The sequence below is a fragment of the Caballeronia temeraria genome, assembly GCF_001544795.2.
GTDB classification, from domain to species: Bacteria; Pseudomonadota; Gammaproteobacteria; order Burkholderiales; family Burkholderiaceae; genus Caballeronia; species Caballeronia temeraria.
Genome location: NZ_FCOI02000025.1, coordinates 1 through 55643 on the forward strand (window position 1 = coordinate 1; position 55643 = coordinate 55643).

Sequence of the window (55643 nt, forward strand, 5' to 3'; positions counted from 1 at the left end):
GCCATCAGCGTGCGCTTCAGGAGCAAACCGGACATTTCTAATGAGCCCAAACCGGACATTACTAAAAAGCCCTGACAAACCAAAACTTCGATAATTAAGATTATGTTAAATATAAGAAGCGGCGAGCAACGCAACCCCCTTGGTCCGCTCACCAGCCTCCATCACCGATTCCCCGTCAGCGCGAACTCCGTACCTCTCACGGCCTCCGCCAGATAATCGACGAACGAAGCGATGCGCGCCGAAATCGCCGTGTTCCGATAATAAACGGCACTAATCGGCTGTCTCACTTCCTGCGTGTGACGCGCGAGGATCTGCACCAGCTTGCCATCACGCCGGTCGCGCAACGTCATGAAATCCGACAGACACACGATACCCGCGCTTTCCAGCGCAAGATGCCGCAACGTCTCGCCGCTCGACGAAGCAATGGCCGGCGTGATTCGATACGGCTCGTTGTCGCGCTCCAGTAGCGGCCAGACATTCAGCGATTCCGGCTGCGTGAAACCGAGCAGCGAGTGATTCGCAAGTTCGTCCACCCGCTTCGGATGACCGTGCGCTTCCAGATACTGCGGCGTCGCGAGCACGCGAATCCGGCTGCTGCCGATCGGGCGGCTGTGCAGCGTCGAATCCTTCAACCTGCCGATGCGAATCGCGACATCGGTGCGACGCTCCAGCAGATCGATCACGCCCTCGTTGCTGTTCAGCTCCAGCTCGACATGCGGATAACGCTCGCGATATCCCGCGACGAGCGGCACGATCACGTGCAGCATGAAGGGCGTCGCGGCATCGACGCGCAACAACCCCGACGGGCGCTCGCGGCGCGCGGCGATCTGCTCTTCGGCGCTCTCGACCGCATCGATGATCTCACGCGCGTTCTGCAGGAAGCTCTTGCCCTCTTCCGTCAGCTCCAGGCGGCGCGTCGTCCTGCGCAACAAGGTTGTCTGCAGTTTCTCTTCGAGCCGTCCGAGCGTGCGGCTCGCGCCCGAAACCGTCTGATCCAGTTGCTCCGCCGCGGCCGTGATGGAGCCCGTGTCGACCACCGCGGCGAAGGTCTGAAGCTCGTCGAGCGTGACTTTCATCGTTGAGTTTTTTTCAAGAATGTTCCATTTATAAACCAGTCCTTTTGCAAGAGTAAAGCCGGCATGCGATATCGGCTAGGCTCTTTCGGCCAAAGCGTCGTTTTCAAAAGACGCGCGGCTTGCCGAGCAGCCCGCAAGACACTAAGAAATACTGAGTGAGCACTTGCGGCGTCGCGAGGGAAAGGAAGGTGCATGATGAGCAAGAACATCGTTTTCTGCGCGGATGGAACCTGGAACGGTCCGAACACCGACCACGACAACGACGGCATTCCAGATACCACCAACGTATTCAAGGCGTTTCTGCTGCTATCCGGCGAGCCGGATCCCGCGTCGACGCTGCTCGCCTCCGAGCAGGAAATCGCTGAGCCGGGACCGGACGGACAGGTCGCGAAATATCTGCATGGCGTCGGCGATTCACGCAACGTCATCACGAAGCTGCTGGGCGGCGCATTCGGCGATGGCATCATCGCGCGTATCGTGCGCGGTTATACCTTCGTGTCGCGCAATTACCAGCCGGGCGACCGCATCATCCTGATGGGCTTCAGCCGCGGCGCTTACACGGCGCGCGCGCTTGGCGGGATGATCGCGAGCGTCGGCCTGCTCGACACGAGCCGCTTCGACATCAACGATAAAGCGCTCGCGTATCGCATGGGCATTCTCGCGTGGCGCAAGTATCGCGAGTCGAGGCCGCCCGCGCACAATACCGGCGGCCTGAAGGGTCTGCTCGAAAAAATCGTCAATTTCGAGCCGTCGCTCGCGTTCACGACACTGCAGCCCGAAGACACCTTGCCCGTCGATGAAATCCGCGCCATCGGCGTATGGGATACGGTGGGCGCGCTCGGCATTCCGCTTTATCTCGACAGCGAGGACTCGACGGTCGATCTGTTCCGCTTCGCCGACACCGCGCTCAGTCCGAAGGTGAAGTTCGGCATTCACGCGATCAGCCTCGATGAACAGCGCGGCGACTTCACGCCGACCCTCTGGGATACGCGCGAAGGCGTCACGCAAGTATTGTTCGCGGGCGCTCACGCGGATGTGGGCGGCGGCTATCCGAATGGCGAATCGGGCCTCTCGGATATCGCCTGCGAATGGATGCTGAAACGTCTGGCCGATCCTGCCATCGGCGTGCGCCTGAAAACGCCGCCCTGGTCCTTGCAGCCGGATTTTCTGGGTATGTCCCATTCGCCGTGGACCGAAGCGCCCTTCTCGCTGCGTCCGTTCGGCCCGCGCGGCCCGTTCGCCTTTCCGCAGGACATTGGCGCGCATGTGTCGGTCGCGCAGCGCATGGGTCTCGTGATGGTGGCGGGCAAGCCGGTTCCGGTGCCCAATCCGTATCTGCCCGCCGTGCTCGGGACGGTCTTTACCGCGCACACGAACTGGATCACTTCCTGAAAACGCAGCGGGCCCGGGACTTTCGTTCCCGGGCCCGCTGTACTAGTGCCACTTCGCGCTCTTGTGACGATTACGTCCAATCACGTCCCACAGCTTGCGCGCCTGCTTCTGCGCCAACTTCGCGAGTTCCTCGTGGTGAGGTTCCGCATCGCCGGCGGGAGCGACCGTGGCGCCGCGTTTTGCGCGCCTGAACATATCGGCGAATCTCATCGCACTCTCCTTTCGCGGCAAGCACACCGCAAAAACAGTCTACTCCCGCTGGCGCATGCAGCGCACGGCTTCATCGACGATGCTTTCAAACCGCCGACGCGATGCTGCGCGGCTGCGTCAGCATCGCGGGCTGCAGGATTTCATCGAGTTGCAACTGGCTCAGCAGCCCCTTTTCGATGACGATCTGCGCCACGCTTTTTCCCGACAAAAGCGCTTCTTTCGCGACTTCCGTCGAATGCGTGTAGCCGATATACGGATTGAGCGCCGTCACGATGCCGATCGAGCTTTCGACGATCGCGCGCAGCCGGTCACGATTCGCGGTGATGCCGTCGATACATTTCGATGCCAGCGTGAGACATCCCGCGCGCAAGTGCGCGACGCTCTTGAAGAGGCTATGCGCGATGATCGGCTCGAACGCGTTGAGCTGAAGCTGACCTGCCTCGGCCGCGAAGCTCACGGTCACGTCGTTGCCGATAACTTCGAACGCAATCTGGTTGACCACCTCGGGAATCACCGGATTCACCTTGCCCGGCATGATGCTCGACCCGGCCTGCACCGGCGGAAGATTGATTTCGCCGAGCCCTGCACGCGGCCCGCTCGAAAGCAGACGGAGATCGTTGCACGTCTTCGAGAGCTTGACCGCCACGCGCTTGAGCACGCCCGACAACTGCACGAACGCGCCGACATCCTGCGTCGCCTCGACGAGATTCGGAGATGTCGTCAAAGCAATGCCGGTCACATCGCTCAGATGTCTGCACGCGAGCTGCGCGTATTGCGGATGCGTGTTGATGCCCGTGCCGATCGCCGTCGCGCCGAGATTGATTTCGCAGATCAGTTGAGCGGCTTCCTTCAGGCGCTCCTGGTCTTCGCCGAGCATCACGGCGAACGTGCTGAACTCCTGGCCGAGCGTCATCGGCACGGCGTCCTGAAGCTGTGTGCGGCCCATCTTCAGATCATCGGCGAATTCGATCGCCTTGCGTTCGAACGATGCGCGCAGCACGCCCATCGCATCGATCAGTTGCATGATTCCCGCGTAAGTGGCGATCTTCAACGCGGTCGGATAGACATCGTTGGTGCTCTGGCCGAGGTTCACATCTTCGTTCGGATGCAGCACGTGATACTCGCCGCGTTGATGGCCGAGATGTTCGAGCGCAAGATTCGCGATGACTTCATTCGCGTTCATGTTCGTCGACGTGCCCGCTCCGCCCTGAATGACATCGACGACGAAGTGCTCGTGCGCCGTGCCCGAGCGCACTTGCCTGCATGCCTGCACGATGGCCTGCATCTTCACTTCGCTCAGAAGGCCAAGGTCATGATTCGCGAGCGCGGCGGCTTCCTTCACGCTCGCCAGTGCATTGATGAGATTCGGGTAAGCAGAAATGGCGATGCCGGTGATAGGGAAATTCTGCAGCGCGCGCAGCGTGTGCACGCCGTAATACGCGGTGGCAGGCACGGCGAGATCGCCGAGAAGATCGTGTTCGATACGTTCAATAGGTGCAAGCATGGTGTCTCTCAGGTTCTGCTTCAGTCGATTGATGTAAGTTGGACCGCCGCCGATATCGCGTGGGCGACGCATTGCTTCGCGAGCACATCGGTCGGATCGACGATACTCACGCGCGCGCCATTCGCGCCGACGGCATGCGTCTCGCGCAGCAAGAGCGGCAGCTCGGTGCATCCGAGGATGACGACCTCGACGCCATCGGCGATGAGGCCGTCGATTGCCGCGGCGATGTGCTGCTGACATCGCCCGGTGGTGAATCCGGCTTTTACGCCTTCCTTGCCGTAGATCGCATCCATCACGCGCGTCTGCAGCGCCGGCGATGGAACGACTTGCCGCAAGCCCTGCGATTCGAGCGCTTTTTCGTAGACGCCGCTCGCGATCGTGCCCGTCGTCGCGAGCACGCCCACCGCTTCCAGCGATGGAAACGTCGCGCGCAGATAGCGCACCGTCGTCGTCAGCATGTTCACGATGGGAATGCCGAGGTAAGGCTGAATACGTTCGACGAACGCGTGCGCCGTATTGCACGGAATCGCGATGACATCCGCCCCGCCCGTTTCCAGCTTCTTGCAGGTCGCATAGAGCGAGATGGTCGGATCGGGGCCATCGCCGATGAGGTTTTCCGTGCGATCCGGAATCTGCGGATTCTGTTCGACGATCAGCTTGATATGGTCCTGATCGCGCGCCGCCGGCGTGGCACGCACGATCTTGTGAATGAAATCGACCGTCGCCGCCGGGCCGACGCCACCCACTACGCCGATCTTGAAGATCGTTTCGGGCGAACGATATTGCCCCGACACGACGTACTGCGCGTAAGCGAGATTCGAATCGACGAGCGGCACGCGCAATGCGCCCAACTCATCGGCGACGAGCGCGATCTCCGTGAGTCCCGGCACGATGACGTTGACGCCCTGCGCGATGAGATCGTCGCAAGCGTCGCGCAACAACGCAACCGGACGGCCGCGCAGGTTGCCGCTCTTCACGCCATCGCCGCCATAGATCGCTTCGGTGACGAGATCGACGCCGTCGATATCGCGCGGATAGACAACTTCGAATTCGGGCGATGCGAAATACTTCTCGAACAACCTCTTGCGCCGCGTATAAGCGGACGCGACCACGCCGATGCGGCGCACCGCCGGAAACTTTCTGCGCACGTGACTGCGAACGGCTTCGATCATATCGACGATCTGCAGCGGCGAATTGGCCTTCAACTCGTCGATGAACGTGTGACTGAGAAAGCACGGCAGCACGACCGTCGTGACGCCGCGCTTCTCGAAGCTGCGGATCAGATCGAAGATATAGAGCTTGCGCTGCGTGAGCGTCGCGCTGTCCGCGTCCGCACTTCGAAACGGCTGCTGCTCGAAGATCGCATCGAAATGCTCGGCGTCGCGCGTCGCGGGCGTCGACTTGATCAGCTTGAAGAAGACGTCCGCGCTCGCGAGCGGTCCGAATCCGCCGATCACACCGAATTTGCGCGCGTGCGCCATGTCCCTGCCGTTCATTTCGTCTCGCCTTCGAATTGGCCGAACGAAGGCGCGCTCATCGCGGCGCGGCGTTCCTGACGCGCGACGCGCTTGCCTTCCCACTTCGCGATGGCCGCCGTCGCGATGCTGTTGCCGATCACGTTCGTCGCCGTGCGGCCCATATCGAGAATCTGGTCGATGGCAAGCACGAGCACGACGCCCGATGGCGGCAAGTGGAACATCGGCGCCACGGCCGCAACGACCACCACCGAACCGCGCGCGACGCCCGCCATGCCCTTGCTGCTCAACATGAGCACGAGCAGCATCACGATCTGCGTGCCGATCGGCATGTCGATACCGAAGGCCTGCGCGATGAAGATCGTCGCGAATGCCTGATACATCATCGAGCCATCGAGGTTGAATGCGTAGCCGAGCGGCAGCGTGAAGCCGACCACTTTCTTGTCGACGCCGAATTCCTCGAGCTTCTCGGTCAGACGCGGATACGCGGCCTCGCTGCTCGCGGTGGAGAAGGCGAGCATCGCCGGCTCGCGGATCGACTTGAGCAAGGTCCAGATGGGCTTGCCGAGAAACGCGTATCCGGCGAGGATCAGCGCGGCCCACAAGAGCGCGAGCCCCGCATAGAAGCTCGCGACGAGCTTGCCGTATGTCGTGAGCACGTCGAGTCCGTGCACGGTGATCGCCGATGCAAGCGCGCCGAACACACCGATGGGCGCGAGGCGCATCACGTAGTCGGTCAGCTTGAGCATCGCGGGCACGAGCCCTTCCACGCCCGCGATCAGCGGCGCAACGCGCGCATCCGACTTGATCACACTGAGCACGATGCCGAACATCACGGAGAAGACGAGGATCTGGAGAATATCGTTGCGCGCCATCGCATCGATCAGGCTCGTGGGGAACGCGTGCGTCACGAAGTCCTTGAAGTTCAGGCCCGAGGTGTTGAGGCCGGTGGCGACGTCGGCGCTCGTCTGCGTCATGTGCAGACCCGCGCCGGGTTGCAGCAGGTTCGCGAGCACGAGACCGAGCGCGAGCGAGAACAACGAAGCGCACACGAACCATGCGATCGAGCGCAGGCCAATCCGGCGCACATCGCTCGTGCCTTCCATGCCGGCGAGCCCCGACACGAGCGTCGCAAAGACGAGCGGCGCGATGATCATCTTCACGAGCCGCAGGAAGATATCCGTGACGATGGAAAAGTAACCCGCGATGACCTTGGCCTGCTCGACATTCGCGGCCGTGCGATGACAGACATAACCGACAGCCACGCCGAGCAGCATGCCGATGAGGATATAAAGGGTAAGCCGATTTTTCATGTGTCTCCGTCCTGGGATGGCGCACGAACGGTCGGTCGCAACCGGCGCGCGCTCGGGAATGGCAGGCGCATCGAAGATCGATGCGCCGCTTTTTTGTGTCAGGACGGAATCTTAGGGAAGGCAGAAAAAACGTGAATGCTAGTGCTGCATACCGCTATGCAAGTTTCGCATAACGCGAAAATCGCTTCATTCGGCGGGCGCGGACGAAGCCCGCAGATGACGCCAGATCGTGTCGAGCAATTCGCTGCGATTGCCGAGATCGCGATACACACGCAATTCGAGCCCGAGCTGCCACTCGGCCCCGCCGGCGGCAACGAGATCGCCGGCATCCAGGTCGGCCGCGATCGAACTCTTCGGCAGCCACGCGATGCCCTCGCCTTCCAGCACGAGCTTCTTCACGACTTCGGCCATGTCGGATTCGTAATGCAGCCGTAAAGCGGGCGAGGCTTTCGATCGCTCCATCAACAATGCGAAGCAGCGGCCGAAGTAGCTCGTATCCGTATAGGCGATGAACGGCATCGGACGATCTCTCGCGCCGGGCAGACGATGCGTCGGCGCGAGCCGCTGATTGGGCTTGCAGACCGGCATGAACGTATCGACGCCGACGGTGACGTACTCGTATTTCTGCGGATCGAGATGCAGCGGCAACTGCGGATGGTGATACGCGAACATCAGCTCGCAATTGCCGTTGACGAGCATGAGGATCGAATCGTGGACGTTCGCCGGAATGACCCGCGCGCGCACTTCACCGGCATGCTTCGCGAGCGCGCGTAACCACGCGGGCAGAAAGTTGAGCGCGATGGTATGCCCCGCTGCGATCTGCAAACTCTTGCCCGCGATGCGTTGCTCGGTGCGGATGATGGCGCGCGTGTCGAACAGCTTGTCGAGGATGTCCGCGGCGGCGTCGCGGAATAGTTGTCCGGCGGGCGTGAGTGTCGGAGGAAACCCGCTGCGATCGACGAGATCGGCGCCGACCCATTGTTCGAGCGACTGGATGCGCCTGCTGAACCCCGACTGCGTGACGTTACGAAACTCCGCCGCGCGCGAGAAGCTTTGATAGCGGGCGAGCGCGATGAAATCCTCGATCCACTTGATTTCCATGAGCCATCCGTCGCGAGCCCTGAGTTTATGACTGTCGATAGAAGCGAGCGAGCCGCTCGCCTTCGATCAGTTCGCCGGACGCAGATACGTGAGCAACATCTCGAGATGCATCGCGGCAATCGCTTCCTGACGGCTTTGCTCTGCGTAATTGCGGCCGGTGAACATGTCGATGGTGAAGCGGTTGGACACGATGTAGTAGCCCATGCCGACGAGCGTCACATAGAAGTCGAGCGGATCGACGCCCTGACGGAACTGCCCCGCTGCCGCACCGCGCTCGAGCGTCGTGCGAAGCAGATCGACCACCGGCGAGATGGTCTCGCGCAAGTGGCTCGAGCGCTCCAGATAGCGTCCTTCGTGCAGGTTCTCGTTGTTGATGAGACTCAGCCACTGCGGGTTTTCCCGCAGATGCGCCCAGATCGACTGGGCGAGTTCGCGGATTGCATCGGCGGGTGGCAGGCCCGAGAGATCGAGGCCTTGCTCACGCTGCGAGAACTGTGCGTACATCGCTTCGAGCACGGCGACATACAGCCCTTCCTTGCTCGCGAAGTAGTAGTAGAGCATGCGCTCGTTCGTGCCCGCCGCCGTGGCGATGGCATCGACCCGCGCGCCGGCGAGCCCTAGCTTCGTAAACTGCTCAGTGGCGGCTTCGAGAATGCGCCGCCGGGTGCCTTCCGGGTCTCGTTTTACTCGTTGTTCGTTCATAGATATGCGACTACGGATCGGATTGCGCCTGTCATTTGATGTCTGACATTATGCCGATGGTGACGGCCCCGGGCATAGATCCGAGTATACGCATACTTCCTGCCTTGACGACGAGAAAATGAAACGCTAGCGAAATTGCCGCATCGATAAAAACGCGGTCAGTGCAACTTGACCCTTGGCGCGAGCAGACGCCCTAACCCGTGCGCCGCGATGCCGAAGACCGTTCGACCCAAGCCCGATACGGCGACAAGATGCTTCCGATAAAGCGCGGCGTACATCAGCTTCGCAATGAACCCTTCGACGAAGAGTTCAAGAGAAGAATCAGCCTGACCGAACCCGGCGAAATCTATGCGAAACGCGTACGAGAAAACCCCGAACGCCTCGAGCGCGACATGCTCGTCGCGATGGCCCGTCGCAGCGCAGGCGGCATTCTCGAACTCGCCGTGATTCCGACTTTCGCTACGCGCTGGCTGATCCCGCGTCTCCCGGCGTTTTATGCGCAGCACGATGACATCGTCGTGAATCTGACCACGCGGGCCGCTCCGTTTCTGTTCAAGGACACGCCCTTCGATGCCGCGATTCATTTCGGCGATCCCCTCTGGCCCGGTTCCGTGGCAAAGTATTTGTTCGGCGAGGAAATCACTGCCGTATGCAGTCCGCGATTGCTTGCCGGCAAAACGAAACTCACGCCACGGGATGTTGCTGGCTTTACGCTGCTGCATCAGTCGGCGCGTCCGGATGCGTGGCGGCAGTGGCTGGCCCAGGCGGCGTTGCATGACATCGACAGCATGAAGGGCCAGCGCTACGAGCTGTTTTCGATGCTCGTCGAAGCGGCCAAGGCCGGCCTCGGTATCGCGCTCGTGCCGCGATTTCTGGTTGCGCACGAACTCCGCGCGCGAGAGCTGGTAAGGCCTTTCGACTTGCCATTGCGGAGCGACAAGGGCTACTACCTCGTCTATCCCGAACGCAAGCAGAACTCTGCGCTGCTGAGAACGTTCGAAGACTGGCTGTTGACGACCGCACACTCGTACATAGAGACTCAGGAGTGGATACGACCATGCCACGGCTCGAACAGGCTCGACGTCTGCTTGCACTCGCCCAGACGGGATTGCACTATACGACCGGCGTTTTCGACAAGGAACGCTACGAGGAAATCGCCGCGATTGCGCATGAACAGATAGCCGAGATCGCCTCGATGGAAACGGGCAAGGTCGCTGAACTCTTCGCATTTGAGACGGGCTACGCGAACCCGAAGCTCGATGTCAGATGCGCGGTGTTCAACGCGTCCGGGCAGATCCTGCTCGTGCGCGAAGCAGCCGATGGACTGTGGTCCCTTCCCGGCGGCTGGGCCGACGTCGGTCTGTCGCCAGCGGAAAACGCCGCCAAGGAGGTGCGCGAGGAAAGCGGTCATACGGTCGATATCGTTCGCCTGCTTGCCGCGTGGGATACGGCGAAACATCCGCATCCACCATCGGTCTTTCACATCTGGAAGCTCGTTTTTCTCGGCGAGATCGTGCGTACCGGCGAAGTGATCGGCGTGGAAACCGATGCTGTCGAATTTTTCGGACTCGATGAGCTTCCGCCATTGTCGCTTGGCCGCATCATGCCGGATCAAATCCGGCGTCTGGATGCGTTGCGGCGTAGTGGCGAAGTGGACTTCGACTGAAAGCATATAGATGGCGAAGCTTTGAAATATGAAAAATGGCTAGGCGGTTAGTTGCATATCGATGCAACGACAAATAATTCGTCGTCCGAATCACTTCTCGAGCACAGCATTCCGATGCGCTGTCACCAGTTCCGCCATGCTGTTGAAGCGGAAGTCGATGTTCGGCTGAACGCCCGGATCCATCGTCGCGCCAAAGCCAGACTGCGCATGACGGCGATAAATCCAGCACGACGCAAGGCCGAAGTCGTTCGCGGGCTTATGATCGTGGAAGAGGCTTTCGGCTGTATGCAGGATGCGTTCTTTGCGGACGCCGCGTTCACTCAACTTTTCCAGCATGTATTCGAAATTGCGCGGCGAAGGCTTATACGATCCGACATCTTCCGCGGTATAGATGGCGTCGAATTCCACCTGTAGTCGCGCATTGCTATAGGCAAAGCTCTCGTTATCAACATTCGACAGAATCACGAGCTTGTAATGCTGTTTCAGATAGCGCAGCGCATCGGCGGAATCCGCGAATGCGGGCCAGTCTCGAATCGAACGGCCATAGGCAATACATTCTTCCTGCGTGAACGAGACGTCCCACTCTTCGGCGAGCCGCTTATACACAATAGCCAGCACGTCCTGATAGCGCTTCCCCGGCGTGTACCTCTGCTGCGACGACTCGTGCCGCGCATGAGCCTCCAGAACCTGATCGCGCGTCAATGCGGGCTTCACGCGATCCAATAGCGGGCGCAACGCTTGGAAAATCCCGGTTTCCCAGTCGATCAGCGTGCCATAGCAATCGAAGGTCAGCGTGTCGAAGTCGGTCAGTTTCACAGTCTCTCCTGTCAGTCGATGAAGACAATAGGGATTACAGCGTCCCGCACTCCGTGATATTACAAAACCGTGCGTTTTGGAGTATTCGTTACTTCGGGTTGGTGTATCGTCGGTTCATTGCTTTGGCTCGGAGCCGGCGACCCGTATCCTTATGATCTTACGATTCGATCAACCGCTTCACGCAATCGACTTCTTCAGATGCCCAACAACACACCCGAACCACAAGCCGTCTGTAATCCGATTTCCAGAAGCGCGATCTTCATCGTCGCCACCATCGCGCGCGGTGAAGGCAAGGCCGATGTCGTGCGCTCATGGTGCGGCGATATCGCAGCGCTGGTCCGCGCGGTCGGCACGCGCGCGCCGACCGCGAACCTGTCCTGCGTATGCGGCTTTAGCGCGGACGCCTGGGATCTGCTTTTCGGCGCCCCGCGCCCTGCTTCACTGCATCCGTTTCGCGAATTCGGCGCCGGCGACCGCCGCGCGATAGCGACGCCCGGCGATATCCTTCTGCATATACGCGCGGATCACATGGACCTATGTTTCGAGCTTGCATCGCAGATGCTCAACAAGCTCGGGGATGCGGTCACGGTCGTCGACGAAGTGCACGGCTTTCGATACTTCGATCTGCGCGACATGGTGGGCTTCGTCGACGGCACTGAGAATCCGACGGGCAAGAGCGCCGCGCAGTACACGATCATCGACGATGAAGATCCCGATTTCGCCGGCGGAAGTTATGTCATCGTGCAGAAGTATCTGCATAACCTGGATGCGTGGAATGGCCTCACGGTCGAGCAGCAGGAGCGGATCATCGGACGCGAGAAGTTATCCGATGTTGAACTCGACGAATCGATCAAGCCCTCGTGCTCGCACAGCTCGCTCACGACGATCGAAGAGAACGGCAAAGAAGTGAAGATCCTGCGGCATAACATGGCGTTCGGGCGTCCGGGCGCGAAAGAGTTCGGCACGTATTTCATCGGCTATGCGCGCACGCCCGCGCCGATCGAACAGATGCTCGAAAACATGTTCGTCGGCAGGCCGCCGGGCAATTACGACCGCCTGCTCGATTACAGCCGCGCGGTAACGGGCGGCCTCTTTTTCGTACCGTCCATTGATCTGCTCGACGAGCTTCCCGACAGGAACCCGAACGCCGGGCCATCTTCCGTCGACGATAGCCAGCGGGATGATACCCGCACGGGAACATTGAGCATTGGCTCACTCAGAGGAACATCACAGGATGAATAACTTGCATCGGGAACTCGCGCCGATTTCCGGCGCGGCATGGTCGCAGATCGAGGCCGAAGTCGCCCGCACCTTCAAACGCGCGCTCGCGGGCCGCCGCGTCGTCGACGTGAAGAGTCCCGGCGGCACCGCGCTGTCGGGCATCGGCACGGGGCATCAGACGAACGTCGCGTCGCCGAGGAAAGACGTCGGCGCGAAACTCTATGACGTGAAGCAGCTCGTGCAACTCACCGTGCCGTTCACGTTGCAACGCGAAGCAATCGACAGCGTCGAACGCGGCTCGAACGATGGCGACTGGCAGCCGGCCAAGACCGCGGCGAACGAACTGGCGCTCGCGGAAGACAGCGCGATCTTCGACGGCTTCGCCGCCGCCGGCATCACGGGCATTCGCGAAGGCAGTTCGAATGCGCCGACGTTCTTGCCCGCGGATGTCGCCGATTATCCGGCCGCGATCAGCCAGGCCCTCGAAAAGTTGCGACTTGCCGGCGTCGATGGTCCCTACTCCGTGCTGCTCGGCGCGGATGCCTATACCGCGCTCGCCGAAGCGAGCGATCAAGGCTATCCGGTCATTCAACACATCAAGCGCATCGTGAATGGCGATCTCGTATGGGCGCCCGCGCTACAAGGCGGCTGCGTGCTCTCGACACGTGGCGGCGATTATGAACTGCATCTCGGACAAGACTTGTCGATCGGCTATACGAGCCATACCGACACTGCTGTGCAACTCTATCTGCGCGAAACACTCACATTCCTGATGCTGACGAGCGAGGCTTCCGTTTCCATCGCAGCGGGTGAATAGCGGCATCGGACAAAACTTTCCTTTCATGGAGCACGATCATGCCCAGCCAACAAAGCGGCTTGAGCGACGAGTTCATTGCAAAGCAGCGCGAGCGCCTTCTCGCGTTGAAACGTGTATTGCTCGGTAACGAGGAAGGCACCATAGCGGCTGAACGTCGATTGCAGGAAGAGCACGGTTCCGAAGCCGAAGAGTATGAGGACGACGCGCAACGCATGGAGCAGGACATCGCGAATCAGGCGTTGCGCAACGTGAACGATGGACGCATCGGCGATATCGAACGCGCGTTGCAGAAGATCGCTGAAGGCACGTATGGGCTTTCCGATGAAAGCGGTGCGCCCATTCCGAAAGCGCGCCTCGAGGTCATGCCTGAAGCCACGCTCACCGTGGAAGAAGCGGAAAAGCGCGAAGCGGGCCAGTGACGCTGCGCTCATTGCAAAAAGCCGGTCAAGCATCTTTCTGGTCGACCTGATAATCTCGTGCGAATTCATCTTGAAGGACTTTTAGCATGAGCGCATCGACCGAATATGTGCCGCCAGCCGTGTGGACCTGGACCAAAGAAAGCGGCGGACAGTTCGCCAATATCAACCGGCCGATTTCCGGTCCGACGCACGAAAAGGCGCTGCCTGTCGGCCGACATCCGTTGCAGCTCTATTCGCTGGCCACGCCTAACGGCGTGAAAGTCACCGTGATGCTCGAAGAGCTGCTTGCGCTCGGTCATCCCGGTGCGGAGTACGATGCATGGCTCATTCGCATCGGCGACGGCGATCAGTTCGGCAGCGGCTTCGTCGAAGTCAATCCAAATTCGAAGATTCCGGCGCTCGTGGATCGCAGCGGCGCGACGCCCGTTCGCGTCTTCGAATCCGGTGCGATCCTGCTTTATCTCGCGGAGAAGTTCGACGCCTTCGTGCCGACGGATCCGGCCAAGCGCGCCGAGTGCCTGTCATGGCTTTTCTGGCAGATGGGTAGCGCGCCCTATCTCGGCGGTGGTTTCGGGCACTTCTATGCTTACGCGCCGAGCAAGATGGAATATCCGATCGATCGTTTCGCAATGGAAGTGAAGCGTCAACTCGACGTGCTCGATAAACGTCTCGCCGATAGCATTTATATTGCCGGCGACGAATACACGATCGCCGATATCGCGATCTTTCCGTGGTACGGCGGCCTGGTGAACGGCTGGCTGTACAACGCCGCCGAGTTCCTCTCCGTGCATCAATATAAGCACGTTCGCCGTTGGGCCGAGACGATCGGCGCGCGCGCCGCCGTGCAGCGCGGCCGCATGGTGAACCGGACATTCGGTGAGCCGTCGAGCCAGTTGCACGAGCGTCATGATGCCGCCGATTTCGACACGAGCACGCAGGACAAAGTGTCGTCGGGAAAGTGAGTCATGGCTTCGGCGCGCCGCCTCCCGTTTCGCAGGTGCGCCGATGTCTTGGAGATGCATAAAAAAATAATAACGTCATCCTTTTTTCATAAATAGTGCTTTCATTGCGGTGCGCAAAAACTGGATTGACGCCGCCCCGCCGATGCTGTCACGATTCGTAGGCCATACGAATCCATAACATTCCTCACTCTTTTTCGTGTGACGAATAGCGGATCGTTCGCGCGATAATTGATTGCAGCGCCCTTAAAACGTGATAGCCGAGACACGGGAGAACGTCCATGCTGAACGCTCGGGTTGGCGCCAGATCCGCGGAAAACGTCCGGATCATCGCGGCTTTGCTCATGCTGGTCGCCGCAGGATTTCTCGCGATTCGCATGGTCATCATCTATCACTATTCCCAGAGCTATTCGGTCGATCATCCGAAAGCCTTCAGCGATTTCAATTTCTACTATTACGCGTTCAGCACCGTGCTGAATTCGCCGCACGATCCGTCGCTGATCTATAACAACGAGCATCTGGTTGCTTATCTGTCGACGCTCGGCGCCAATCTGGACGACATCCTGATCTATTGTTATCCGCCGCAGTTCGCGCTGATCTTTTCGCCATTCGCGCTATTGCCGTCGTTCGACGCGAAACTCGCCTGGGTCGCGATGTCGGTCGTGCTGTGCATCATCGGCGCTGTGCTGCTTGCGAAAATGGCCTATCGCGGCGAAGACAAACGCGTGACCGCGCTGCTCATCGGCGTGACGATGTTGAGCTTTCCCGTTCTGCATGACGCATATCTCGGGCAATCGAACCAGCTTCTTTTCTTTCTTCTCGTCACGCCGTTCTTTCTGATCGAACGTGGAAATCGCTGGCTCGCAGGACTCTTTCTCGCCTTCGCCGTTGTTTTCAAGGTGACGCCGCTCGCGATCGTCGGCCTGCTGCTATTGCGACGCGAATGGCGCACGGTGATATCGACAGGCGTCTGGGCTATCGCGATCACGCTCTTCACCGCGAGCCGGCTCGGCTTTCGCGTGATCTGGCAATATCTCACCGTCGAGATCGGACGGGCGCAGACGTACATCCTGGGCGCGGGCGGCTTGCCGGGCAATAGCTCGGTGCGCGGCGCATTGCAGACGATATCCGAAAAGCTCGGCACGCCCGCGTCCGAAGCGACGCTCCACGCAACATCGACGATCTTCGCCGCGATCATCTGTGTGTTCGCGTGCTACCTCGTTTTCTTCCGCAGCCGCGACAAGCGCATGGACTACGCGCTCGCATGCATGACGATGCTGCTCGCCGCGCCGATCCTCGAACCCATCCATATGGTCGTCGCGTTGATCCCGCTCGTGATACTTCTCGGCACATCGCTGGAACATCGCGATCTGCGGCTGTCCGCGATAACCCCTCGCATCGAGATGCTGCTTCTCGCGATTGCCGTGCTCCTGCTGTTCTTCATGGAGCGATCCGCGATGTACACCGTCTCCGCGCTGATCACCTACGTGCTGTGCGTCGCGCGCTATTTTGCGCCTGCCACATCGGTTCAGCGCAGCCTGCGCGCGGAATCGGGGGCCTTCGAATCGCGCGCCTGACGAACACCCGGCGATGCCTTCGGTTCGAGAAGCGGCCCGATGCCGAAGGTGCCATATCCGCTAAGCGGCAGCGCCCGGCGTCGAAAACGAAGCAACGCCCGGTCAATTCAAAGACTTAACGCGGCCATCAGTTTTGTTTATCGCATTTTCGATCGCAATTTTAACGAGGGTTGCGTGAAAGTCTCCGCCTCCCATCACGCAGAGTTCCGTCCAGCAAGGGCGTGACGCGTGCTCATGCGCTGCCGCGCTGTTAGCCATCTGAATCTTCCCACTGGTTAACCCTTTCTTTTTTGCCCTCCGTGATCGGCGTACGTTCGCACCAGCGGTGCAATGGCCTGTGCAACGCGCAACAGAATGAGCAACGCAGGCGCGAGCGCGCCGGCCGTCGCATATGTCGGCAGAAAGCCGATGCCGACCGTGCCGACGCCCATGATCACGAGCGTCGCGACGAGCACCTTCTTGCGGCCGCCCCTGTCGCCGAGATGGCCGAACACGAGCGCCGATGCGGTCGAGTAGATATAAAAGTCAGACCGCGGGGCCATGCCTGAAGCGAGACCACGAGATCACGCGGTAGAAACGCTGCGGCACGTCTTTACCGTCGTAGAAACGCCTGCGCTCAAAACCATAAACAGAAGAAGGCAGCATTCGAATTCTTGCCATACGCAAGATGTTTTTTCTGCTGTCGGGTTTACATCAACATCAGAACAAAGTAACCTTTCCCCGCTGACTTAATCCCGGTAGCACTTGCCCAGGGGCGTGCATCTATTCGCGCCATCGTCAGAAAATTTGACGTCACCGAAGATCAATTGCTGCACATGTTACCGATGATCCGCGCGAACTTGATTCGCGAATCATCGCCATCGAGCGCCAGCCCTTCCGCATGCACGTGAAACGCGTGCGCGGATTTGCTTCAGTGCATCTGCGCTGTCTTGCTCCCGTTGCACTGATGTCTTGCGGTTCAGCTTTCATATTGTTGCCGCAATTCGGAATACTAACGACAGAGGGAATTACTCCGGGTTTGCAACCGGCGTGCGAATACCCTTTAGCCATACTAAATGTCATGAAGATCAGATTTCTTTCTTTCCCTCCAAAGTCAATCGTGGCGGCGATTGCCGCGAGCATGGTGCTGGTGGCGTGCGGCGGCAGCGACAACCCCGCCGACACCGCCGCGACGGACAAGAGCGCCGCGGCGCCGAAATCCACCGCAAAGGCGGCGAGCGGCAACGGCTCAATCTTCTACGGCGTGAACGGCCATAACAGCAACGGCGGCGCATACGACACCACCAGCGTGCAGACGCAGATTACGCAATTGCAAGAGCTGGGCGCGACGATCTATCGTAATGACGTGTACAGCCAGACTTCAGCGAACATGGTCGCGGGTATTGCGAAGTCGATGGAGGAAGCCGGCATCACCATGTATCCGGTGATGCTCATGAACCTCAACTACAACAGCGAGGACGAAGCCTACGACGCCGGCTTCAAACTAGGCCAGCAAACCGCCAACAGTTACCACTACAAGTATTACGAAGTGGGCAACGAACTGGAGGCGAAGGCGCTCATCGGCAATGTCGACGGCACCGTCTGGTATCAGTACAACAACTGGTCGTACATGCTCGCGCGTGGCGCGATTCGCGGATTGATCGCAGGCGTGAAGTCCGTCGATGGTTCGGCGAAGATCGTGCTGGGCGGCACGTGGCTGCACACTGCGTTCTTCCAGATGCTCGCCGACGGTTCGCAGCCCGACGGCACGTGGGGCCATCCCGCCGTCAGTTGGGACGTCACGTCGTGGCACTGGTATTCGAGTCAGGGAGACATGACACACGCCTGCGGCGGCACCGGATGCCACGACGTCCTGCAGTTCCTGCATGACATGGGCAAGCCGGTCTGGATCAACGAGTTCGGCGTGCGCCCCGACTTCGGCTCGTATGGCCAGATCGCGACCTACATGACCGGCAGCCTGATGATGACGCAGTTCGCGAGCCTCGCGTCGAAGTACAACATCCAGTCGATTCAGGCATTCCAGCTTTATGACGATAGCGAAGGCGCATACGGTCTGCTCGAAGGCGACGGCCTCACGAAGAAAGCCGCGTATTGGGCTTACAAAGACTTCGTGCAGAGCCACCCGATGTAATCATCGCGGTAAGAAACGGAAAGGCGGGCGCGTTCAAGCTGCGGCGCGGACGTGCCGTTATCGCGGCTTTGCGAAACCGGATGACGAGGAGGCCCGCGATGCAGATCAACAGTGCCACCACGGCCGCCTACACGCTCGCCGACAAGCCCTCGCCGCGCCGCCCCGCCCCTGCCGGCGACACGGCGGAGGTCACGCAAGACACATCCGCCGACGCCGCTGCGGCACCACAATCCGACCCGCCGTCATCGATGAAATCATTCGCCTATGGCGCGCTCGGCCTCGAACGCCCCGAATTGCAAGCGACCGACACGAATGGCTTCTATACCGCGGGCAAATGGGTGGCGGCGGCGGCGACCATCGGCGGCATCGTGTCCTTGTTCGTCTGAATTAATACCTGGGAATAACTTGCCGGATTGGCGCGCTGCTCCGCCTATCGAATGGCGAGGCATCGCGGGAAGATTGCGCTGCGTGATGATCACATCCGACACGCCGCACATCTTCCTTCGACACTACGCCCGGTCATGCAAGCTTCGTCTTCACTCGAATTCCGCCTTCGTGGCCACACGCCCGCAGTGCGCCCGGCCATCGTGCGTTAGCCCGGCGACGCTCTGAACATGTTCAGCAAGCTCATCGCCAGTGCGCTCCTTGCCTTCGGTGCGGGCACGCTTTCCGGTTGCACATGGACGCTGATCACCGCCGCCGATGCCGCCGGCTCGCTCGTGCAGGCGGGCTTCACGGTCGCGTCGAACTATTCGTCGCCGACATCGGTGACGGGCTCGCCCGCTGCGCTGCAATCGGTGTGCATCGAACTGAATCAGAGCGTCGCGACAGGCGACTTCGTGCCCGCGCTGCAAGTCGCCTTGCAGCGGCGCGGCGTGAATTCGGCGGTCTACAACCCCGGCACGTCCCCGCCCGGTTGCGAAGCGATGTTCGTCTATGGCGCGACCACGAACTGGGACAAGCGCGCGTTCAGCGGCGAACCGGTCTCGTATCTGTCGACGATCGATCTGACGATCGTGCGGCAAGGACAGATTCTCGTCACCGCGCGCTATGACACCAACGGCCTGAACGTCGACCGATTCGCCAGCGCGCGGCAAAAGCTCGATGCGCTGGTCGACCGTATGGTGGTGTCCCGCACACAGTAGCGCGCGCTTTCCTTACGGCATCTTTCCGATGCCATTTCACGCGTGGAACCGGTGCTAATCTGCCGACGCTGTAGTTGTTGACCGATCCCTCTTGCGGCTCGCCATTGTTCTTCTGGCGGGCCGTCTTTTTTTAATCACACGATTTCGCTGGACTGCTCCGATAACGGTTGTGCGTAGCATGCGCGCAATCCTGCGTCGGTGTTCTGGAGCACAAAACGAGCGCCGCTGCGCCGCGCCGTTTCCGACACGATGGAAAGACCGAGACCGCTGCCCATCGTGCGCGTGCCGGGAATGCGATAAAAAGGCTCGAGCACACGGGACAGCTCGTCGTCGGGAATGCCCGGTCCCGAGTCCTTCACCTCCAGCAGCAATTCACGTCCGCTCAATGTGACGGACACATCCACTCTGCCGCCCTGCGGCGTGTATCGCACCGCGTTGTCGACGAGATTGCGCAATACGACCGCCAGCGCGGGGGCATCCGCGATCACGTCGACATCGTCGACACGATCGAGCCCGAGATCGACGTGCTTGTCCTGCGCCAGGTTCACCGACTGGATCACGACATCCGTCGCGAGTTCTCGCAGCGATATGACCGATGGCTTCATCGACGAACCATGCTGCGAACGTGCGAGCGCGAGCAACTGTTCGACGAGGCGCGCAGTGCGCCGTATCGCGGCGTGAAACGAGACGAGCCGCTCGCGTGCGACGACCGCCGTGTCCGCCGCGCTCAGATGCTCCGCCTGCAAGGAAAGCGCCGCAAGCGGAGAACGCAGCTCGTGCGCGGCATCGGCGATGAAGCGGCGCTGCTGGGTCATCGCCTCCTTGAGCCGGCCGATCAGCCGGTTGATCGACGTGACGAACGGCAGCAACTCGTTAGGGATGTCCTTGTCGGACAGCGCATCGAGTGTTGCATCGTCCTGCAGGTCCACGACGCTTGCGAGACGGCGCACCGGCAACAGCATCCGGCGCACCAGAAAGACGACCAGCGCGACCAGGACGGGCGTCAGCGCGAGCATCGGCAGGAGCGTGCGCATTGCGCCGTCGCGGGCGATTTCGTCGCGGATCATCGACAGCTCCGCGACCGCGATCCGGTCGCCCGAATGCAGCGTGCGCACATCGACACGCCAGCGTTTGCCGTGCGCTTCGAGGTTATGCAGCCCGTCAGGCAGCGTCGCCGGAACGATGATCGGCGTGGCGGCATTCTCGCCTTCCGAAGGGTGTCCCAGCCGCGCGATGACGAGCCGCACGTCCGAATCGCGACTGCCCTGCCACGCGACGGCGTTCGCGTCCAGAACGAGCTTTTTCGCGTCGATCAATGCGCCGATCTCGCCGAGATGACCGTCCTGCAGCCGGTTCGCTTCGTGATAGGCCGCGGCGAACGACGCCGCCCCCGCGATCACGCTCAACGCCACGACGACGCAGACGATCCACCACGTGAGCCGCGCAGTCATGGAGCGGTGCGTGCGACTTTGATGCGTATCCATTCGATATCTCTTTTTTAGGTATCGCAGGGTTCTGTTTTTCAGGCGCAGGAAGGAATGCTAGCATCGCCGTGGATAGAATCTATTTTTAAGTGGTCGGACCAGTGAGGCGCGCCATGCTCGTAGAGAATCAGGAAGATGCCCTGCAGATCGCCGATGTCGTCGCCGGACGCATCGAGAGCCTGATCGTGGACGGTGTGCTCAAACCCGGTCAGGCACTGCCTTCGGAGCGGCGTCTCACGGCGAAGCTCGGCGTATCGCGCTCGGCGGTGCGCGAAGGACTGAAGGTGCTGCGCACGCGCGGCATCATCGAGACTTCGCACGGACGCGGCTCGTTCGTCGCCGCACTGACGACGCAACCGGCACTCACGCCGATGATGCATCTGCTCGGCTCGCAACCGCGCACGCTCTATGACATCTTCGAAGTGCGCGAAATGCTCGAAGCCGAATCGGCGCGGCTCGCGGCGCTGCGCGGCACGCAGGCGGATTTTTCCTTGATCACGCGTCGATATGAAGAAATGCTCGCAGCAAACGAAAGCGACGTGGCCGAATCGACACGCGCGAGACTCGACTACAACTTCCATCTCTCGATCTGCGAGGCATCACACAACCCGGTTCTCGTGCACACGCTGAGTTCGTTGACGGATCTGCTGCTCAGTACCGTCTTCGCGTCGGTTAACAACCTCTACCATCGCGAGGCGCAAAAGCGCGTCATCGACAAGCAGCACGCCCGTCTCTACAAGGCGGTGCTCGGCAAGCAACCGGAGCAGGCGCGCCGTGCCGCGAGCGCGCACATCACCACGACGACCGCGTGCATGCGCGAGATCGAGGCGGAAGAACAGCGCCTGGTGCGCGCCACGCTGCGCCTGAAAGGTTGGGCATGACGCCAGCGAAGCGCACGAGCGCACAATCGTGCGCAAGCGCGGGCGCGCGCATCGGCATTGGATCATCCGTGAATTCACGCCTGGCACGAGAAAAATAACTGGTAGGACCAGTGGTTTGACGTCTCGACAGTCTCTTACTGGCACGGAACAATGCGCAGCAGCAAAGCCAGTAGCGGCATGAAGCCGCACGATTCAGGAGACTCACGATGAACCCAAACAGCCCGTCCGCAACCACCGCGTTCGAAAACGCGACTTATGCGAAAGTAACCTGGCGCCTCTTGCCCTTTCTATTCATCTGCTATGTCGCGGCCTATCTGGACCGCGTGAACGTGGGCTTCGCGAAGTTGCAGATGCTCAACGATCTGAAGTTCAGCGAGTCGGTGTATGGGCTCGGCGCGGGGATCTTCTTCATCGGCTATTTCATCTTCGAGGTGCCGAGCAATGTCTTGCTGCATCGCGTGGGCGCGCGCGTGTGGATCAGCCGCATCATGGTGACGTGGGCGCTCGTGTCGGCCGCTTCGCTCTTCGTGACGACACCCGCGATGTTCTACACGTTGCGCTTTCTGCTCGGCGTCGCGGAGGCCGGGTTTTTCCCGGGCATCGTGCTGTATCTGACGTACTGGTTCCCGGGCACGCGGCGCGGCCGCATGAACGCGCTCTTCATGATCGGCATTCCGGTGGCGGGTGTGGTCGGCGGGCCTTTGTCGGGCTGGATCATGCAGGCGTTCAACGGCGTTCACGGTCTCTCGAACTGGCAATGGCTCTTTCTGCTAGAAGCGGTGCCATCGCTCGTGCTCGGCATCATGACGCTGTTCATGCTGCCCAACGGCATTCGCGCGGCAGCGTGGCTGAACGAGCAGGAAAAGCAGCTTCTCGAAGAGCACATCGCGCGCGAAGCGCCTGCCGGCGCGGATCATTCGCTGAAGCACGTCGTGTCGAACGGCCGTGTCTGGCGTCTCGCCGCAATCTACTTCTGCTGCATGATGGGCCTCTATGGCGTGAGCTTCTATCTGCCGACGCTCATCAAGACGGCGGGCGTGAAAGACGCGCTCGACGTCGGCCTCTTCACCGCGATTCCCTATGCAGTCGCGATGGCGTCGATGATTCTCGTCGCGCGTTCCTCCGACCGTCGCAACGAGCGCCGCTGGCATCTCGCGCTGGCTGCCGTCGCCGCCGCGGCAGGCTTCTATGCAAGCACGCTCCATACGGGCAATCTCGCGCTCGCACTGGTCACGCTCTCGGTCGGCACGGCGGGCGTGTTGTCGATGATGCCGGTATTCTGGACCTATCCGAGCAGCGTGCTGACCGGCACCGCCGCCGCGGCGGGTATCGCGATGATCAATTCGATCGGCAATCTCGCGGGCTTCGTCAGTCCGTCGATCATCGGCTGGATGAAGGACGTCACGCACAGCACGAACGCCGGGCTGGTTGTCGTGGCGGCGGCGCTCGTCGTCGGCGCGGTGCTGACGCTCACGCAGCGCGCGGCGGCAACGACGCATGCGGAGTCTTCGCCTTCGGAACCGCGCCGCGCGTGAGGTCATCATGTCCGCTACTGCTCCTTCCGCCCTTGCGCTCGGCACGTCGCGCACGAACCTGATTGCATCGCTCGGCGATATCGTCGGCGTACGCAATGTGCTGACCCGCGATGACCAGACGCGCCGCTATCGCACCGGTTATCGCTTCGGCAGCGGCCGCGTGCTGGCGGTCGTGCGGCCCGGCACGCTCGTCGAGCAATGGCACGTGCTCGCCGCATGCGTCGCCGCGCGCGCAATCGTCATCACGCAGGCATCGAACACCGGACTCACGGGCGGCTCGACACCCGACGGCGATGACTACGATCGCGACATCGTCATCGTCAGCACGACGCGCATCAGGCAAGTGCATCTGATCAAGGGCGGGCATCAGGTGGTGTGTATCGGCGGCACGACGCTCGATCAACTCGAACGCGCGCTGAAGCCGCTCGGGCGCGAGCCGCATTCGGTGATCGGCTCATCGTGCATCGGCGCATCGGTGCTGGGCGGCATCAGCAACAACTCGGGCGGCTCGCTCGTGCATCGCGGACCGGCCTATACGGAGATGGCCGTGTTCGCCGCCGTCGATGCATCGGGCACGCTGCGCCTCGTGAATCATCTGGGCATCGATCTCGGCAGCACGCCCGACGAGATTCTGTCGCGCATCGAGAACGGCACGTTCACGGATGCCGACGTGCACGAAGGCGCGGCTGCCTCCGATCACGAATACGCGACCCATGTCCGGGATGTCGACGCACCCACGCCCGCGCGCTTCAATGCGGACACGCGGCGTCTCTTCGAAGCATCCGGATCGGCCGGCAAGGTGATGACGTTCGCCGTGAGGCTCGACACCTTCGCGGCGGAGCGCGGCGCAAAGGTGTTCTACATCGGCACGAACGACACGAGCGTGCTGACCGATATCCGCCGCCACGCGCTCGCGAACTTCGCGCATCTGCCCATCGCGGGCGAGTATCTGCATCGCGATGCGTTCGATGTCGCGAAGCAGTACGGCAAGGACCTGTTCGTCATCATCGACAAGTTCGGCACGGATCGATTGCCCCTGTTCTTCGGTCTGAAGACGCGTTGCGATGCATGGTTCGAACGCCTCGGGTTCATGCCGAAGCATATGAGCGATCGCGTGCTGCAATGGCTGAGCGAGCGCTTGCCCGAACATCTACCCGCGCGGCTCATGAAGTATCGCGAAGCCTACGAGCATCATCTGATGCTGAAGGTGTCGGCGGCGGGCATCGACGAAGCGCGCGCGTTTCTCGCGAAGCGTTTCGCCGATGGCGGCGGCGCGTATTTCGAATGCACCGATGAAGAAGGCCGCAAGGCTTTTCTGCATCGCTTCGCGGCGGCAAGCGCGGCGGTGCGCTATCGCGCGGTGCATCATCGTGAGGTCGAGGATATCGTCGCGCTCGATATCGCGTTACGTCGCAACGACCGCGACTGGTTCGAGCGGCTGCCGGAGAAGATCGAGCGCCCGATCATTTTGAAGCTGTATTACGGGCACTTTCTGTGTCACGTGTTTCATCAGGACTACATCGTCGTCAAGGGTAACGACTGCATGGCGCTCGAACACGAGATGCTCGAACTGCTCGATGAGCGCGGCGCCGAATATCCCGCCGAGCATAACGTCGGGCATCTCTATGAAGCGAAGCCGCAGCTCGCCGGCTTCTACAAGCAGCTCGATCCGTGCAACTGCTTCAATCCCGGCATCGGCAAGACATCGAAATTCGCGGCATACCGCGAGTAGTTTACTTACGCGACAAGCTTCGCTCGCAACATCACCACATCCGCGGTGCTCATCGACAAGCCTTGCGCGAGATAGTTGTTCAACGTCCCGAACTGTCGATGCATCTCCTCGAACGCCGCTTCGATCGTCGCGCTTTGCGCGCGATAAAGCGGCGCGACCGATTGCTCGTTCGTCGCGGGCCGCGCCGCATGCGCCTTCATGCGCGCGTCGATTTGCGACTGCGCCGCCGTGTTCGTCAGCAGATAGTCCTGAATGATCACATCGAGCGGCACATCGGCGATGGAAAGCATCAGCGCCGCCGCCCAGCCCGTGCGATCCTTGCCCGCCGTGCCGTGAATCACCTGCGCGCCCGGCACGCGCGCGAGCCGCGTGAGCAGCAAGCCGAACTGCAAACGCGCGGCCGGATCCGTGACGAGCTGACGCTGCCGTGCGCTCATCCATGCATTCGCGGCCGATGCATCGGCGGGCATCGCGGTGGATACATCGATCGGCGCGATTTCGTGCGTCTCGCGCACCGCGTCCGACGGCACGCGGTCCGGCGCGAGCGAAGCCTCGGCCACGACACGCAGATCATGCACGGCGCGCAGCGATAAGCGTCCGAGGATCGCGGCGTCCGCATCGTCGGGCGTGAGCGCGCCGGAACGATAGAACACGCCGCGCCGCAAGCGGCCGCCATCGACGGTCGGATAGCCCTCGCCGACGCCCGCTACATCGCGGAAATTCTCGACCGAAGCCAGCCTCGGCGTTTGCGCCACGCTCTGATCCTCGCCGGCCCCGCCACACGCCGAGAGCAGCGCGCTCGCGCCGAACGTGGTCGACAGCAACGCGACGCGCGCGCCGCCACGAATGAAAGCGCGACGCGACAACGGCGCCGGACACAGGGACGAAGCAGGCATCATGTTTCTTCAAAGGGGATGACGATGCGCACGATCAGCCCGCCGCCTTCGGCATTGGCGATCTCGCAGCGGCCGCGCTGCTCTCGCGCCAGACGCTCGACGATGGCGAGCCCGAGCCCGCAATGCCCGTTGCCGCTGCGCGCGGGATCGAGCCGCACGAAGGGACGCAGCGCTTCGTCGAGACGTTCGTCGGGAATGCCGGGTCCGTGGTCGCGCACTTCGATCAGCCACTCGCCGCCGCGGCGCGCGGTGCGAATCTCGACAGGCGGCTCGCCATGTTCGAGCGCGTTGTCGACGAGATTGGTCATCAGGCGATCGATGAAGGTGCGCGGCAAACAAAACGTATCGCCCGCTTCGAGCGACAACGCGAACAACGGATCGTCGCCATCTTCAGGCGATGCGAACTGCTCCGCGATGAACGCATCGACGCGAGTCGTCGCGCTTTCCGAGGACGAGCGGCCCGCGAATTCGAGAAACTGCTGCACGATGCGCGTCATCGAATCGATGTCGCGCAGAAAATTCGCGCGCTCGCGTTCATCCTTTGCCAGCACGCTCGCGCGCAGCGACAGGCGCGTGAGCGGCGCCTTCAGATCGTGCGCGATGCCGGCGAGCATCACGGCGCGGTCGTCGTCGGCGTCGGTGATTTTTTTCATCATCTGATTGAATGCGCCGATCAGTTCGCGCAATTCACGCGGACCGTTTTCGTCGACAGGCACGGGCCGCTCGCCGCCGCCAAAGCGTCGCGCTGCCTGCGCCACACGCGAAAGCGGGCGCTGCAATTGCCATGTCGCGATGAGCGAGAGCACGAGCGCGCCCGCGAGCAGCACGACGCCTTCGGTCATGAACGGCGCGGGCGGCGGCAGATCGATAGGCGCGACGATCCAGACATTGCTCGACGGATAGCGCACCCAGAGCCGCGATTTGTTGTGACTATCGATATCGATGGAAATCTGCGTTCCCGGCGGCAGGCGATCGGCAAGCTGGCGCGCGAGATGCCCGTGACGCGTCTTCGCGGGATCGCGCAGCATCAGCGGCTCGGGCATGTTCCACACCGGCACGATATGCACGCGCGTCTCGCGCATGAGCCGTCCGCCGAGCGCGACGTCGTTATGCGCCGCCTCGAGCACGATCAGCAACGCGCGCGCGTAGCCGTCGGCTTCCTTGTGAGGGCCTTGCACGTGAAGAATCGCGAACCATCCGACCTGCAGCGTCACCAGCACGCAGATCGACACGAGCGCCATGCGTCCGAACAGCGAATCGACGAAACCGCGCAGCGTCCGCGCGGAATGCCAGAAACCCGTACGCACCGCGCTCAAGCCTCGATCCAGCCGGACGGTGAATCATCCGCGTCGGGAACGAACACATAGCCCTGGCCGCGCACAGTCTGTACATGACGCGGATGCGACGGATCATCTTCGATCAGACGGCGCAGACGCCAGATCGGCACGTCGAGGCCGCGATCGCGGAAAGGCAGGTCGTCGCGATGCACGAGATCGTGGATCAGCACGCGCGACAGCACCTTGTACGGATTCTTGATGAACACCTTCAGCAGCGCGAACTCGCTGTCGCGCAGCGCGATGCGTTCGTCGCCGCGCAAAAGCGAGCGCGACACGAAATCCACTTCGAAGCGCCCAAAACGTTCGCGCGGCGCGGGCTCCGGGCGGCTCGGCGCGGCCGTGCGCCGCCGCAGCACCGCTTCGATGCGCGCGAGCAGTTCATGCGGATCGAAAGGCTTGGCGAGATAGTCGTCCGCGCCGGATTGCAGGCCCGCGATTTTTTGCGGAACGCTGTCGCAACCGGTCACGAAGATCACGGGAATGTCCTCGCCCGCCGCGCGCAGATCGCGCAGCGCACGCAGGCCATCGGTGTCGGGCATCATGATGTCGAGCACGACGATCGACGGACGTTCGAGCTCCAGCCGTCGGCGCAGCCCGGCGCCGTCGTGCAGGACGGAAACGTCGATGCCTTGCGCGTTGAAGAAGCGACGCAACAGATCGCGCACCGCGGGATCGTCGTCGACGATGAGAACCGATGTAGACATTTCGAAATTTTATTCGGACACAATTGCCTTACAGCGCCTTACCGGCATCGCGCGACGTTACGGATTTTTACGAAAGCGCCGTTTCATGCGGAGCGTCCTCGCAGCACACGCGTACTATTCCGGCGACGGCCCATACGCACGCGCAATTCGACCGCGCAACGCCCGCTGAAACACGCCGTAACGGAAAGAAATGGAAAGTTCGCCGCCGTCGCGACGGCATCGGCCTTGCGCTTAGAATCCGCGAATGACTCCACATGTACTGATGGTCGACGACGACCCCGTCGTGCGCGATCACGTCCGCGATTATTTGCAGCAACACGGCTTTGACGTCTCCGTTCTCAGCGACGGAACGGAGCTGAAGCGTTGCGTTCAGGCCGAGCGTCCTTCGATGGTCGTGCTCGACGTGATGATGCCCGGCAAGGACGGCATCAGCGCGCTGCGCGAACTGCGCAATGCCCGCGACGATATTCCCGTGATCCTTCTCACGGCGCGCTCGGACGTGCTCGACCGCGTGATCGGGCTGGAACTCGGCGCGGACGATTACCTCGGCAAGCCCTTCGATCCCCGCGAGCTGCTTGCGCGCATCCGCTCGATCCTGCGACGCCGCGAGCACGCATCGCCGCTCACGGCGAGCGCGCCCGAGATTCGTCCGTCGTATCACTTCGGCCCGTTCGAGATGGACTTCGGCGCACGCGAGCTGCGTCGCGACGGCGAACGCATCGCGCTGCGCTCGGGCGAATTCGCGCTGCTCAAGACGCTCGTGAAAAACGCGATGATCGTGCTCACGCGCGCGCAGCTCAACGAAAAGATGCGCGGCAACGGCGCGCATCGCGACCGCAGTCTCGATGTCGCGATCTGGCGTCTGCGCCGTCTGCTCGAGATCGATCCGTCCGAACCGCGTTATGTGCAGACGGTATGGGGCCAGGGCTACATCTTCGTGCCGCACGGCGATCCGACCGCGGCCGGGCGCATCGCGGCGCGCGTGGGGATGTAACGCACGCGCCATCATCGTCAGAAGGTCAGCACGCTCATGAAGAGGCGTTGCAGCCAGCCCATCGTGGTGGAATCGGCGAGCATGCCCACGCCCGCCTGTTCGATGCGCGCGTTCGCCACCTTGTTCGACGCGACATAGTTGCCCGCCTCGATATCCTTCGGATTGACGATGCCCGAGAAACGCAGCCGGTCCTGATTGCCGCTCATCGCGATGATCTTGTCGCCCGCGACCACGAGATTGCCGCCCGGCAACGTGCCGATGACCGATACCGCGAGCGTGCCGCTCATCGCTGAAAGATTGCTCGTGCTGCCGTTGCCCTTGAACGACGTATCCGCCGAGCCGACATTGAAAAGACGCGCAAGCCGCGCCGCCGCGCTGCTCGACTTGTCGGCGGCTTCGGCGCTGATGCTGCTCGCGCGGCTCGCGCTGGCATCGGCGGAATTGCTGCCTTGATACGACTCCGCGAGACGGATCGTCAGGACGTCGCCCACCCTTTGCGCGCGCGAAGTCTCGTAGAGCGAAACCGATGAACCCGACTGATAGATCGCGCCCAGCGTGTTGACGTTGACCGGTTGAGCGACGGCCGGCGCATAAGTTGGCATCTCGACGATCGAGCGCGACCCCGGCGACGCGCACGCCGCGAGGGCAAGCGCGAACGCCGCGCATGGCAATGACGTCAGTTTCATGAACAATCCTCTCCTTTGATTCAGGGCGTGTCGTGCGCGTCGGCAAGACGCCATCGGTCGGTCGTGTCGCGCAGCCATGCTTCGTAGGCTTTCAGGCGATAGATCACGCGCGCCGACGTCGCCGCGCCATTCGCTTCCAGCGTGATCGAGCTCGTCGCGTTCTCCCACGTGCGCGTCTGGTAACCGTTCGCGCGTTCGATGCGGCTTCGGCCGAATTTCGACGACAGGCCATCGGCAAAGTCGTCGGCCACGCGCGCATCGATCACGAACGACATGCGATAGAGCCGCGGCGACGGATCGCCCGGCATCGCCATGAAACGCAGCACGTGATCGCGCGCGGGCGTGCCATCGACGACGGCCCGCGATTCGCTCCAGCCGTTCTGCGTGCGATGCGCCCACTTGCACGCGATCGACAGGCTGTGCGCATCGCGCAGCACCATGCCGAGCGATGCCGCTTCGATGTCCGTGTCGCAGACGGCGACGCTGCCGGGCGGCGTCGCGCGCGCGGGTTCGTCGCGGCGGAATTCGTCGAGCGGGATGCCGAGCGTCAGACCGCGAAAGTCGAAAGGCTTCTGCGCCGCGGCGAATGCGGGCATCGCCATGCAAACGAGAAAGGCGCAACGAAGAAACGTTCGCTTCATGTCAGTCGATGGCGGTGGCACAAGCGTCGAAAGGCGTGGAGGCGGCGTGACCGACGACCGGCACGATTTTCAACACCGCCGATGTCGCGCGGCACGGCAATGCGGCGAGCGCGCAGCCGTCGAGCATGAACGGGCACGCCGCGAGCGCCGCGCACGCGAGCGTTAGTCGAAAGGACGCAAGCATGATCTACGCGGTCGTATCGACGTGATTGCCGAGATGCGCGGGATTGCTTTGCGGCGTCGTTGCGGCCGGGGTGCCCGATTCGACCGTGGGCGTATCGGTGCTGCGCTTGATGGGCAGCGTGTGCGACGACGCTTGCGTCGTGTGATGAGTGCTCGGGCTGGTGACGTTCATGCTGCGCGCTCCTTCAGGATAAGAGAACGTTGCTGATTGCAACGGGAGCAATCTTCCTTGAGCGTGCGAGACCACGATCAGGCAAGCAAAACGTCCTTTTCCCGAGTGCTTACGGGCGGTTACCGCGCGATTACCAGTTCTTTCCGCGCACGTAATCCGGATGCTGCAATGCAGCGCGCGGCGCGAGATGGTATGACTGTTTCGACCGTAAAAGCGGGTTAACGTGAATAAAAAGTGGCCGAATAGCTTCATATAGTCAATCTATCTCGGCGCCATTGAATCTGAAGGAGAAAACCCAAATACCGGAACGGGCGACGGGATCAATAGAACAACGAATTAACAGGTTATTCGATAATCATTCGAACAAAGTCCGATAAATAGCCAACGAATGGAGGAACCACTGACATGAAACGCCGCACCGTGTTAGTCGCGATGGCCGCCGCGCCCTTGAGCGCCATGCTGCCGCTTCCCGCTTTCGCGCAGAAACCCATCGTGCTCGGATTCGCGCAGGTGGGCGCCGAAAGCGAATGGCGCACCGCCAATACCGAATCGATCAAATCGAGCGCGAAGGATGCCGGCATCGACCTTAAGTTCTCCGACGCGCAGCAGAAGCAGGAGAACCAGATCAAGGCGATCCGCTCGTATATCGCGCAAAAGGTCGATGTGATCGCCTTCTCGCCCGTTGTGGAGACAGGCTGGGATACCGTGCTCGTTGAAGCGAAGAACGCGAAGATTCCCGTCGTGCTGACGGATCGCGCGATCAGCAGCAAGGACGACACGCTCTATGTCACGTTCATCGGCTCGGACTTCACCGAGGAAGGCCGCAAGGCGGGCCGCTGGCTCGTGGAGAAGGAGAAAGGCAATCCGGGGCCGGTGAATATCGTCGAATTGCAGGGCACGGTCGGCTCGGCGCCCGCGATCGATCGCAAGAAGGGCTTCGAGGAAATCATCAAGTCCGATCCGAAGTTCAAGATCATCCGCTCGCAGACCGGCGACTTCACGCGCGCGAAAGGCAAGGAAGTGATGGAGGCGTTCCTCAAGGCCGAAGGCAAGAAGATCAACGTGCTCTACGCGCATAACGACGACATGGCCATCGGCGCGATCCAGGCGATCGAGGAAGCGGGCATGAAGCCGGGCAAGGACATCATCATCATTTCCGTCGATGGCGTGAAGGGCGCATTCGAAGCGATGATGGCGGGCAAGCTCAATGTATCGGTGGAATGCAGTCCGCTGCTCGGGCCGCAATTGATGTCGGTGGTGAAGGACATCAAGGCGGGCAAGTCCGTGCCCAAGCGCATCGTTACGCAGGAAAGCATCTTCCCGATGGAGGTCGCGGCGAAGGAATTCCCGAACCGCAAATACTGACCGCCGATGACATCGCCAGTACTGGAGTTGCGCGGCATCGACAAGCGCTTCGCCGGCGTCCATGCGCTGCAGGACGTGAACCTCACGCTTCATGCGGGTGAGGTTCACGCGCTCATGGGCCAGAACGGCGCGGGCAAGTCGACGCTCATCAAGGTGCTGACCGGCGTCGTGAGTCTCGACGCCGGCGAGATCCTGCTCGAAGGCCGTGCGATCCGCCCCGATTCGCCGCTCGACGCGCAGAAGCTCGGCATCAGCACGGTCTATCAGGAAGTAAATCTCTGCCCGAATCTCTCCGTGGCAGAGAACATTTTCGCCGGCTATTTTCCGCGGCGCGGCGCGCTCACGGGCTATCGCATCGACTGGGATTCGACAAACCGGCAAGCGCGCGAACTGCTTGCGCGCATCGGCCTCGATATCGACGTCACGCGCGTATTGACGAGCTATCCGGTCGCCGTGCAGCAGATGGTCGCGATTGCGCGCGCGCTGAAGTTGTCGTCGAAAGTGCTGATTCTCGACGAGCCGACTTCCAGCCTCGACGACGACGAAGTGCGCCGTCTCTTCGACCTTTTGCGCCGTTTGCGCGAACAAGGGCTCGCGATTCTCTTCGTCACGCACTTTCTCAATCAGGTCTACGCGATCTCGGACCGCATCACGGTCTTGCGCAACAGCCGCCGCGTGGGCGAATGGCCGACGAGCGAACTGGGCACGCAGGCGCTCATCGCGGCGATGCTCGGCCGCGAACTCGCCGCTGCGCAAGCGCGTCAGGCGCCGCCGGACGAACTGGACGCGGACACGCGCGAAGCGGCGCTCATCGATGCCACGCGGCTCGGCCAGAAAGGTCAGCTTCAGCCGATAGACCTGCGCGTGCGCGCGGGCGAAGTCGTGGGCGTCGCGGGTCTGCTCGGGTCGGGACGCACCGAACTCGCGAAGCTGCTCTTCGGACTCGAAAAGCCCGATGAAGGCGAGCTGCGCATCGACGGCATGCCGGTTTCGTTCACGACGCCCGCGCAGGCGATCCGTCACGGTATCGCGTTCTGTCCTGAAGAGCGCAAGGCGGACGGCATCGTCGCGGAGCTGTCGCTGCGCGAGAACATCGCGCTCGCGTTGCAGGCACGCATGGGCGCGCGGCGCTGCCTCACGCGTGCAGAACAGAACGCGCTCGCCGAACGCTTCGTGCGCGCGCTCGGCATCAAGGCCGCAACGCTCGACATGCCCATCGGCCTGCTGTCCGGCGGCAATCAGCAGAAAGCGCTCATCGCGCGATGGCTCGCGACAGAGCCGCGCCTCCTGATTCTCGACGAACCGACACGCGGCATCGACGTCGCGGCGAAACAAGAGATCATGGACGAGATACTCAGGCTCGCATCGACGGGCATGGCGGTGCTGTTCATCTCGTCGGAGATATCGGAGATCGTGCGCATCGCGAATCGCATCGTCGTATTGCGTGATCGGCGCAAGGTCGGCGAGCTGCCCGCCGGAACGAGCGAAGATACGGTGTGCGAAATGATCGGAGCCGAACATGGATGACACCGCGCGCCGCCTGTCGCTTCGTTCGATGATGGAGCATCGGCTGCTCTGGCCGATCGTCACGCTCGCGCTGCTGCTCGCGTTGAACGCGGCGTTCAACCCCGGCTTTCTGCACGTCGAATGGCGCAGTGGCCATGTGTACGGCAGTCTCGTCGATATCCTCAATCGCGCCGCGCCGCTCGCTGTTGTCGCGCTCGGCATGACCATCGTGATCGCGACGCGCGGCATCGATATCTCCGTGGGCGCTGTCGTCGCCATCGCGGGCGCGGTCGCTGCATGGGCGATCGGCGGATCGGTCGCGGGCAACGTCACGCGCTTCGCGTTGCCGGTCGTGATCGTGGCCGCGCTTGGCGTCGCGTTGCTGTGCGGCTTGTGGAACGGTCTGCTCGTCGCGCGCGCGGGCATGCAGCCGATCATCGCGACGCTCATTCTGATGGTCGCGGGGCGCGGCATCGCACAACTCATCACGAACGGTCAGATCATCACGATCTACTACACGCCCTACTTCTTCTTCGGCGGCGGCTACCTGCTCGGATTGCCCACGTCGATATGGATCGTCGCGCTCGTGTTCGTGCTGCTGTATCTCGCAATCACGCGCACGGCGCTCGGTCTGTTTCTGCAGGCGATCGGCATCAATCCGACCGCCGCACGTGTCGCGGGCGTGCAGGCGAGGCGGCTCACGCTCGGCGCGTATGCGTTCAGCGGTTTGTGCGCGGGCGTCGCGGGCATTCTCATCAGCTCGAATGTGAAAAGCGCCGATGGCAACAACGCGGGTCTGCTGCTCGAACTCGATGCGATCCTCGCCGTCACGCTAGGCGGCACCGCACTCACCGGCGGGCGCTTCACGCTCGCGGGCAGCGTGATCGGCGCGCTCATCATCCAGACGCTCACGTATCTGATCTATTCGCTCGGCGTGCCGCCGGAGGTGAATCTCGTGGTGAAAGCGATCGTCGTGTTCGCGGTGATGATGCTGCAATCGGGCGAATTCCGCGCGACAGTCGTGAAATTCGCGCGCCGCCCTGCTCTTTCGGATCGCGAGGTGCGCCGATGAGCTCGGGCATTCCCAAGCCGCCAAGCGTCACCATCGCGCATCGTCGCGATGCTGGCGCACCCATACGCAAAGTATCGACGAGCCGCTATCTGCCGCTCGCCGCGACGGTCACGCTATTCATCGCGATATCCGTGCTCGGTTCGGTGATGTACACCGGCTTCTTCTCGTTGCAGGTCTTTCTCAATCTGCTGATCGACAACGCGTTCCTGATCGTCGTCGCAGTGGGCGAGACCTTCGTGATTCTGTCGGGCGGCATCGATCTTTCGGTGGGATCGGTCATCGCGCTCACGACGATGGTCTCCGCCGCGCTCGTCGAGAAAGCGGGCTGGCATCCGCTGATCGTGATCCCGCTCGTCCTCGCGATGGGCACCGCGTTCGGCACGCTCATGGGCTGGCTGATCGCGCGCTTTCGCCTTCAGCCGTTCATCGTCACGCTCGCGGGCATGTTTCTCGCGCGCGGGCTGTGCTATCTCATCAGCATCGATTCAATCAGCATCACCGATCCCTGGTACGCAGCCGTATCGCAGATTCGCATTCCGGTGACGAGCGGCGCGTCGCTGTCGCTCGGCGCGGTGATTGCGCTCGTCGTGCTCGCAGGCGCGGTGTTCGTCGCACATTACACGCCGTTCGGCCGCACCATTTATGCGGTCGGCGGCAATCCGCATTCCGCGCTGTTGATGGGCCTGCCCGTGAATGCGGCGACCATCGGCGCGTATGCGTTGTCGGGATTCTGCTCCGCGCTCGGCGGCGTGCTCTTCACGTTCTACATGCTCTCGGGCTACGGCCTGCACGCGATGGGCCTCGAACTCGATGCGATCGCGTCCGTCGTCATCGGCGGGACGTTGCTCACGGGCGGCGTGGGTTATGTGATCGGCACGCTCTTCGGTGTGCTGTTGCTCGGCATCATCCAGACGCTGATTTCGTTCGATGGCTCGCTCAGTTCGTGGTGGACGAAGATCGCGGTTGGCGCGCTGCTGCTCGTGTTCTGTCTGTCGCAGCGCGCATTCGGCGATCGCTCGGCGGCAAAGCGCTGACGAAGCTATGGACTATCGCCATCCACAGCCCCGCAAGAGCATGCACGCGCGCATCGTGCAGGAGCTTGGCGTCGATATCGTGAGCGGCAAGCTCAAGCCCGGTGATCGTCTGCCTGCCGAGGCGAAGCTATGCGAAGCGTATGGCGTGAGCCGTCCCGTGTTGCGCGAGGCGACGCGCGTGCTGGTCGCGAAAGGATTGGTGCTGTCGAAGCCGCGTCTTGGGAGCGTCGTGCGTCCGCGCGACGAATGGCACACGCTCGATCCCGATGTGCTCTTCTGGACCATCAACAGCGTGCACGAAGGCGAGTTCTTTCAGTCGCTGCTCGTGGTGCGCAGGATCGTCGAACCGGCGGCCGCGGCGCTCGCGGCATCGAATGCGACAGAGGAAGATGTCTTGCTCATTCGCGACGCCTACGAGCGCATGTCGCATGCGGCGACGCCTGATGCATTGCTCGCGCCCGATCTCGAGTTTCATCGCGCGATCATGACGGCGACGCATAACGACATGCTCATGTATATCGGTCACATGCTGTCGCTCGCGCTGTCCGAGTCGATCAAGCTGACGAGCCGGCATCCGGATACGCACGCGCTGTCCCTGCCGCGGCACAAGGCGATACTCACCGCAATTGCGAATCGCGATCCCCTCGGGGCGCGTCATGCGAGTCTCGTGCAGCTCGATAATGCGCTTGCGGATGCGCAGAGTGTGTTGTCGGCGGTTTATCAGGAGTAGGCGCTTAACGTTCGATCACACTCATTCGTAGCTGCTCCGTATCCCACCGGCCTAACTCGATTGCAAGTTGCAGCATGCCGACAGTGACAGGAATCCTGTCCTCAGGCGCGTAAAGCTTTACGCCTCGCTTTTCGAGCCGCCGTCGAACGAAACCCCCGAATAGAGTGGGAAAACAATAAAACTCGAAGTGCCGATTGAACTCGTAGTCGCCCGCATCGACGGAGAACTTCTGGAAGAACAATTGCATGAGTTCGTACGCATCGTCTCCTGTGTATTTCAAGTCTTCCTCGATACGGTCGGTCAAAACGAGCACGCGCCGTTTTGCATAAGCGATTTCCGCGCGTAAGAATGCTTCCAGTTCAGCCGAAAGTGCCAAGGGTCGCGTCATTAACCTGATCCTCTGATTTGACGTGGCGGTTATATCGCATAATCGACTTTGCCCCGATCATCACAAGGTCATACGTCGTAATGGCCCATCCTGCGATAGGTGCTGCTCGCCCAACGAATGCACCGAGATGCGAAGTCCACGAAAGCCTTAGCTCGAAGATATTCCTTCCGGTTAACATCGGCAATCGAATACCTTTGATCTTGTAGTTCAAGAATGCACGCGCTACCCGTGAAATACGGGACGTGCCCGGCGTCGCTCCGCTGAACTTTCCACGCGTGCTGAGCTTCGGTTGACCGTTCATGATGGCAAGCACCCCCGCTACATCCTCGATTCCGGTTTGCTCACACACCACTTCCGCGAAAATGCAGGCAAACAGTTCTTCTTTGGTCAAATCGCGCAGCTCTCCGTAGCTGTATCGACTGACAACTTGTTGCGACTGGCCGTCGTGGATAACATCCTCATAACTCATGGCTGATCTTGCTTCAACGATCGACAAACTGCCTGAGATCGATAACCCCCGTCACCGCGCCCATACCTGCGCCGGTACTGCTCTGTGGGAAATACTGTTGTCGCATCTTCGTGAAGGAGAGGCTAACGGTTTCGATAGCCATACTTTCTCCACCTGCAGGGCTGACATCGGTTATGACCACGTCATTCAAGGTGAGCCTGAGATATTCGAAAGGCAACCCACCGGCCTTTCGCATGATGAGACTAACCTCATCGATATGTTTGCCGTGAAAGCAAAATGTGGAGAGATTCGGGCTGGATCGGTCGATATGGTGAATGAATGAAAGGTCGCTAACGCTTGCTTTACTTGCTCGTGCGCCCGATCCCGAAAGATATCGAGCGTCTTGATGAACACGCCAGTTCCAGGAGAGGACTTCGATCGCTCCGGGATACATTGCGTCTTTCGACTCGCCCTGAATACCGCTGATTTGAATGAATATGTCGTTTGCCATGCCTTGATATCGCCCTTCGATTCGTCACCCGTCAACGAACGGCTCTCACGCGATCTCGCCGTGACGAAGCCGAGTCGACGGGCTCCAGACTATCGCTCCCGGTAGACGAGATGTAAGCGGCTTTGTCCGAATCGTGACGGATGATCCGCTGCTGCCAAGCAGGCCTCATACGCTGCTTCGCCGCCACGCGTTGTCCTTCAGCGCGTCTCTCAACGCATCCACAGACCATGCTTCGTCGACGGCCTGACGCAATATCGCCTGCTGGCTCCTCGGCGCAAGACCGCCGATGGGCGGATCGCGATCGAGATTCGTCGGGAACGCATAGCCTTCCGCGCACGACGCGATGACCGCATCGATCTGCGCATCATTCATTCTTTGCGTCGACTTGGAATCGAGCAGCACCGGATAAACGGCTTCGCACATGCGCGCGCGATCGAGTGTTTCCATCGCGCGTCCATACGCCGATGAAACCTGCAATAGATTGGCCATGCGCTGCACATCGCGCGTGCGGTTCGCGCCCGCCGCATGAAATAGCGCGGGGCTGAAGAAGAGCGCATCGCCTTTATCGAGCGGCAATTGAACCTGATGCGCTTCGAAGTATTCACGGAAGTCGGCGCGCCGCCACGCAAGATAACCTTGCGCATAACGTTGCGAAAACGGCAGCAATTTCGTCGGGCCGCTTTCGACGGGCATGTCGCTATGCGCGACCGCACCTTGCAAAGTGAGGAAAGGCGACATCGCATGGACATGCGCCGGATAACGACGCACTTCATCGGCGGTCTGGAAACCGAGGTGATAGTCGCGATGCGCCTGTTGCGCGTCCCCGCCCGGACGCACGACATTGACTTGCGATGTCATCTGAAAGCCCGGGCCGAGCCATGCTTGCGCAGCGCATTCGATGAACGGATTCGCGAAGTAGCGCGCGAACACGCGAGGCGCTTGCAGACACAGCTTTTCCTGAGCATTCCAGATGCGATCGTTCGCGCCCGCCTTCGCGAAGTGATCGGCAGCGCTCGCGCCGCGTTCGCGCTCTAGCCGGATGATCGATTCGAAGATCGCGGTGGCTTCATCGATCGAATCGAGATTCGCATACGCATGCTTGAGCACGAACACGCCCGCGCCGTCGCGCAGCACCATCGCCCATTCGGTTTGCAACGCCATGCGCCGAGATGGGTCGTCTAACGCGCCAGCAAGCGCGCCGCAGTCGTATAGCGGAATGCCACGCTGAATGTCAGACGCGAATGGCAGCTCTCGTTCCGTGTCGCGTTTCAGCAGGCTCGCGAATTCATCGAGCGAGCAATCGCTTTCCGTGTACCAGTTCGTCTCGTTCATGTCTCGCTCCGTTTTCCCCAAGCATAACGGCTGTGAGCGGACATGTATTGGGAAGTTGACGATACCGTCGCGGCCCAGTTCTTCAGCGAGTATCGCCAGTGCGAGCGCGCGGCATCGGCAGAAAATGTAGCAAGGCTTTGAGCGTATAGATGACGATCACGGTCCCGGCAAGATCGCCGACAAACATCGCGAAAAAGCGCGGTCCGATATTCTGCGTGTCGCCTTGCAGGAAGAACCATATGTTATGAAGCAGCGAGCCGGCGATCGCATAAGCGACCGAGAGGATCATCAGCCTTCCCGCCGTCAGATTCGATAATGAAGCGTTGAGTCCATACAACTCACGCGCAAGCCGATACACGGCATACGGCGCGACAGTCGCTATAAGGCCGCCGACGAACGATCTCACCGGATCGTTGGGAAAAAAATAGAAGAAATCGACGAGCCAGCTCGCGAACAGCAGGCCGAGCGCACCGTCCATGCCGAGCAGCAACGTACTGAGCAGGCGTATGCCTGCGGGAAGATATATCCAGTTTACGCCGCGCACGAACTCTGAATCAGTAAAAATTTCTTGATTGACCCAGAGCGAAGCGATAAAGAAAAGCGCCGTTCCGAGGACGGAGCATAAGCGGAGCTGAAACGAAGACATTGGCGGCGAGCCAGTTGCGCGGCGGGAGAGATGCCCCATCTTAACTCAGCACCGCGCAGCGATCAGGCCTCGCGCCTTGTCCGCCATTCGCTACGTGCGGCATCGCCGCAATTCGGCAAAGATTCCAGGTCTGCCGCAATGCGTTCGAGTTCATTCAGAAGCGATTCAAGTCGGGCGCGCTGAACCGATGCAATGGCGGGCGCATGCTGCAATTCCTCGATGCGCTCGCGCCAGTACGACACCGGCCACGCCGCGCTGCGATGCCAGTGCCGCGAGCGAATCATCCTCGCGAGATGATCGATCTCGTGCTCGATGAATTGCGCGGTGATGTAATTGAAGTCGCGATCCTGAACCACGCTTACTGTCCCCGGAAAGTCTCTCGGGCGAGAGCCCATTCGCTCCTGATTGCGCCCTCGTTGAAGCGTTATCTTAGCACTTACTTATCACGATGATAAAGACATAGATGCTCCTCATAGTTCGTTCATGAGCAAGTGCTATGATTTGTTGGTGTCTATCGAACCAACTATTCATGGCAAAAAAAAGCGTTTTCGATGCCTATTTTCGCTTCCTGAATCTCGCTCAGGCGGTGCAGGCATTGCCCTCGGTGCCGAAGCTCGACGCCGCGGAGGAACGCTTGCTCGAAGCACTCACGGCGTCCTGGCATGCGGGCCATACGCTGACCGTGACGGAGACCATGGCGTTATCGGTCGCGGGGGCGCCTGCCACCGTGCATAGAAAGTTGACGAGTCTCAGGAAACAAGGACTCGTATCCGTCGATGAAAGCAGCGACGATCTGCGTGTCAAAACGGTCGTGCCTACTCGCAAGGCGCTGGACTATTTCGAAAAGCTTGCGGCGTGTCTCGACGACGCAAAGAAGAAGCGCTGAACAGCGCCAGCCGGTGACGATCGCCCGCGCTCAAAATCGGTCGATCATGCCGACCTGCACGCCGCGCACGGGCGCGCCAGGATAAGCCGCCGGAATCCCCACGACGTTCACCCCACGCAGCGTAAAGGTCGCGTCACCATGATTGCGCAACATGGCTCCGCTCGCGTAGAGCAGCACTTTCGGTGAAAGGTCGTACTCGCATGCGACGCTGAACTGGTCCGCGTCGTTGTCGCCGCCCGAGCGATCGCGCGCATACGCATAGCCGAGCGATGCGCGCAAACGCGGCGTCACTGCATAGCGCATCGATACCGAGAGACCGTCGTCGTGATAGCGCGGCGTTCCACCATCGTCATTGAAGTAGGACACGAAAGCCGTCGTCTTGCCGATGCGATACGACACGCCGCCGAGATTCGCGCGCAAGCCGGCATCGCCTTGCGTCTGCTGATGCGCGTATGAAATGCGAAACGGCCCGTTGTGATACGCGAACGTCTCGTAGTTTCCCGATAGCCCGTTGCCGTCGCCGGGATCGCGCAACGCGACCATGAGCGTCGTCGTGAAGCCGTGAAAATCGGGCGAAAGATACGTGATGGCGTTGTTCGTATAAGGCGTGATCTTCGACAGATTATTCAGCCCTGACGCAATCGTGCCCGCGCCGAAAGCATCGAGACCGCCTTTGAACGGGATGTAGATCGGCGAGTACTGACGGCCCAGGCGCCATTCGCCCCACGGCATGCCGAGGCCGATCCACGCCTGTCGATTGAAGATCGTATTCGCAGTGGCGAACGTGCCATCGGCGGAACTGAAGCCGCTTTCGAGATCGAAGAGCAGCCGCGTGTCCGCGCTCAATTGCTCGTATCCGCGCAGCCCGAAGCGCGAACCGCGATATGCGCCCGAATCCATGCGCGGCGTCCACGACGAGCCGGGATTCGTCACTTCGATGCTGGTATCGATGGTTCCATACAACGTCACGGCACTCTGCGCATGTGCCATCGATGCGCCGATGACGCATATCGTCGACACGGCCAGCAAGCGGGTGAAAGTCTTTGTCAGACGCATGAAATGTTCGGTCCGGATAGGGAGCCGACGCGATCGAAGTAAAGGGAAAAGTCGAAAGAGGCAGCGGCATGCACTCGATGCCGCCCGCCATGATAGATCAACGATTCAATGCGTAGGCGATGACATAGTCGCCCCGATCCGGCGATTGCCTAGCACCGCCCGCCGAGATCAGCACGTATTGCTTGCCGGTCTTCGGCGACACATAGCTCATCGGGCCGCCCTGGCTTCCGACCGGAAGGCGCGCCTTCCACACTTCCTTGCCGGTGGCGCTGTCGAACGCGCGCAGATAGTAGTCTTGCGTGCCCGCGATGAACACGAGGCCGCCTTGCGTCGCGAGCGTGCCGCCGAGCGTCGGCATGCCGATGGGCATCTTCATGCGCATCTTGATGCCGAACGGTCCCGTGTCCTGCACCGTGCCGACGGGCACTTGCCACAAGAGCTTTTGCGTCTTCAGATCGACGGCCGACAGCGTGCCGAACGGCGGCTTCTGACACGGAATGCCGAGCGGCGACATGAAGCGGTTCTTGTTGACGGCATACGGCGTGCCCTTCAGCGGCACCGCGCCCATTCCGGTGTTCACCGCTTCGCCGCCGTTGCTCGCGGGTGCGCTGTCGGTCTTTTGCGGAATCATCTGCACCCAGAGACCCAGACGCATATCGTTGACGAAGATGACGTGATGATTCGGATCAGTCGAAAGACTTCCCCAGTTCATGCCGCCGAGCGATCCCGGAAAGCTCAACGAGACATCCGTATCCGGCGCGGTGAAGAGGCCGTCGTAACGCATCGACTTGAAGCTGATGCGGCACATCAGTTGATCGAACGGCGTTGCGCCCCACATGTCCGATTCCTTCAGCGTGGCCGCGCCGATCGTCGGCATGCCGACCGAGAACGGCTGAGTCGACGAGTACTGCTCCTGCGCTATCGTGCCGGTCTTCACCTTGCGTTCCTCGACGCGCGTGAGCGGTTTGCCCGTCATGCGGTCGAGCACGAAGATCTGTCCGGACTTCGTGCCGAACACAACGGCGGGCTTCGCCGATCCATCGTTTTGCGGAAAGTCGATGAGGCTCGGCTGCATCGGAATGTCGAAGTCCCACAGGTCGTTGTGAACTGTCTGGTACACCCACTTTTCCTTGCCGGTGGTCGCATCGAGCGCGAGGATCGACGTCGCGTACTTGTGATCGAGCGGCGTGCGATTGCCGCCCCACAAGTCCACCGATGAGCTGCCCATCGGGATGAAGACGGTGTTCATCGCGGGATCGTAGGACATCGGCGCCCACGAGTTCGGCGTGCTGCGCGCGTAGGTTTGTCCCGCTTGCAGGCGCGCGTTGGGATCGTCGCGGCCCGGATCGAAGGCCCAGCGCATCTCGCCGGTGATCACATCGAAGCCGCGCAGCACGCCGCCCGGCATATCGGTCTGCACGTTGTCCGCCACGCGCCCGCCCACGACGACGGTCGTGCCCGCGAGCGTCGGCGCCGAGGTCAGCTGATACTTCGGATCGTCGGCCACGCCGAGACCCGCCTTCAGATTCACGAAACCGTGCTCGCCGAAGCCTTCGCACAGCGCGCCCGTGTCGGCGTCGATGGCGACGAGGCGCGCGTCGATCGTGTTCATCAACAGACGACGCTGGCAGCTAGCGCCCGCCGCGACGGAAACAGCGGTCACGGGCGTCGAGCCGTCGACCGAAGGCTGCGTCAAAGGCTTCGTGGCATCGAAATACGCGAGGCCGCGGCAACGATTCCACACCTGCGCCTGCGCGTTGATTTCGCGCTTCCAGATCTGCTTGCCGCTGTCGGCATCGACGGCGATCACGTTGTTATGCGGCGTGCACATATAGATGCGGTCGCCGATCTGCAGCGGCGTCTGCTGATCCTCCGCGCCGTTGCCGGTCGGGCTTTCGGGAACGTCGCCGGTATGGAACGTCCACGCGACCTGAAGATCCTTCACGTTATCGCGCGTGATCTGATCGAGCGCCACGAAGCGGTTTCCGCCGGGCGTGTTGCCGTAGTTGCTCCAGTCTTTTTGCGCGTGCTCTTTCGCGACGGGCACGAGCGGCGTCTCCACGCCATCGGACGCGACACTCGGATGCGGCTGAAACATCTGCACGAAGGTGACGATCATGCCAAGCGCGATGACGGCAGCGAGGCCATATGCACGCTTCGACGCGGGCTTGCCGGTCTCATGCTTGCGTAGCGACGGCCACGTGAGCAATGCGAGCACCATGAAACCGGCCGGCAGCATCAGACGCGAGACGAGCGGCCAGAAATCGAAACCGGCGTCGATGGGCGCCCAGATCAGCGTGCCGATAAACACTGCGCCGAACGCGAGCACCGCCGACGACTTCGCGCGCATGAACTGCACCGCCGCCACGACGATGACCACGCCCGCGATCACGAAATAGGTGCTGCCGTGCAGAAGCGCGAGCTTCGCGCCGCCGCCGGCGAAAATGAGACCAGTGGCCAACAACGCGAGGCCCAACAAAACACACCCTGCTCTCAGCGCGGCTGAAAGACGGGTTTCACTCGTAGACATCGAATCTTCTCCAGGAATCTGCCATGCGATCCGGCATCGGCCGACGAAACGGAACGCCGCGGCCGTGCTGCACCGGGCGATGAATACGTTCCGAGAAGTCGATGCGTCGAGCGACGCATCTCGTCATTCGCCGATACCGCGACACACGAGAATGCGACGACGCGAGCATGCGTGCGCCGATGTGCGCGGCTGGATCGCCTGCCCCGTGCGGCCGATACGAACCGGCCGGGGCATTAGCGTAAACCTCTATATTCTAACTGGATAGTTAAACGCGTGCATCGTTGAGGCCTCGCCGCGCATCGCACGTTCACATGTCGTGCGTGCTCGCGAAGGTCTCGCCTTCGCGTTCGAGCCACGAGCGAAACAGCACGACGAGATCGTCGCCTGCTTTTTTATCGGCGACATAGGTGCAGTAGCTTCGCGACGGCAAACGCGGACCATCGAACGGCGCGACGAGACGGCCTGCGGCGATATCGTCGGCGACGAGCGCGCTCGGCCCCATCGCAATGCCCATGCCATCGACGGCTGCCTGCAACGCCAGATAGAAGTGATCGAAGGTGAGCACCGCGGCGGGCGTGAGTTCCGGAATGCCCGCCCGTGCGAGCCACTCCGGCCAGATGCGCGGCAAGCTCGACGTATGCAGCAGCGTGTGCCGGCGCATGTCTTCGGGCGTCTGCAAAGGAATGCGTTTCAGCAGCGCCGGACTGCACACGGGCAAGCGCTCCTCTCTGAGAAAGGGCCGCATCGCGTAACCGTAGAACGTGTCCGGGCCGCCGCGAATCACGACGTCGTACGCGTCCTTCAGGCTTTCCACCGGCTCGTTCGATGTCTCTATCCGCACTTGGACATCGGGATGATGCACGCGGAATTTTTCGAGCCGCGGCACGAGCCAGCGCAACGTGAATGTCGCGAGCGCATTCACGGTAAGCGTGCGCGACACGGCCTCGGACAGGCCATAACGCGCCGTGGCCTGCGAAAGCCGATCGAAAAGCGGACCGATTTCCGCGAGATACGCGCGCGCCGCCGGCGTCAGGATGACGCGCCGGTTATGCCGCTCGAACAAGGGCGCGCCGAGCCACGCTTCCAGCAGGCGCACCTGCTGACTGATCGCGCCGTGCGTCACATGCAATTCGGCGGCCGCTTCCTTGAAGCTGCCGAGCCGCCCCGCAGCCTCGAAGGCGCGCAGCGCGTTGAGCGAAGGCAAAGTCGGCCTCATTCGAAATAGATTTTCTAACTCGACGACGCAATTTATATGGTTTGTGACCGGTCTACAAGATAGTTATTCTATGAATCATCCGTCACATAACCGACATAAAAACGCATGTTCACCTATACCGGCGGTGTCGTCCTCTTTGCAGCCGTGCTTCACGCGAGCTGGAACGCGATGCTTCATGGCAATCGCGACCGGTTCCTCTCGATGACGTGGATGAGCATCGCGATCGGCGTCGTGTCTACGTTCGTCGTCCTCTATCTGCCGATGCCCGCGCAGGCCGCGTGGCCGTATATCGTCGCGTCGGGGTTGGTGCATGTCGTCTATAACGTGAGTCTCGTGCGCTCGTATCGTCGCGGCGATCTCGCGCAGGCTTATCCGATCGCGCGCGGCTCGTCGCCGATGCTCGTCACGCTCGGCGCAGCGCTCTTCGCGCACGAAGCGATCGGCCCGCTGCACGCATTCGGCATCGTGCTGATTTCGGGCGGCATCATCGCGCTCGCGTTGCAGGGCGGCCGCGTGTCTCGGCCAGGCGCGATCGCCGCGTTGACGACCGGCGTCACCATCGCGATCTATACGGTGATCGACGGCATCGGCGTGCGTCTCTCCGGCGGCGAGGCCATCACCTACACCGCGTGGATGTTCATGTTCTACTGGTTCATGCCGGTGATCTTCGTCGCGAGACGCGGCCTTCCCGCGCTCTGGACGCCCGTGAAGCAAGCGCCGATGGCCGTGGCTTCGTCGCTCGCGGGCGGGCTCGTGTCGATCGCGGCCTACGGCATCGTGATCTGGGCGATGCAGTCCGGCGCGATGGGCGCGGTATCGGCGTTGCGCGAGACGAGCGTGGTGTTCGCGGCGCTCATCGGCCGTGTGTTTCTTCAGGAGCCGGTCAGCGCGAAACGCTGGCTCGCGTGCGTGGTCGTCGCGTGCGGGGCCGTGTGTCTCGGTTTGTGAGCCGGCCGCCTCCTTTCACCCGTAAGGCACATGCGGCGAACTGAGGCCCGCTCGTCCCTTTGATCGACGAATCGGGATTGCGCAAGGTTCGATAAATTGCTCATCGCGGCATTGGGCCCGATGGCGATATTCAGAGAAGAAAACCTTGCAACCCGTACACGAATGGCACACGGCGCCTTTGCCCGCCGACGAAGCGAAGCGGCTCCAGTTGTTGCGCAGTCTCGAGTTGCTCGACACGCCGCAGGAAGACGTCTTCGACCGTGTGACGCGCGTCGTCGCCGAATTGTTGCAGGTGCCGATCGCGCTGATATCGCTCGTCGATGAAGACCGGCAGTGGTTCAAGTCGCGCGTCGGACTCGACGTCTGCGAAACCGCGCGCGATGTGTCCTTCTGCACGCACGCTCTGCATTCCGAACGTCTGCTGCTCGTGGAAGATGCTCACGCCGATGCGCGCTTCGCCGGCAATCCGCTCGTCACGGGCGCGCCGCACGTTCGCTTTTACGCGGGCGTGCCGCTGCGCTCGTCCAAAGGTTTCGTGCTCGGCACGCTGTGCGCGATCGACACGAAGCCGCGCACGTTGAGCGCCAGCACGCAAGCCGCCTTGTGCGATCTCGCGGCCACCGTCGAGCGCGAAATCGTGCAGCGCGAAGCGGCACGCGAGACGCGGGAGATCCAGGAAGCCGACCGCCGCAAGCTGCGCCTGTCCGAGACGCGCTTTCACACGATCTTCGAGCAGACGCCGACGGGCAAGGCCATCGTCGATCTGGACGGACGCTTCATCGAAGTCAATCCGAAGCTGTGCGAGATCACCGGCTACAGCGCCGACGAACTCGTCACGATGACCTTCCAGCAGATCACCGAGAAAGCGGATCTCCGCGCCGATCTGCAACTGGTCGCCGAACTGCTCGACGGCACGAGCAAGACGTATACGCTGGAAAAACGCTATCGGCGCCGCGATGGCGAACTCGTGTGGGTCGAGCTGTCCGTCGCGCTGATCCGCGACGATTGCGGCCAGCCGCTGCACTTCGTGAGCGTGGCGCACGACATCACGAGCCGCAAATACAGCGAACAGGTGTTGCGCGATTATCGGCAGGAACTGGAGCGCCGCGTGCTCGAACGCACGCGTGAACTGACGAGCAGCCGCGTTGCATTGCAAACGATCACGGACAATCTGCCCGTGCTGATCGCCCATGTCGATGCGGACCTGTGCTATCGCTTCAACAATCAGGTGTATCGCGAGGTCTTCGGCGTCGATCCCGCTGCATTGCGTGGCAAGCGCGTGCGCGACACGATCGGCGCGGCGACCTTCGAGCGCTGTCTGCCCTACTTTCGCCGCGTGCTCGCGGGCGAACGCGTGACGCATGAGGATATCGTCTACGAAGGCGCACCGACCCGCATCTGGAATGCCACGTATATCCCCGAGTTTCAGCGCGATGCCGTCGCCGGCTTCTACATCATGTCGCAGGACATCACCGAGACCAAGCGACGCGAAAATCAGATGCGCTCCGAAGTCATGCTCGATGCGCTGACGGGCCTGCCGAACCGGCGCGCGCTCGCCGAGCAGCTCGCGCTTTCAGTCGATGCCGCCCGCGATGAAGCGGTGCCCTTCGCGCTCTTCTTCATGGACCTCGACGGCTTCAAGACCGTGAACGATCAGCACGGCCACGATGTTGGCGACGCGTTGTTGAAACAGGTCGCCACGCGTCTGAAGAAAACGACGCGCGCGGGCGATCTCGTGTGCCGCCTCGCCGGCGATGAATTCGTGCTGCTCGCGCGAGGCATCTCGTCATCGAGTGCGTGCAGCCGGATCGCGCAGGACATCTGCCGGGCGATCGGCCGGCCGTTCGAGCTGGGACGCGCCGAGGCGCATCTCGGCACGAGCGTGGGCATCGCAATGTGCGCGGGCGGCTCCGACACCTCTGCCGAAGCGATGCTCGGCGACGCCGATCGCGCGATGTACGAAGCCAAGCGCAAAGGGCGCAACGGCTTTCGCTTCGCATCCGTGCCGGCCGACGCCGCACCCGCGATCAACAACTATCTCGACGCCGATCGTCAAAGTGCCGTACACCCTTGATTTTTCACGATACGAAATGAAAGCCCGGTTCCCGAAAATTCACGCTGCATGGCAGCATGACGTGAGTTGCACATCGGAGAATGGGCTTTCTCATCATGAGAGCGCGCGTCTAGTCCATTGATTTGAATCAAACTTTATTTCGTGTGTGAGAGCACGCATCGCAACCGGCCGGAGTCGTTTCTTCGCTAACCTCTTATACAAGAGGTGCGTGTTCGCTGATGTGAACCGCCCGAAGGTTTCCAATCACGCTGGAGAAACGCGATGCAGAACGTTTATATCGAACCGATGCCCAAGGGCCAATGGGGGCCGATCGAGGGCTATGCGCTCGAATTCCCCGACGGCACGAGAATGACGCAGCAGAGTTTTCGCTCGGAGCGTCTTGCCGTCGATGAAATCAAGCTGCGCGGCTACGCGCCGATGGTCGCGAAGGTGCGCGTGACGGACAAGACCGTCGACGAGCATTGGCAACCCGTCGCATAAGCTTCATTCAGGCGCTTCGCATTCCACGCGAAGCGCCTTCTTGCCGGATGCTTTCTTGTTCGCGCGCGGCCAGTCACTGCCGCGCGAAATATCACCAAACGTCGACTCAGTCATGCGGGGCGCACGATTCGTCGGCGCTGAGCCGACATCAGCCCGAATTGCACATGCGCTTCGGCTATTAGGTCGTAAACCGGCGATCGTCACGATCAATACCCTCTTTCGATGGTTCCGCAAAGCCAAGCGGATCTGATCGCGGCGGGTTATTTCTCAGCACATACGATGATGCGCTCCGTTTAATTCTTTTTGCTCGGCCGCCAGCTGCCGTCCGCGGTCATGGCCGGCTTCACCGGCGGCGCAATGGCCGCGATCTTCTGAAAGTCCTTCGTGCCGGACTTCGTTCGAGAGGCCGGCTCGGTGCGCGTCTGCTGCTGGTTCGGCGCTTTTTTCGACGGGTGGCCCTTCGTCGCTTCGACGCATTTTCGATCGGACTTATGCGAGCATGCGGTGGCGGACTTCGACGTCGGTTTCGATACGTTCTTCGAAGCGGTTTTGGAAACGTCTTTGGAGATGCGCTTTGACGCCGTCTTGAGCGTGCGTTTTGTCGAGGGGGTTGGCTCTTTCTTTTCGACCGACCGTTCGGCGACGACGTTCTGACGCGTGCTGTCCGTGCTTGAGGCCGCGACAGGAATCACCGGCGACGGACGCTGGACTGAATGAGACGATCCTTCGGCGATGCGATCGGCGGAATCGAGATTGACGACCGTCGCCGGTGCTTTCGCCGCAGCCGTGCCGACGGTCCCGGCAACCGCACCCGCGACGGCCACAGGCAGCGACGCCGCGCGGGGTGTCGATCCGCGTTGCTCGACGTACGCGCGTGCGAGAAAACAGGCGATGAGCACGACAGTGCCCATCGCGACTGTAGCGAGTATCGAATGCGATGAGCGTTCCGTTTCGAGCACGGCCGTATTGCTGGACACGGCTGCGGGCAAGCGCGGTTCATAGATGCTCGGACGCGAGAACCAGCGTAAGCGCGGCGGTTCCTCGCGCGTCTGAAAATGACGCGTGACGCCGCGCGCCGCTTCGACTGCCCGCAGAGCGGTTCCCGCGCCCCGCGTGAGCACGGCCCCGTGCCGGTCCGCGCCGCAAAATGGGCACACGCTTTCTTCGACTGCTGAAAGGGTTTCACATCGGGGGCAGATGACGAAATAAAGCGACGAGCCATCGCCTCGCTGTTCCATTGTCACACTCCATCCGAATCTTTTCGGAAGGCCGATCGACAATCAGCGATCGTCCGGTCGCAAGTAATGCATACGAATTACCGTAGCATATCGGGGATTGTTGCGGAAGGACAAGCGGTCCCTTCTGAACGGGGAATTGTCTGGGGAATATGCGTTGTTTGCCGGTGCTCATTGGGATTCATGTCAAAGGGAGCCGGTTTTATGTTGGGTCGTCCGCGACTGCGAGAAAAGCGGCCGTTCTCGAAGCTGAACGGCCGGTGGTTGCATCGATAAACATGCAAAATCGCGATGTGTCGGTCACGATAGGGCGTTGCTTCAATGTGAGCCGACATGTGCGTGCCTGATTACCAAATACGGAGCAAGCAAGCACGGCAAGTTCACTGTGCGACGGGAGTCACTTGATTCCCGCCTAGGCATTCGTTCCGCCATCGACCGTTAGATTTGCTCCCGTGATATACGCCGCCTCGTCACTAAGTCAGGGACTGGATGCGAGGGACAAATCATGCGATTCGGGCTGCAGGCGCGTATAACGACATCGGCTTCAACTCATTCTTCCGGCGCGGCTGGCGGCGCTTCTATTTGAAATGGTATGACCGCCCCCATCCGTCCGCCGTCGCGCTGTGTCCGAACACGCTCTCCATCCTGCGAAACATTCCGACGGTAAAGGCCGCCATGTTCGCCACGCTGCCGCCCGACGGCGTGCTTACGCTGCACCGTGATCCATACGCAGGATCGCTGCGCTATCACCTGGGACTCGTGACGCCGAACGACGACAACTGCGCGATCATCGTCGACGGCGAGCGCTATTCTTGGCGCGACGGCGAAGAAGTCGTGTTCGACGAAACTGATCTGCACTGGGCCGAGAACAAGACGGACAAGGACCGCATCATCCTATTCTGCGACATCGAGCGACCGATGAAATACTGGTGGGCTCAGGCGTTCAACCACGCGGTAGGCGGCTTCCTGATGCGCGCGGCTACCTCGCCGAATGAGATGGGTGACCGTACCGGCGGTCTGAATCGCGTGTTCAAATATCTCTATTCGATCCGACTCGTTGGAAAGCGTCTTAAAGCGTGGAACCGGATCGTGTACTACATCGTGAAGTGGCTGCTGTTCGGCGGAATAGCGGTTGCGGTTTTCTGGCACTAGAGGCAGACGAAGGCAAGCGAGCCCAGACCGGCGGTGCCGTAACGCCGCCAACATCCCTGGATGGCGGGTGATGCAAGGCGAGCGGCCATTCAAAAGGCGCAACAGTTTTTCGAGTCCGCCTGCGCAATGCGTTGCCGGAGGCCGCCACAAACGCTCCCCGATGCCTCATTGATGCGGAATCGGCGCAAAGGCCTCAACGGCATGACCTGAATACAATGGACGACCCAGAATCGCTTTCCCTGACACTGTGCGACGGCACCCAAGTCTCTGCGCTCCTCCGAGCGCCGGAGGACGCGCGAGCCCTGTATGTCTTCGCGCACGGTGCCGGAGCGGGTATGCAGCACGCCGGCATGTCGTCATTGGCCGACGCGCTTGCGGCGGCCAAAGTCGCCACATTACGCTACCAGTTTCCGTACATGGAGCGGGGCTCCAAGCGGGTGGACTCGCCGGCCGTGGCACATGCTGCCGTGCGCGCGGCCGTCGCAGAGGCCCGCCGGCGGCTGCCAGCCCTACCGCTCTTCGCGGGCGGCAGGTCGTTCGGCGGCCGCATGACGTCCCAGGCCCAAGCCATCTCCCCGCTCGACGGCGTGCGTGGCCTCGCTTTCGTCGCGTTCCCGCTGCACCCGGCGGGCGCGCCCGGCGTGGAGCGGGCACAGCACCTGACGGACGTCACGGTGCCGCTTCTCTTCCTGCAGGGCACGCGCGACAAGCTGGCCGAGCTTCCCTTGCTGAGGTCGGTCGTCGAGACGCTGGGGCCGCGCGCCACGCTGCATGTGGTGGACGACGCAGATCATTCTTTCCACGTGCGCGCGTCCTCCGGCCGGACCGACGCGGAGGTCGTGCTCGAGCTGGCACGGACGATGTCGGCGTGGTTCTTCGCCGAGCGAGAGTTCGTGCGCGTGACCTGAGCAAGCGCAGGAATGCTTGTAGCAGAATCGGGACGGCGAGCCAGCGACGCCTGTCGCGTCGGCCACGTTTTTCCCAGGCCGAGTGAGTGAATTTGTCGGATCTGCATGCGGTGATCCGCCCCGGAAATCGCGGACAGCATTTGCTTTTGATTTGACCGAAACGCGTCCGGTGTCGACGCCGTTGCGAGTGACCGCTTAGGAATGCAGGCGGAACGAGACTGGGTCGAACGACGCGCATCGGCCGGTCGCCTGGCCGTTGCAGCCGTTCGACACTCGCTGGTAGACAGGCAGCCGCTGGGGTACGCGAATCGGTCGAATTCGTGATCGACCACGTCCTCACCGCGAGACCGCTCGACCCCGGGTGCCGCGAACAGGTCATCGAGGACAGCCTGAAGGCCGCACCGCAAGCGAAGGCTGCGTGGCCCGAGATCGCGATGCGCGAAGATATCGCCGAAGCGATCGCGTCTATCGACGTGCCGACCATCGTCATCTCAGGAGAGCGGGATCAGGTTGACCGGGTCGCGACGTTACAGGCTGAACTGTTGCCTCGCATTCCGCATGCGGCGATGTACGTGCTTGCCCGGAACGGGACACCTGTCGCCGCTTGAAGCGCCGGCCGAGGCGGCGCGGCTCATCGCCCGCTTCGTGGCAGCAATCGAGAGCTGACGCTCGCGGCTCAGGTGCCCTCAGGCAATGAGAGCCCGTGCTGGGTTTTGCAGACCTCCTTAGGCACGGGCTGGTCTACTGCGGCATCCCAGATCCCCATCGCGTCGTTCACGGCCTTCTCGATGACGGCATGGCGGACACGATCGCGGGCGAGCACGGACAACCCCTGAAAAAAGCAGTCGAGGGCGATGGACAGCGACGCCGGATCCGTGCTGCTGCGCAGCTCCCCACTCTCGATGCCCCGTGCTACGCAGGCGCGGAAGCCAGCGCGCGTGCGATTGCGCACCTCACGAAGCAACTGAGTGACGGCTTCGCTGCCGGTGGAACTGGCCCCGACAACGCCTAGCGCAACCATACAGCCTTTCGGGTGGCCGCTCTCGGTCTGCATCCTTGCCGACCGAAGCATCGCCAGAAACACGCCCTCCCGTGGCGGAAGCGACGTGTCATGGAGACTGCGCGTCACCTTGCCGTAAATCTCCATGTATCGTTCCAGCGCCTCCTTGTACAGCGCCTCTTTGGACTCGAAGGCCGCATAGAAGCTGGGCGCGGAGATGCCCCCGCCGATCGCGGCCTTCAACTGCGACAACGACGTCGATTCATAGCCATGTTCCCAGAACAGATGCATCGCCGAAATGATTGCCGCATCGCGGTCGAACGTGCGTGGCCGACCCCGCTGAACCATAACGTCTCCTTCAGTCGAAATATACATACTAGTCGATACACAATTTCGGAGCAAGCCGCGGCTTATAAGCTCCGCGCCTCGTCACGAGCCGTTCAACAAGACGGTTGACACGGCCTTTCACGTCCACGTATATTTGTATCACTCGGTATGTAATTCGGAGCAGCGCGGGGTCACCATATGAGCCCCGCATTTTTTTAGCCATTAATGTACCGATTGGTACTTAATAAGCCAATGCACAAAGAACTTGAAGCACGTCTTGACGCCATCGAAAGCCGCTTCGCCATCGATGCGCTGATCGCGAACTACGCCGAAGCGTTCGACAGCATGAACATCGAGCTGCTGGCCACTCTATGGCATCCCGAATCGCGACTGCTCCTGGGCGCGAACGGCAACTCCGACGGCCTGGAGGCCATCCTCGCGCAAGCACGCATCAACATGAAGCGCATGCCCCACATGCATCATTGGATGGCAAACGCCCTGATCACGGTGGACGGCGACAACGGGCACGGCCTGGTCGCGGCGGACTGTCTTTTCTACGACGTCGATCAGGGCACGCTCCAAGTGAGCGGCCAGTACCGCGACATCTATCAGCGACGCGAGGGCCGATGGGCATTCCTGGAGCGCGCCTTCACCATGCACTACGCAACGCCGCTCCAGAACTGGCACCCCATCACGGGAACTGAACGCTTCGGCCGTCCGGCCTGACCCGGTCCGCGGCCTCTGAGACTTATGCATATGACAACCTCTTCCACGCGTCGATGGTCGGCGTTCGCGGTGTTGCTGGTGGGCGCATTTCTCCCTCCGCTGGACTTCTTTATCGTGAACGTCGCCCTCCCGTCCATTCAAAGCACCCTCCACACAAGCGCTGCAGAGCTGCAACTCGTCATCTCCGGATACGCCGCTGCCTACGCGGTCTTCCTTATCACGGGAGGACGGCTAGGCGACCTCTTTGGGCGGCGGACGGTCTTCCTCGTCGGCCTCACGGGCTTCGGACTGACATCGGTGATTTGCGGCCTCGCATCATCGCCCGCCATGTTGATCTTCGGGCGTGTGCTGCAGGGTCTGAGCGCCGCCGCCATGGCGCCGCAAGGACTGGCTTCCATTCACGCCCTGTTCACGGAGAAGGAGCGCGCGCGCGCGTTAGGCCTCTATGGCGCCGCAGTGGGACTGGCCGCAGTAGCCGCGCAGGCGCTCGGGGGTGCGTTGATCTCCGCGGACTTCTTTCACCTGGAGTGGCGCGTCATCTTTCTCATCAACTCGCCTGTCGTCGCCGCCGTCCTGATCTTCGGGCTGCCATTGCTACCCGACGTCCGCGGTGACAGTCCGGCGCTTGTAGACCGGATCGGGGTGCTGCTTTGCGCGCTCACGCTGGGCTTGCTCATCGTGCCTCTGGTCGAAGGGCGGGAGCTGGAGTGGCCGTGGTGGGCCTGCGCAATGCTGGTCGCGTGTCCCTTCGCTGGCGCAGGCTTCTGCCGATATGAGATGGCCTACGCCCGCCGAGGCGGCGTGCCCCTGATCAGCGTGGAGCTAATCCGAAGGCCTGGCCTGATGAGCGGGCTTACGGGCGTCCTCTTTTTCTACGTCGTCTCTGCTTTCTTCCTGACGTTCTCCGTTTATCTCCAGGCGGCACTTGGCATGAGCCCTTTCGAGACAGGGCTGATTTTTCTCCCGTTCGGGGTCGGCGCCTTCATCGGGCCGCTGACGACGCCGCTGGCCATCCGCCTCTTCGGCGACCGCGTCCCCGCCGTCGGCATGATGCTCGAGGTCGCCGGCTGCATCCTCCTCGCCGCGCTCGTAGCCGGCGCGCCCGGACAGATGCCGGCCCAGTTTCCGCTGATCGGGGCGGTAGCGCTCCTGGGATTCGGTCAGGGCTGGGCGCTGCCGACGCTGGTGCGCTCGGTTATCAATCGCGCACCGGCGACCGGTTCGGGGATGATCGCTGGCATCACGAATTCGGCGTTGCAAATCAGCGCGGCACTGGGTGTCGCGGTCATCGGCGGCGTATTCTT

54 protein-coding genes and 3 pseudogenes (1 of these 57 running past the window's edge) are annotated in these 55643 nt (G+C 61.5%); 29 read left to right on the forward strand and 28 right to left on the reverse strand.

Annotated features, from left to right (window positions below; translation table 11 throughout):
- Positions 1–161: 161 nt before the first annotated feature.
- On the reverse strand, positions 162–1076 hold the full coding sequence (locus AWB76_RS27830) for a LysR family transcriptional regulator (protein WP_061163356.1): 915 nt from the start codon (positions 1074–1076) through the stop codon (positions 162–164).
- A 192-nt stretch (positions 1077–1268) separates the two neighbouring features.
- On the opposite strand from AWB76_RS27830, the gene AWB76_RS27835 reads away from it, so the two are divergent.
- Entirely contained in the window at positions 1269–2468 is a 1200-nt protein-coding gene (locus tag AWB76_RS27835) for a T6SS phospholipase effector Tle1-like catalytic domain-containing protein (protein ID WP_244173474.1), read from the forward strand.
- Positions 2469–2510: 42 nt separating this feature from the next.
- Here the strand turns inward: AWB76_RS27835 and AWB76_RS41710 are convergent, their stop codons facing one another.
- From AWB76_RS41710 to AWB76_RS27860, 6 genes are all read right to left on the reverse strand, one after another.
- Positions 2511–2678 carry a hypothetical protein gene (locus AWB76_RS41710; protein ID WP_167357792.1) on the reverse strand — a complete coding sequence of 56 codons (168 nt, stop codon included), beginning with the start codon at positions 2676–2678 and terminating at the stop codon, positions 2511–2513.
- 85 nt (positions 2679–2763) lie between these two features.
- Entirely contained in the window at positions 2764–4182 is a 1419-nt protein-coding gene (gene aspA, locus AWB76_RS27840) for an aspartate ammonia-lyase (RefSeq protein WP_061163357.1), read from the reverse strand.
- 20 nt (positions 4183–4202) lie between these two features.
- Positions 4203–5678: a cysteate racemase gene (cuyB, locus tag AWB76_RS27845; RefSeq protein WP_061163358.1), complete on the reverse strand. Its 1476-nt coding sequence runs from the start codon at positions 5676–5678 to the stop codon at positions 4203–4205.
- Positions 5675–6970, reverse strand: coding sequence for a dicarboxylate/amino acid:cation symporter (locus tag AWB76_RS27850; protein ID WP_061163359.1), 1296 nt, complete (start codon positions 6968–6970; stop codon positions 5675–5677). Before AWB76_RS27850 ends, cuyB begins: the two co-directional genes overlap by 4 nt.
- Before the next feature lie 186 nt (positions 6971–7156).
- Complete coding sequence (locus tag AWB76_RS27855; RefSeq protein WP_061163360.1) at positions 7157–8071, reverse strand: LysR substrate-binding domain-containing protein; 915 nt, start codon at positions 8069–8071, stop codon at positions 7157–7159.
- A 66-nt stretch (positions 8072–8137) separates the two neighbouring features.
- Positions 8138–8773: a TetR/AcrR family transcriptional regulator gene (locus AWB76_RS27860; protein ID WP_061163361.1), complete on the reverse strand. Its 636-nt coding sequence runs from the start codon at positions 8771–8773 to the stop codon at positions 8138–8140.
- A gap of 404 nt (positions 8774–9177) precedes the next feature.
- Here AWB76_RS27860 and AWB76_RS27865 point away from each other — a divergent pair.
- Positions 9178–9729, forward strand: a pseudogene (locus tag AWB76_RS27865) (LysR substrate-binding domain-containing protein); the annotation flags it as partial.
- 101 nt (positions 9730–9830) lie between these two features.
- On the forward strand, positions 9831–10439 hold the full coding sequence (locus AWB76_RS27870) for an NUDIX hydrolase (RefSeq protein ID WP_061163362.1): 609 nt from the start codon (positions 9831–9833) through the stop codon (positions 10437–10439).
- Between the two features lie 90 nt (positions 10440–10529).
- Here the strand turns inward: AWB76_RS27870 and AWB76_RS27875 are convergent, their stop codons facing one another.
- A complete protein-coding gene (locus AWB76_RS27875) occupies positions 10530–11255 on the reverse strand; it encodes a haloacid dehalogenase type II (protein WP_061163363.1) in 726 nt (241 codons plus the stop codon).
- A 198-nt stretch (positions 11256–11453) separates the two neighbouring features.
- On the opposite strand from AWB76_RS27875, the gene AWB76_RS27880 reads away from it, so the two are divergent.
- The 5 genes from AWB76_RS27880 to AWB76_RS27900 all read left to right on the forward strand — a co-directional run bounded on the left by AWB76_RS27880 (position 11454) and on the right by AWB76_RS27900 (position 16248).
- The gene (locus AWB76_RS27880) at positions 11454–12497 is read left to right on the forward strand and encodes a Dyp-type peroxidase (protein WP_061163364.1); all 1044 of its coding nucleotides are present in this window, start codon (positions 11454–11456) and stop codon (positions 12495–12497) included.
- Positions 12490–13293: a family 1 encapsulin nanocompartment shell protein gene (locus AWB76_RS27885; RefSeq protein ID WP_061163365.1), complete on the forward strand. Its 804-nt coding sequence runs from the start codon at positions 12490–12492 to the stop codon at positions 13291–13293. The genes AWB76_RS27880 and AWB76_RS27885 overlap by 8 nt, the downstream gene beginning before the upstream one ends.
- A 38-nt stretch (positions 13294–13331) precedes the next feature.
- On the forward strand, positions 13332–13712 hold the full coding sequence (locus AWB76_RS27890) for a TraR/DksA family transcriptional regulator (RefSeq protein ID WP_061163366.1): 381 nt from the start codon (positions 13332–13334) through the stop codon (positions 13710–13712).
- Positions 13713–13798: 86 nt separating this feature from the next.
- A complete protein-coding gene (gene yghU / locus AWB76_RS27895; RefSeq protein ID WP_061163367.1) occupies positions 13799–14674 on the forward strand; it encodes a glutathione-dependent disulfide-bond oxidoreductase in 876 nt (291 codons plus the stop codon).
- Positions 14675–15015: 341 nt separating this feature from the next.
- Complete coding sequence (locus tag AWB76_RS27900; RefSeq protein ID WP_082864553.1) at positions 15016–16248, forward strand: glycosyltransferase family 87 protein; 1233 nt, start codon at positions 15016–15018, stop codon at positions 16246–16248.
- 326 nt (positions 16249–16574) lie between these two features.
- Here the strand turns inward: AWB76_RS27900 and AWB76_RS40495 are convergent.
- A pseudogene (locus AWB76_RS40495) lies at positions 16575–16745 on the reverse strand (MFS transporter); the annotation flags it as partial.
- 602 nt (positions 16746–17347) lie between these two features.
- On the opposite strand from AWB76_RS40495, the gene AWB76_RS27910 reads away from it, so the two are divergent.
- The 3 genes from AWB76_RS27910 (at position 17348) to AWB76_RS27920 (ending at position 19524) form a co-directional block, all read left to right on the forward strand.
- Positions 17348–18379: a lipopolysaccharide biosynthesis protein gene (locus AWB76_RS27910; RefSeq protein ID WP_341845313.1), complete on the forward strand. Its 1032-nt coding sequence runs from the start codon at positions 17348–17350 to the stop codon at positions 18377–18379.
- A gap of 98 nt (positions 18380–18477) precedes the next feature.
- Positions 18478–18765, forward strand: a complete 288-nt coding sequence (locus AWB76_RS27915; RefSeq protein WP_061163371.1) for a hypothetical protein — start codon at positions 18478–18480, stop codon at positions 18763–18765.
- Positions 18766–18993: 228 nt separating this feature from the next.
- The gene (locus tag AWB76_RS27920) at positions 18994–19524 is read left to right on the forward strand and encodes a hypothetical protein (protein WP_061163372.1); all 531 of its coding nucleotides are present in this window, start codon (positions 18994–18996) and stop codon (positions 19522–19524) included.
- A gap of 134 nt (positions 19525–19658) precedes the next feature.
- On the opposite strand, the gene AWB76_RS27925 is transcribed toward AWB76_RS27920, so the two are convergent.
- Positions 19659–21008 (reverse strand): ATP-binding protein, encoded by a 1350-nt coding sequence (locus AWB76_RS27925; RefSeq protein ID WP_244173476.1) that lies wholly within the window; start codon positions 21006–21008, stop codon positions 19659–19661.
- A 113-nt stretch (positions 21009–21121) separates the two neighbouring features.
- Between AWB76_RS27925 and glcC the strand changes: the two genes are divergently transcribed.
- The 3 genes from glcC (at position 21122) to dld (ending at position 25156) form a co-directional block, all read left to right on the forward strand.
- A complete protein-coding gene (gene glcC / locus AWB76_RS27930; protein ID WP_061163373.1) occupies positions 21122–21889 on the forward strand; it encodes a transcriptional regulator GlcC in 768 nt (255 codons plus the stop codon).
- 206 nt (positions 21890–22095) lie between these two features.
- Complete coding sequence (locus tag AWB76_RS27935) at positions 22096–23424, forward strand: MFS transporter (RefSeq protein ID WP_061163374.1); 1329 nt, start codon at positions 22096–22098, stop codon at positions 23422–23424.
- A gap of 7 nt (positions 23425–23431) precedes the next feature.
- Complete coding sequence (gene dld, locus AWB76_RS27940; protein WP_061163375.1) at positions 23432–25156, forward strand: D-lactate dehydrogenase; 1725 nt, start codon at positions 23432–23434, stop codon at positions 25154–25156.
- 5 nt (positions 25157–25161) lie between these two features.
- Here the strand turns inward: dld and AWB76_RS27945 are convergent, their stop codons facing one another.
- From AWB76_RS27945 to AWB76_RS27955, 3 genes are read right to left on the reverse strand one after another with little or no spacing between them, the layout of a single operon-like run.
- Positions 25162–26055, reverse strand: a complete 894-nt coding sequence (locus AWB76_RS27945; RefSeq protein ID WP_061163376.1) for a tyrosine-protein phosphatase — start codon at positions 26053–26055, stop codon at positions 25162–25164.
- On the reverse strand, positions 26052–27326 hold the full coding sequence (locus AWB76_RS27950; protein ID WP_061163447.1) for an ATP-binding protein: 1275 nt from the start codon (positions 27324–27326) through the stop codon (positions 26052–26054). Before AWB76_RS27950 ends, AWB76_RS27945 begins: the two co-directional genes overlap by 4 nt.
- A 38-nt stretch (positions 27327–27364) precedes the next feature.
- The gene (locus tag AWB76_RS27955; RefSeq protein ID WP_061163377.1) at positions 27365–28093 is read right to left on the reverse strand and encodes a response regulator; all 729 of its coding nucleotides are present in this window, start codon (positions 28091–28093) and stop codon (positions 27365–27367) included.
- A 244-nt stretch (positions 28094–28337) separates the two neighbouring features.
- Between AWB76_RS27955 and AWB76_RS27960 the strand changes: the two genes are divergently transcribed.
- Positions 28338–29087 carry a response regulator gene (locus AWB76_RS27960; RefSeq protein ID WP_061163378.1) on the forward strand — a complete coding sequence of 250 codons (750 nt, stop codon included), beginning with the start codon at positions 28338–28340 and terminating at the stop codon, positions 29085–29087.
- A gap of 17 nt (positions 29088–29104) precedes the next feature.
- On the opposite strand, the gene AWB76_RS27965 is transcribed toward AWB76_RS27960, so the two are convergent.
- The 4 genes from AWB76_RS27965 to AWB76_RS41185 are packed head-to-tail and all read right to left on the reverse strand — an operon-like array spanning position 29105 to position 30769.
- Positions 29105–29773 (reverse strand): flagellar basal body L-ring protein FlgH, encoded by a 669-nt coding sequence (locus AWB76_RS27965; protein WP_061163379.1) that lies wholly within the window; start codon positions 29771–29773, stop codon positions 29105–29107.
- A gap of 20 nt (positions 29774–29793) precedes the next feature.
- Positions 29794–30414 carry a hypothetical protein gene (locus tag AWB76_RS27970; RefSeq protein ID WP_061163380.1) on the reverse strand — a complete coding sequence of 207 codons (621 nt, stop codon included), beginning with the start codon at positions 30412–30414 and terminating at the stop codon, positions 29794–29796.
- Position 30415: 1 nt separating this feature from the next.
- A complete protein-coding gene (locus tag AWB76_RS27975; RefSeq protein WP_061163381.1) occupies positions 30416–30598 on the reverse strand; it encodes a DUF6726 family protein in 183 nt (60 codons plus the stop codon).
- A gap of 3 nt (positions 30599–30601) precedes the next feature.
- Entirely contained in the window at positions 30602–30769 is a 168-nt protein-coding gene (locus AWB76_RS41185) for a hypothetical protein (protein WP_157696233.1), read from the reverse strand.
- 405 nt (positions 30770–31174) lie between these two features.
- On the opposite strand from AWB76_RS41185, the gene AWB76_RS27980 reads away from it, so the two are divergent.
- Genes AWB76_RS27980 through AWB76_RS28000 form a run of 5 tightly spaced genes read left to right on the forward strand, consistent with a single transcriptional unit; the run spans position 31175 to position 36476 of the window.
- Positions 31175–32134, forward strand: coding sequence for an ABC transporter substrate-binding protein (locus AWB76_RS27980; RefSeq protein ID WP_061163382.1), 960 nt, complete (start codon positions 31175–31177; stop codon positions 32132–32134).
- Positions 32135–32140: 6 nt separating this feature from the next.
- Positions 32141–33661, forward strand: coding sequence for a sugar ABC transporter ATP-binding protein (locus AWB76_RS27985; protein WP_061163383.1), 1521 nt, complete (start codon positions 32141–32143; stop codon positions 33659–33661).
- Positions 33654–34712 (forward strand): ABC transporter permease, encoded by a 1059-nt coding sequence (locus AWB76_RS27990; RefSeq protein WP_061163384.1) that lies wholly within the window; start codon positions 33654–33656, stop codon positions 34710–34712. Before AWB76_RS27985 ends, AWB76_RS27990 begins: the two co-directional genes overlap by 8 nt.
- Entirely contained in the window at positions 34709–35746 is a 1038-nt protein-coding gene (yjfF, locus tag AWB76_RS27995; protein WP_096031359.1) for a galactofuranose ABC transporter, permease protein YjfF, read from the forward strand. The genes AWB76_RS27990 and yjfF overlap by 4 nt, the downstream gene beginning before the upstream one ends.
- A gap of 7 nt (positions 35747–35753) precedes the next feature.
- Positions 35754–36476 (forward strand): FadR/GntR family transcriptional regulator, encoded by a 723-nt coding sequence (locus AWB76_RS28000; protein WP_061163385.1) that lies wholly within the window; start codon positions 35754–35756, stop codon positions 36474–36476.
- Positions 36477–36480: 4 nt separating this feature from the next.
- Here the strand turns inward: AWB76_RS28000 and AWB76_RS28005 are convergent, their stop codons facing one another.
- From AWB76_RS28005 to AWB76_RS28030, 6 genes are all read right to left on the reverse strand, one after another.
- Positions 36481–36864 (reverse strand): DUF1493 family protein, encoded by a 384-nt coding sequence (locus AWB76_RS28005; RefSeq protein WP_061163386.1) that lies wholly within the window; start codon positions 36862–36864, stop codon positions 36481–36483.
- Positions 36836–37333 carry an STM2901 family protein gene (locus tag AWB76_RS28010; RefSeq protein ID WP_061163387.1) on the reverse strand — a complete coding sequence of 166 codons (498 nt, stop codon included), beginning with the start codon at positions 37331–37333 and terminating at the stop codon, positions 36836–36838. Before AWB76_RS28010 ends, AWB76_RS28005 begins: the two co-directional genes overlap by 29 nt.
- Positions 37334–37346: 13 nt before the next feature.
- Positions 37347–37823: an Hcp family type VI secretion system effector gene (locus tag AWB76_RS28015; RefSeq protein WP_061163388.1), complete on the reverse strand. Its 477-nt coding sequence runs from the start codon at positions 37821–37823 to the stop codon at positions 37347–37349.
- 165 nt (positions 37824–37988) lie between these two features.
- Positions 37989–39155, reverse strand: coding sequence for a phytanoyl-CoA dioxygenase family protein (locus AWB76_RS28020; RefSeq protein ID WP_061163389.1), 1167 nt, complete (start codon positions 39153–39155; stop codon positions 37989–37991).
- Positions 39156–39237: 82 nt separating this feature from the next.
- Positions 39238–39801, reverse strand: a complete 564-nt coding sequence (locus AWB76_RS28025) for a hypothetical protein (protein WP_061163390.1) — start codon at positions 39799–39801, stop codon at positions 39238–39240.
- Between the two features lie 62 nt (positions 39802–39863).
- Positions 39864–40157, reverse strand: a complete 294-nt coding sequence (locus AWB76_RS28030) for a hypothetical protein (RefSeq protein ID WP_061163391.1) — start codon at positions 40155–40157, stop codon at positions 39864–39866.
- Between the two features lie 173 nt (positions 40158–40330).
- Here AWB76_RS28030 and AWB76_RS28035 point away from each other — a divergent pair, with 173 nt between their 5' ends.
- Positions 40331–40687 carry a hypothetical protein gene (locus AWB76_RS28035; RefSeq protein WP_061163392.1) on the forward strand — a complete coding sequence of 119 codons (357 nt, stop codon included), beginning with the start codon at positions 40331–40333 and terminating at the stop codon, positions 40685–40687.
- 30 nt (positions 40688–40717) lie between these two features.
- On the opposite strand, the gene AWB76_RS28040 is transcribed toward AWB76_RS28035, so the two are convergent.
- The 3 genes from AWB76_RS28040 to gcvA form a co-directional block, all read right to left on the reverse strand.
- The gene (locus AWB76_RS28040; RefSeq protein ID WP_061163393.1) at positions 40718–41743 is read right to left on the reverse strand and encodes a porin; all 1026 of its coding nucleotides are present in this window, start codon (positions 41741–41743) and stop codon (positions 40718–40720) included.
- 97 nt (positions 41744–41840) lie between these two features.
- Positions 41841–44273 (reverse strand): glucose/quinate/shikimate family membrane-bound PQQ-dependent dehydrogenase, encoded by a 2433-nt coding sequence (locus AWB76_RS28045; protein WP_061163394.1) that lies wholly within the window; start codon positions 44271–44273, stop codon positions 41841–41843.
- A 307-nt stretch (positions 44274–44580) separates the two neighbouring features.
- Positions 44581–45489 (reverse strand): transcriptional regulator GcvA, encoded by a 909-nt coding sequence (gcvA, locus tag AWB76_RS28050; RefSeq protein WP_061163395.1) that lies wholly within the window; start codon positions 45487–45489, stop codon positions 44581–44583.
- 105 nt (positions 45490–45594) lie between these two features.
- On the opposite strand from gcvA, the gene AWB76_RS28055 reads away from it, so the two are divergent.
- The 3 genes from AWB76_RS28055 (at position 45595) to AWB76_RS28065 (ending at position 48991) form a co-directional block, all read left to right on the forward strand.
- Complete coding sequence (locus tag AWB76_RS28055; RefSeq protein WP_061163396.1) at positions 45595–46437, forward strand: EamA family transporter; 843 nt, start codon at positions 45595–45597, stop codon at positions 46435–46437.
- A 145-nt stretch (positions 46438–46582) separates the two neighbouring features.
- Positions 46583–48511 (forward strand): bifunctional diguanylate cyclase/phosphodiesterase, encoded by a 1929-nt coding sequence (locus AWB76_RS28060; RefSeq protein WP_061163397.1) that lies wholly within the window; start codon positions 46583–46585, stop codon positions 48509–48511.
- Between the two features lie 261 nt (positions 48512–48772).
- Complete coding sequence (locus AWB76_RS28065) at positions 48773–48991, forward strand: hypothetical protein (RefSeq protein WP_061163398.1); 219 nt, start codon at positions 48773–48775, stop codon at positions 48989–48991.
- A gap of 293 nt (positions 48992–49284) precedes the next feature.
- Here AWB76_RS28065 and AWB76_RS28070 read toward each other — a convergent pair whose 3' ends face one another.
- Positions 49285–50229 carry a hypothetical protein gene (locus AWB76_RS28070; protein WP_157696234.1) on the reverse strand — a complete coding sequence of 315 codons (945 nt, stop codon included), beginning with the start codon at positions 50227–50229 and terminating at the stop codon, positions 49285–49287.
- A gap of 507 nt (positions 50230–50736) precedes the next feature.
- Between AWB76_RS28070 and AWB76_RS28075 the strand changes: the two are divergent.
- The 3 genes and pseudogenes from AWB76_RS28075 to AWB76_RS28085 form a co-directional block, all read left to right on the forward strand.
- Positions 50737–51378 (forward strand): annotated as a pseudogene (locus tag AWB76_RS28075) (aspartyl/asparaginyl beta-hydroxylase domain-containing protein); the annotation flags it as partial.
- A 215-nt stretch (positions 51379–51593) separates the two neighbouring features.
- Entirely contained in the window at positions 51594–52286 is a 693-nt protein-coding gene (locus tag AWB76_RS28080) for an alpha/beta hydrolase family protein (protein WP_061163400.1), read from the forward strand.
- A 320-nt stretch (positions 52287–52606) separates the two neighbouring features.
- The gene (locus AWB76_RS28085) at positions 52607–52894 is read left to right on the forward strand and encodes an alpha/beta fold hydrolase (protein ID WP_244173478.1); all 288 of its coding nucleotides are present in this window, start codon (positions 52607–52609) and stop codon (positions 52892–52894) included.
- A 68-nt stretch (positions 52895–52962) separates the two neighbouring features.
- Here AWB76_RS28085 and AWB76_RS28090 read toward each other — a convergent pair whose 3' ends face one another.
- Entirely contained in the window at positions 52963–53634 is a 672-nt protein-coding gene (locus AWB76_RS28090; protein WP_061163401.1) for a TetR/AcrR family transcriptional regulator, read from the reverse strand.
- Positions 53635–53865: 231 nt separating this feature from the next.
- Between AWB76_RS28090 and AWB76_RS28095 the strand changes: the two genes are divergently transcribed.
- On the forward strand, positions 53866–54339 hold the full coding sequence (locus AWB76_RS28095; RefSeq protein WP_061163402.1) for a nuclear transport factor 2 family protein: 474 nt from the start codon (positions 53866–53868) through the stop codon (positions 54337–54339).
- A 24-nt stretch (positions 54340–54363) separates the two neighbouring features.
- On the forward strand, positions 54364–55643 hold the 5' portion of the coding sequence (locus tag AWB76_RS28100) for an MFS transporter (protein ID WP_061163403.1). 157 nt of this gene lie beyond the right edge of the window; 1280 of the gene's 1437 nt are visible here — the first part of the coding sequence; the start codon lies at positions 54364–54366; its stop codon lies beyond the right edge, outside the window.

What these genes read in the sequence shown, in the direction of transcription:
- AWB76_RS28040 (WP_061163393.1), bottom strand. Translation starts at nt 41,743, where the DNA reads ATGCGTCTGACAAAGACTTTCACCCGCTTGCTGGCCGTGTCGACGATA.
- dld (WP_061163375.1), top strand. Translation starts at nt 23,432, where the DNA reads ATGTCCGCTACTGCTCCTTCCGCCCTTGCGCTCGGCACGTCGCGCACG.
- AWB76_RS27880 (WP_061163364.1), top strand. Translation starts at nt 11,454, where the DNA reads ATGCCCAACAACACACCCGAACCACAAGCCGTCTGTAATCCGATTTCC.
- AWB76_RS41185 (WP_157696233.1), bottom strand. Translation starts at nt 30,769, where the DNA reads ATGAACGTCACCAGCCCGAGCACTCATCACACGACGCAAGCGTCGTCG.
- gcvA (WP_061163395.1), bottom strand. Translation starts at nt 45,489, where the DNA reads ATGAGGCCGACTTTGCCTTCGCTCAACGCGCTGCGCGCCTTCGAGGCT.
- AWB76_RS27870 (WP_061163362.1), top strand. Translation starts at nt 9,831, where the DNA reads ATGCCACGGCTCGAACAGGCTCGACGTCTGCTTGCACTCGCCCAGACG.
- yjfF (WP_096031359.1), top strand. Translation starts at nt 34,709, where the DNA reads ATGAGCTCGGGCATTCCCAAGCCGCCAAGCGTCACCATCGCGCATCGT.
- AWB76_RS28055 (WP_061163396.1), top strand. Translation starts at nt 45,595, where the DNA reads ATGTTCACCTATACCGGCGGTGTCGTCCTCTTTGCAGCCGTGCTTCAC.
- AWB76_RS28035 (WP_061163392.1), top strand. Translation starts at nt 40,331, where the DNA reads ATGGCAAAAAAAAGCGTTTTCGATGCCTATTTTCGCTTCCTGAATCTC.
- cuyB (WP_061163358.1), bottom strand. Translation starts at nt 5,678, where the DNA reads ATGAACGGCAGGGACATGGCGCACGCGCGCAAATTCGGTGTGATCGGC.
- AWB76_RS27980 (WP_061163382.1), top strand. Translation starts at nt 31,175, where the DNA reads ATGAAACGCCGCACCGTGTTAGTCGCGATGGCCGCCGCGCCCTTGAGC.
- AWB76_RS28070 (WP_157696234.1), bottom strand. Translation starts at nt 50,229, where the DNA reads ATGGAACAGCGAGGCGATGGCTCGTCGCTTTATTTCGTCATCTGCCCC.
- AWB76_RS27900 (WP_082864553.1), top strand. Translation starts at nt 15,016, where the DNA reads ATGCTGGTCGCCGCAGGATTTCTCGCGATTCGCATGGTCATCATCTAT.
- AWB76_RS27935 (WP_061163374.1), top strand. Translation starts at nt 22,096, where the DNA reads ATGAACCCAAACAGCCCGTCCGCAACCACCGCGTTCGAAAACGCGACT.
- glcC (WP_061163373.1), top strand. Translation starts at nt 21,122, where the DNA reads ATGCTCGTAGAGAATCAGGAAGATGCCCTGCAGATCGCCGATGTCGTC.
- AWB76_RS27835 (WP_244173474.1), top strand. Translation starts at nt 1,269, where the DNA reads ATGATGAGCAAGAACATCGTTTTCTGCGCGGATGGAACCTGGAACGGT.
- AWB76_RS27965 (WP_061163379.1), bottom strand. Translation starts at nt 29,773, where the DNA reads ATGAAACTGACGTCATTGCCATGCGCGGCGTTCGCGCTTGCCCTCGCG.
- AWB76_RS28095 (WP_061163402.1), top strand. Translation starts at nt 53,866, where the DNA reads ATGCACAAAGAACTTGAAGCACGTCTTGACGCCATCGAAAGCCGCTTC.
- AWB76_RS27890 (WP_061163366.1), top strand. Translation starts at nt 13,332, where the DNA reads ATGCCCAGCCAACAAAGCGGCTTGAGCGACGAGTTCATTGCAAAGCAG.
- AWB76_RS28045 (WP_061163394.1), bottom strand. Translation starts at nt 44,273, where the DNA reads ATGTCTACGAGTGAAACCCGTCTTTCAGCCGCGCTGAGAGCAGGGTGT.
- AWB76_RS28080 (WP_061163400.1), top strand. Translation starts at nt 51,594, where the DNA reads ATGGACGACCCAGAATCGCTTTCCCTGACACTGTGCGACGGCACCCAA.
- AWB76_RS27830 (WP_061163356.1), bottom strand. Translation starts at nt 1,076, where the DNA reads ATGAAAGTCACGCTCGACGAGCTTCAGACCTTCGCCGCGGTGGTCGAC.
- AWB76_RS27885 (WP_061163365.1), top strand. Translation starts at nt 12,490, where the DNA reads ATGAATAACTTGCATCGGGAACTCGCGCCGATTTCCGGCGCGGCATGG.
- AWB76_RS27955 (WP_061163377.1), bottom strand. Translation starts at nt 28,093, where the DNA reads ATGTCTACATCGGTTCTCATCGTCGACGACGATCCCGCGGTGCGCGAT.
- AWB76_RS28090 (WP_061163401.1), bottom strand. Translation starts at nt 53,634, where the DNA reads ATGGTTCAGCGGGGTCGGCCACGCACGTTCGACCGCGATGCGGCAATC.
- AWB76_RS27970 (WP_061163380.1), bottom strand. Translation starts at nt 30,414, where the DNA reads ATGAAGCGAACGTTTCTTCGTTGCGCCTTTCTCGTTTGCATGGCGATG.
- AWB76_RS28020 (WP_061163389.1), bottom strand. Translation starts at nt 39,155, where the DNA reads ATGAACGAGACGAACTGGTACACGGAAAGCGATTGCTCGCTCGATGAA.
- yghU (WP_061163367.1), top strand. Translation starts at nt 13,799, where the DNA reads ATGAGCGCATCGACCGAATATGTGCCGCCAGCCGTGTGGACCTGGACC.
- AWB76_RS28000 (WP_061163385.1), top strand. Translation starts at nt 35,754, where the DNA reads ATGGACTATCGCCATCCACAGCCCCGCAAGAGCATGCACGCGCGCATC.
- AWB76_RS41710 (WP_167357792.1), bottom strand. Translation starts at nt 2,678, where the DNA reads ATGAGATTCGCCGATATGTTCAGGCGCGCAAAACGCGGCGCCACGGTC.
- AWB76_RS27915 (WP_061163371.1), top strand. Translation starts at nt 18,478, where the DNA reads ATGCAGATCAACAGTGCCACCACGGCCGCCTACACGCTCGCCGACAAG.
- AWB76_RS27920 (WP_061163372.1), top strand. Translation starts at nt 18,994, where the DNA reads ATGTTCAGCAAGCTCATCGCCAGTGCGCTCCTTGCCTTCGGTGCGGGC.
- AWB76_RS27855 (WP_061163360.1), bottom strand. Translation starts at nt 8,071, where the DNA reads ATGGAAATCAAGTGGATCGAGGATTTCATCGCGCTCGCCCGCTATCAA.
- AWB76_RS27960 (WP_061163378.1), top strand. Translation starts at nt 28,338, where the DNA reads ATGACTCCACATGTACTGATGGTCGACGACGACCCCGTCGTGCGCGAT.
- AWB76_RS28025 (WP_061163390.1), bottom strand. Translation starts at nt 39,801, where the DNA reads ATGTCTTCGTTTCAGCTCCGCTTATGCTCCGTCCTCGGAACGGCGCTT.
- AWB76_RS28065 (WP_061163398.1), top strand. Translation starts at nt 48,773, where the DNA reads ATGCAGAACGTTTATATCGAACCGATGCCCAAGGGCCAATGGGGGCCG.
- AWB76_RS28010 (WP_061163387.1), bottom strand. Translation starts at nt 37,333, where the DNA reads ATGAGTTATGAGGATGTTATCCACGACGGCCAGTCGCAACAAGTTGTC.
- aspA (WP_061163357.1), bottom strand. Translation starts at nt 4,182, where the DNA reads ATGCTTGCACCTATTGAACGTATCGAACACGATCTTCTCGGCGATCTC.
- AWB76_RS27985 (WP_061163383.1), top strand. Translation starts at nt 32,141, where the DNA reads ATGACATCGCCAGTACTGGAGTTGCGCGGCATCGACAAGCGCTTCGCC.
- AWB76_RS27990 (WP_061163384.1), top strand. Translation starts at nt 33,654, where the DNA reads ATGGATGACACCGCGCGCCGCCTGTCGCTTCGTTCGATGATGGAGCAT.
- AWB76_RS28015 (WP_061163388.1), bottom strand. Translation starts at nt 37,823, where the DNA reads ATGGCAAACGACATATTCATTCAAATCAGCGGTATTCAGGGCGAGTCG.
- AWB76_RS27975 (WP_061163381.1), bottom strand. Translation starts at nt 30,598, where the DNA reads ATGCTTGCGTCCTTTCGACTAACGCTCGCGTGCGCGGCGCTCGCGGCG.
- AWB76_RS27925 (WP_244173476.1), bottom strand. Translation starts at nt 21,008, where the DNA reads ATGGATACGCATCAAAGTCGCACGCACCGCTCCATGACTGCGCGGCTC.
- AWB76_RS28005 (WP_061163386.1), bottom strand. Translation starts at nt 36,864, where the DNA reads ATGACGCGACCCTTGGCACTTTCGGCTGAACTGGAAGCATTCTTACGC.
- AWB76_RS27945 (WP_061163376.1), bottom strand. Translation starts at nt 26,055, where the DNA reads ATGATGCCTGCTTCGTCCCTGTGTCCGGCGCCGTTGTCGCGTCGCGCT.
- AWB76_RS27850 (WP_061163359.1), bottom strand. Translation starts at nt 6,970, where the DNA reads ATGAAAAATCGGCTTACCCTTTATATCCTCATCGGCATGCTGCTCGGC.
- AWB76_RS27860 (WP_061163361.1), bottom strand. Translation starts at nt 8,773, where the DNA reads ATGAACGAACAACGAGTAAAACGAGACCCGGAAGGCACCCGGCGGCGC.